This window comes from Thalassotalea sp. G20_0, from assembly GCF_017744175.1.
Taxonomy (GTDB): Bacteria; Pseudomonadota; Gammaproteobacteria; order Pseudomonadales; family Endozoicomonadaceae; genus Endozoicomonas.
On record NZ_JAGHQV010000018.1, the window covers coordinates 57,672 to 111,266 of the forward strand.

Genomic DNA, 53,595 nt, shown 5'->3' on the forward strand with positions numbered 1-53,595 from the left:
CCATATTCGCTGAACCGGAATGGTTTCTTCCAGTATTCTCAGCATGGCTTTAATCTGCGGTAACAGAGAGCCAGCGTCATCCAGCACGGCCCTGACTGCAGGGTGCGCGTCATCCACTCTGTAACGTACGCCGCCTGCCGTCTGATCAGCACGCCATGCCTGAACCACAGTCTGCCCGTTACCCGTTCTTGCAGGTCGGCCTCTTGATGCAAAAGTTTTCCTGGCTCTTGCCCTGGTATCTTCAGCCAGGCGCATCAACCACTTTCTCATATTGACCGGAGGACGTGCGGTTGCCTTGCGAATATCTATTTTCCAGTCTGAGTCCACAGTATTGGGAATATCCAGCCTGATGCGTGCAAGTCTGTGCGCTTCTTCTTTAGTCCACGAACGGCCTCTGCCCAATCCGAGCCAGCTGCCCGCCAATAACAGTCTCCGGTTTCTATAAACATAAAAACCCTGCTGAGCAGTCCAGCCATCAGGTCCACCTGCTGACTCAAACTCTTTATCCGTCAACCTGTCTTTATGAGGTAAAACATGACACTCAACGCCGACTGTGCCACCTTGAGTTGCCTGTGATGCCAGCGGTGAGTTCCAGGATTTAGCGGGGTGGCCAGTCATAAATGGATCCCAGGGTTTCACCCTGCAGCCATTTATATAAATTTCAAAACGCTGACTTTTATCTTCAAGATATCGATGAAAAACCATCGCCAGATGTCGTTCAACTTGATCCATCAGCTCCATAAAATTATCTTCGGTAAAACCATCTGTGAGAATACGATCCAGCTTTTCCCAGAGAACAAGTGTTCCGTGATCGATATTTTTGACGGGTTCTACCAGGGGCAGCCCTGTATCTGACGGCCCTTCCAGCATAAACCAGCCATCACCAGAGCTTTCAACCAGTACATCAAGATCCCAGCGAAGACAGTTAAACTGATTATTCTGCGTTGTGGCAACTGTCAGGCTTCTGCATTGAGAAAAGGATGCAGTCTTCAGCCCCATGCCAAAACGACCAAGATCTGACTCCTCACGATCATCAAGAGGGTTCAGCTCACCCAGCCTCATTGCCTTATCGAGACCAGTAGCATCCATTCCGATACCGTTATCCTGGATTTCTATGCGTCTCTCTTCTCCCTGCCAGACAAAATTGATATCAACCCGGCTGGCTCTGGCAGCAATACTGTTGTCAATAATGTCTGCAAGCGCAGATGCTGTCGTATAACCAAGGCCGCGCAGGGCCTCTATCATTGCACCTGCCTTTGGTGGTGCGTGCCTTCTATTACAATCAGTCATTAGCCATCCTTAGCAAGGGTGTTTCCACAGCATCATAGTCAACAAAGATTCTCAAATGACTTGTTATGGCTGGAACTCTCAATTTCCGAAGTGCTTTTGCTTCAATCTGCCTGATTCGTTCACGAGTCACGCCATACTCTTGGCCTACTTCTTCAAGGGTGTAGTCAGATTTTTCATCAATACCAAAACGAAGCTCAAGTACCCTTTTTTCTCGATCAGTCAGCGTTTTAAGAACAGCTTTGAGCTTGTGATCCCGGTCACTCTCTATTTTTAAATCTTCTGGTGTAACAGAAGCAGGATTGGGGTAATCATCGAATGCGATTCCATCAGCATTCTCAGCCTCAAGAGAAATACACTTTTGTATTCTGATAACTTTATATTCGGGAATATCCAAGACTGTTGCTAACTCAGATACTAATGGCTCTCTACCCAGTTTTTGCCTCAACTCCCTGCTGACACTCTGTAGTTTATTGACACTCTCTACCATGTGGACAGGCAGTCGAATATTTCTGGCCTGATCTGCAATAGCCCTTGTAATGGCCTGGCGTATCCACCAGGTGGCATAGGTTGAGAATTTGAACCCTCTCCTGTAGTCAAATTTCTCAACAGCTTTCATCAAACCAATGTTTCCTTCCTGAACCAGATCAGCATGATCAAGACCTCTGCCGTTGTATTTATTGGCAATCGAAAGCACCAGTCTGAGGTTGAAGGTAATCATTTCATCCCGTGCAGCAGTAATATCACACTGCAATTTTTTTACCCTGGAGCTGATACTCACTAGATTCTGGAAATCAATTCCTGTCTTTTGCCTTACGTTCTGTATCTGATCCTGCAACCGGTTGATTTCATCAGCATGCTGATCAAGTCTGCCTGCGCAAAGAGGATACTCTGCTTTAAGCTGATGATTCAGTTCGCTGCCCGGATTTTGACCTGCAGCACTCACCGCAGCCGTACGTGGAATCCTGATTTTCCGGGTATAAAGATTGATCAGAGATTTTTTGATCTCGCTGACCTTATCAATTGACTGGTACAGCGCTTTAACCAATATGTTCAGTGTATCCTCAGTGAGGACAAGACTCTTGAACGCATCCTGTACACCCGATTGATTTGATGAGCCTGGTGCATCGAGGAAAACTTCAAGAGCTTCAACAATTGCCTCAAAAGGGTATTCCTCACCAGGTTCCTCCAGCTCATCGTCATCATCTTCCTGTTCATCCGCGAACAGGGGGCCAGTAACTCTTTCCTCAGTGCTGTCCTCATCTGAGACGATGTGCAGCTCAGCAATCACTTTCTGAAGGGCCTGTTCAGGGTTATCCTCTCGAAGTGCTTCCAGGCAGAGATGAGCAAAAAGCTCACAGATAAACGGCACTTCAGACAATGTCTCCATGATGGCAACCCGGGCTGCTTCTCTACGCCTGCCATTCTCTACTTCCTGCCCCCGGGTAAGAAGCTCTTTACCGGGAAGGCTGGCGTAGTAGTAGCCCATGGGCTCATCCCTGGCATAAAGAATGTCATCAAGCAGGAGCATTGCCTCATCAATGGAAGCTGCATCATTATCTTCATAGCCATCAGAAACAGGCTCCCCCTCAAACATATGGCTGTCTATCAGGAAGCCATAACTTTCCAGCACTTGCCGGATATAGAAAACCTTTTCTTCCAGCCGGCTGTCAAGCTGCTCATATAAAGCATCATTCTGCAGGACTTTTGACAAATTACTTGGTTTGGACAATTGAGAAGCACGGGAACTTTTTAATATTGGATCTGCATACAGGTCAGTCACATAATCGGTAACAAAACTTTCCGACAAAGTACCCGTACGGGCACCCTCTTCAAAGAGCTTGCTGAACCCCTCAAAAACCCACTTTTTCCTGAAAAGTTCAAGATCAGGGTTATCCGAAAATTCTGGCAACTCAATAACAATGTCCGACCAGTCTTCTCCAGAATCAATCGGAATATGTTTTGTGATCCGTGACTGTATTTCACCGGCCTGATCTTTACTGTCGCTGTCTTCCTGTGGAGGAATATCTTCACTGGCTATCTCCCAGCCACCAAGATCTTCCTCTTCGCTGAATGAGGCTTCATTACCGGCAAAAATATGCGTTGAGCAAGAATCCTTATGGTCTGGCTGCGTTACATGATGAACATGGTCACACCCTTCTACAGAGACCATCCGTTTACCCTGTTCATGCTTTTCACAAACCGATACTGTTTCACATCCCTTCTCACTATTGGGAGAGATTTCTGGCTCAATATCTTCTATCTCCCAGATGTCAGCAACAAAATCATCACTGGATTCAAAGCCATTCCCGTTAACTTCACTGCTTTCGGTAATGCTATTGTCTGTCTCATTAATAGAACCAGCCACTTCAGCCAAAATGGCTGTATCTTCCACTGAACTCTCAGGAGGAGAGCTATTTCCCGGTGTATCATTCAGACTTTCTGAAAAACTTTCCAAGACAACTGTCTGCTTTCCGGAGCTCTCCTGACTGACAGCATTATCAATTCCTGCAATTGAATCATTATCGGATATGGCTGTTTCTGAGCTGGACGTATTCACACTGCTCCTGTCAGTCGCAAGGTGACCGTTAATGCCAGGCAGGTCTTTCAGGTTGCTGTCAGTTGAGGGCAGAAGTTCCACTTCCAAATGGGGCTTTATATACTCAGTAAGCAGATTCACAAGATGCTGATATTTTTTTTCTACTGCGTAATCCTGAGCCTTCTTACCACTGTAATCTGGCAGCTCAGGATCAGCACCATTCTCAAGCAGCAGCCTGCAGATCTTGAAATGCCCTTTTTGCACCGCAAGGATCAGAGGCGTGGTGCCATCACTGTCCTGTACGTTTACTGACGCTTTGGATTTAAGCTGAACCTGAACAGCCTTCTCAACACCAGTCAGTACCGCAAGTTTTAACAGACGACTGAAATTCCCCTTTGTACTTTTACTTATAGCTTTCATACCTGACTTCCCTGAACAACATACCCTGGCGCAATCAGCGCATTCTTTACGCCATAAAGCTCCAGTGGATTGCTAAGCCACAGATCATACTCTAACCCACTAAGGCTATAATCCATCGTACAGTCAACATTCCAGAACCGGAGGTAATAACCGGCAACTGCCGCACGAAGCTTAACCCTCAATGATTTACCTGTAATGCCATAATCCATCACTATGGCTTCTTTACACTTCTGCCCTGGATGCGGAACCAGGTGAAGTTCTACCCATCTATTCCACTGATCATCATTCTCAATAGTTTCATGTTGGGCAGAACAGTCTTCCAGCAGTCTGGATTCAGAGATACGCGAAAGAACAAAATCCCGGAACTCAGATCTTTTTCGATCATATGCTCTGACATGCCAGCGCTTGCCACTGTTAACCAGAGCCGAAGGTATTATTTCTCTTTCAGACCAGCCACTGTTCTTTGACAGGTATCTTATCTGAATGACCTTCCCGGTCTTGATCGCCTTCGTCACTGTAGACAGGTTATCTATATCAAAATCATTAAGGAACGCCGGAATAGTACAGTTTATTTGAGGAGGAAGGCTGCTGACGATATCCCCAAAACCTTCAGTAAGAGCACCCAGGGCTCTTTGCAGTGAGTGACTGAAGATAGGGCTGAAGACGATAGATGACCGATATATTTTTTTTGTCTGATCAAAAACAAGGTTGTCTGCTGCATACTTTCGATAAAGCGCTATATCCCTTGTAGCACCAGCAGGCCCCACACCAAATTTTTCAGATATGTCAGAGCGCCTGAGCTCACCAAGAAAATATAATCTGAAATCAATAAACGCTAACCGCTCACATTGACTGCGGCTAAGAGAGTCTATGGACAAATCGGACATAATGCTCTGACAAAAGTATATATTGTAGAGCATTATAACGAACACGAGTTATAATGAAATTGCGTATATCACCTGATCATAATGGTTATATGACGTATATCAAAAAACTGCCGAATCATCAGCCCGAAACAACCAGACGCTGCCACAATCCACATACGACTTTTGAAATATGATGCGCCAGCAATGGCGGCACTGCATTTCCTACCTGGGTTCTCTGCTGAGTAGCTCCCCCTTCAAAGAAATAATTATCAGGAAAAGTCTGAAGCCGAGCAGCCTCTCTGACAGTGAGACTTCGACACTGAACAGGATCGGGATGGATATAATAGTGACCATCCTTTGATAAATGGCAGGTCACAGTCGTTGAAGGGCTTTCAGCTCTCTGAACCTTAAACCTGTCAACAAAAGACTGAGTATTTTGATGATCCGGATCAAGCTCTACCTGCTTCAACTGTTTGATGGATATCCTGTCATAAATTCCAGCTTCTTTTTTCAGGAAGTCTTTCACATTATTTACACGGGCCTTTTCCAGAACCCAGCCCGGAATCCCTTTGCCAAACTCCTGCTCAAGCTCTTTATACACTTTTGCATAACAGGCTGCATAAACGTAACGAGCCAGGTCGGTATCCATATGACCGCGGGGAAAATGGTTCAGCTCAGGAAGGCCGTCCGACTTGTTTTTATACCAGGACTTGAGAGCCTTTGAATCTGGCTGATCATTCTCCCACCGGTAGTACTCACCCAACTCTTCAAGAGAGTCAACTTTAGCCAAGATGCTCCGAATGGTGTCATCAACATCCTTCAGTACTGTTCTGATCCTTGCGTTAAAAAGACCATCAATGAATGGCTCAGCCCCATCACTCTGCAGAAGATCCTCAGATTCAAATTTGCGTCTGATTGCAGTGAGGCACTGCTGCAATTGCTCATTCCATTCACCTTCAGGCAAATCCATGGTGGATAAATGCCTGTCCAAAGCGTGAACAACATCCCCAATCAGAAAATGAATGTTTTTTTTCCACTCCGACTCAGCTTTGGCTGACGGCACAATTATGCGACGACGCACGTCTGTATTGATAGAGCTCAATGTGCTGAACAGGGGCTGCAAATCACTTATTGCTGTTCCAACACTCACATTTTTCGGGACGTCAGTGGGTAGCTTTATACTCTGAAGCACAGCTTCCAAAGAAACATCTTTCAACAGATCAGATCTTATCCCAAGAAGAATCACCCTGTCCCTGTGTTGAGGAACACCATAATCGGATGCTCTCAGAATAAATCTTTTAGGGGCCAGCGTATCCAGCTGGCACTTATCGCCTGCGTAATAACATTCACTCCCGGCAGCCAGAGAGGCAATCACATACTTCTTTCCGGTATTGGTGTGCACACCCTTACCGAGCGCCAGTGCAGGGTCATGGAGTTCAGAAACCACTCGTTTCCATACAGGCTCTTTCGTTCCGTCTTCATTGGTAAACTGAGCAGACAGCATCCCCCGGACATTCTCCATAACAAAAAATGCCGGTTTATTTGCCTCCAGAACCCTCAGATATTCTTTATAAAGAGTTGCCCGGGGGTCTTTATCAAAAATGTATTGCCCCGTCTCATTACAGACGTACTGTTTCAGATCATTCCTGCTTCGCCTTGAACGACCTGCATTAGAATATGCCTGACATGGAGGACCACCGACCAGAATAAACTCACTTTCAGCGCCCGACTTACGGTTAAACCCTTCCATTGCATCACGAATAACAGGGCTGATGTTGCCTGATTTTTCTGGCACCTCATCTCCGCCCAGCTCAAACTGCAGGACATCATTTCTTGCGTAAAGGGCCGCAGCCAGAATATCGCTTAACTCATCAGAATATTCAGAGGCAAAAACTTGCCAGTCTCCATTTAGGCTGGATGCAATAACGTTCTCAAACATCTGAACACTGTCGGCTTTTGGAATATCAGCATGTAGAACATTATGAAGAATCAGTGAAGGTGACTGACGGACACCACTGGATCTGTCAGCCACATAATCAATATACACCCTGGGCGGAGCTGGTCGTTTCAATGTGTAAACAAACCAGCGCAGGAAGGCTCTCAACCTCAACGTGGTAAATGCTGACTTTTCTTTCTCAGCGGAGAGTATACTTTTGAAAGGATAAATATCACCGCAATCGCCTGATGAAAGAGTGTATGAAGAAAAACCTTCACTCAATCCGCCAGGCCCTGCAAAAATATCCACAAATGGTATTTTCTGATGCATGTCAGTCCATAACTCAAAAATCATAACCGCCAGGATACCAGGTTAGAGGTAACGTGGAAATGGTAGATATACTGGATAGCCTTTCCCGATCCCGAAATATGGCAAAAATCAAAAGCAAAGATACTAAGCCAGAGATGATTATCAGGAAGTATCTGCATGCAAAGGGCCTTCGATACAGACTTCATGATAAGCAGCTCCCAGGAAAACCCGACATTGTACTGCCAAGATTCAAAACAGTAATTTTCGTACATGGCTGCTTCTGGCACAGGCATGAAAATTGCCGTTTGGCTTACACCCCGAAAACCCGCTGTGATTTCTGGAACAAAAAATTTGAAGCCAATATAAAACGAGACCGGTTTGTTATCGCAACTCTGATAGAGAAAGGCTGGAGAATCATTATTGTCTGGGAGTGTGCTATACGCTCAAAGTCAAGGGATGAATACCTTATGCAAACTTATAATGAAATCTTCTCTGATCAACAAATAACGCACATACAGGATATGTGATGCGCATTCCGGAGCATTCGGCCACCCTCCATCGGAGCACAGCGATGCATCGGTTTGCAGCTTAGAACGTATGTTCGGACTTCGCCAGTTTTGCTTGTTTCGTTCGCGGTGACTCACCCTTCAGAGGAACGCGGTGAGCGTTATGAACCAGCTGGTCCAGATTCGCATCTGCCAGTGTCGAATCACCGTTCAGTTCATGCCAGTGATCAACCGGCATCTGGCTGGTAATCAGGGTGCTCTTCAGGTTATGCCGGTCTTCAACCAGCTCCAGCAAGTCACGCCTCTGATTCTTGTTTAAGGGGGCCACAGCCCCCAGTCATCCAGCTATCTCTTAGTCACAAATTCTATATTTGACTTACCTTTTCTGAGATAGGTCAAGACCATGCTTCCACCACTGCCTCCTCAGCAATGGGCTGAACATACTTTTAAGTACTCAGACTTAGATGATAAACGTCGTACAAAAAGATTGACTCTTGTAGCCGCTGAATTGGCTGCCCACACGGGTTCATCTTTAGCCTCCTCTTCTTTTTGAAGCTTTGGCTGAAGAGCCTGCCTTGGGAGCTTACACGATTAAGGTGCCTCAGCGTGGTGGGCGAAATGCCCGTAAAGCACGCAAAGTAACTCTGGAAGTGAACAAGAAAACCGCTACGATTCAATCACCCTTGTTGGCCATGGCCAGGAAAAGCCGCCGGTACGAATGGTTGAAAGATGCTGATTCCATTGCCTTGCAGCAGGCCATCATTAATCTGGATAGGGCATTTCAGAACTTCTTTAGCCCCAAACTTGAAGCCGGTAAGCCTCGCTTCAAATCCAAACATGGTCAAGAACAGACGACTGGCCTAAGCTATCTCTGATGCCGGATGGTCATCGCTGATCACCAAGCTGGAGTACAAGGCAAAGCAGACAGGAAAACACCAGGTCAAGATTGACCAGTGGTTTCCATCGTCAAAAACCTGTTCTTGCTGTGGCCAGAAACGAAATGAGATGCCATTGAAAGTCCGGTCATGGTTCTGTTCCTGTGGAGCAATCCACGACAGGGATATTAACGCTGCCGGAAACATTCGACAGCAAGGCATCCTGAAATTAAAGGCGGAAGGGCAGTCTATTCTCGGACAGCCTCCTGGCCCGCCAGGGCGGGTAGTGTCACCCTCAAGCCTGCCTCCATTCTTCAACATTTCTTTCTCTCGACCAGGTTGGTTCCATTATGTATAAATTCATACGTCACCTCGCCTGCCTTTTTCTCTCTCTCCTTATTCTTCAAGACAGTAGCGCCAACGTCATTCTTCATGCTTTCAACTGGAAGTACTCGGAAGTCAGCGAAAAAGCTGATGAGCTAAGTAAGCTGGGCTACCAGATGGTCCTGGTATCCCCGCCACTGAAAAGCACCGGTGAAGAATGGTGGGCTCGTTACCAGCCCCAGGACTATCGTGTGATAGAAAACCCTTTGGGGGACACCAATGACTTCAGGCAAATGCTTAATAACCTTAAACAGTATGGTGTGGTCGTATATGCCGACATCGTCCTGAATCACATGGCCAACGAAGCTTATGAACGAGATGATCTTAATTTTCCCGGGCAAAAAATCCTTGCACAATACGCAGCCAGCCCCACAAAGTACTCCTCCCTGCGGCTTTTTGGTGACCTGGGCAAGAACCTTTTCTCTGCCTCGGACTTTAATCCTGCAACCTGCATCAATAACTACAACTCGACTTATGAGGTTCAAAACTGGCGGCTTTGTGGTGCCCCCCCGGATACCGGTCTGCCGGACCTGGTTAACAATGACTGGGTTGTTGAACAGCAACAAAACTATCTTCGGAGTTTGCGTGACATGGGGGTCAAGGGCTTCAGGATTGACGCAGCAAAGCATATGCCCCTTGAACATGTAAACCAGGTCATCACAGCTGACATCAAGCATGATATGCACATTTTTGGAGAGATCATTACCAGTGGTGGGGTGGGAAACTCTGAATACGACAGGTTTCTGAAACCTTACCTGGATGGTACAGGCTTTGCCGCTTACGATTTCCCGCTATTCAGTAGCCTCTATAATGCTTTCAAAATCGGCGGAAGCCTGAACCTTCTTGTTGATCCCCTTGCCTATGGTCAGGCTCTTCAGCCAGGAAGAGCCATTACTTTTGTTACCACCCATGACATTCCCAATAACCAGGGCTTTCGTTACCTGATCATGGACGAGACTGATGAGCAGCTGGCCTATGCCTATATCATGGGACGTGACGGTGGCGTCCCCCTGGTGTTTTCCGATCATAACGAGAGCGGGGACAACCGCTGGGCAGATGCGTACAGGTCCGGCAGCTTAACAGCCATGCTTGAATTCCACAGGGCCAACCAGGGGCAACCCATGAAGATAATAGGGCATGGTGACTGTTTTCTGCTGTTTAGCCGGGGAGAGTCGGACGCTACCGGAGTGGTTGGTATCAACAAGTGTGAACATGGCCAGGAATACTGGGTAAACACACAGGAGCATAAATTCTTCTGGCACCAAACTTACTTTGATGTCCTGGATCCTGCTGACACATTCATAGTCAGCAGCCAATTTCACCGGTTCTACATACCAGGGCGCAAAGCTAAAATGTGGATGCGGCAGTGATGGTCTAACCTGGAAAATTTTCGCTTTATATGCTTTGCAGCAGAGTGAAAAAAGGCCTGCGGTTCAGGCCAGTGCAATGGGTTAAGGGAACGTCTGTGAGAACCTGCCATTAAAACGGTTGGTCTGGCAACGGTTAGACCGTCCTGTTACTGACGGCTGAGCTGTGTGGTCGTGTCTTCTACAGGAACCTGCATATTTTTGCCGGTGGCATGTCGGCAGCGGGGCCTGTTGTCTTATCATCATACTGTGGTGGCAGCAGCAAAGAGTCCCTTGCAAGCCCGGAATTGGGCACCATTTGGTAAAAAGTTCTCCCTTCATGTGCACGTGACTTCACGATATAACCGCGCTCATTGAGTAGACGGGCACCCGGCGATTCTGGCTGTAGGAGCATCTGCTCCAGTTCAGATTGTGCCGGGGTACCAACAGCGGGCAGGATAGCTTCCTGCTGGAGCCGCAACGCCTCAGCTTTCAGAGAATCAAGGATGCCAGCGGAAATCTGATTTTCCAGCCCGGGTTGATCAGCCGCCACGATGATCTTATCTGCCAGGGTCATGGCTTCTGGTAACTTGATTTGTCGAAGTTCCTCTTCATTGTGCAGACTTCGATAAGCGCCACCGGAGCCGATATCCGGATCCCAGCAGTCTGGCAGCCGGGAATCTTCGTGCTTGCGGTGTTCTGCGAAGCAGGCTGAGATACCGGCTTTCTCAGCGATAACGAACCGGACCAGATCGTCCAGACACTCACGCAAACACTGATAGGGGTCCGGTGCCTGTTCAATCAGTAATCGTCGTTTATGGTTATCAACCGGGAGATGGTATTTACTGGTGAACGGATTGGCTGTCCGGTGATGCCAGCCACCGGTAATGCTGGCCAGATCCCGAAAACTCAACAATGCTGACTGGATCAGCAGGGTGAATTGCGGGTTATTGACCACTGCCAACAGCTCGATCATTTCCGGATGAAAATGGCCATCATGGATCATTTCCAGGGTGTCCATTGCTGCTGAGTCAGTTGACAGTCTGATCGCCGGAAAGTCCTCCCGGGGCGGTTTGACCCGAAGGATATCCACTATATCCCCAAAGCGCAGCACCTGGCGCAGCAGTAACTCATCCTCCGGGCATCGGTGGTCAGGGATAAACGACGGGTTACCCTCATCCATCATTTTACAATTTTTGTTTCTCAGGGCGCTGGCCACCAGAGTAACCAGCTGCCCGGGGTACTGTTGCAGCCCGGTCATATCACGCTGGAACAGTTCCGCTGCCCGAAGCTCTTCAACCTCTTTATGCTCATCTTCAGCGACAGCATCGTGGTAGAGTTCGGCAATGGGCAGCAACTCCAGCAACTGGGGATGCTCAAGCAGTAACTCCCGGAATGGCTTATGAAAGTGCGGCAAAACCTTTTGATCCATAAGGAATTCGGTGGCCAGCTGGGTGCGCAGGGCGTGATCCAGTCCGTGCCATTTGCGGTAAAAGGGTTGAATGCCCTCCGCCAAGATGATTTGCGCCCTGTAGGGATGGGGAAACTGGTAATAATGCTGACCGACCACCTGGGTAATTGACCCATAGTGGCCACCAGGCAGGTTTTCCCTGCCCTCAAAGGTTGGCGGGGATGCCAGAAATGTCTCCAGCCAGGCAAGCTGGTTCGCACCGTGTTCTATTGACCGGACCACCACAGGATCAGGGAAGCAATAGGCCTTCCCCAAGAATATAATAATCTTATCGCTAACAGATGATTTGCGCGTCGCTATATTCTCTAAATGCTCACGTAACTTTTCATCACTGTAGCGCCGGGGTGATAATCGCTGTTCCAGAAATTCCCAGACTGCACCCCCGTTTTCAGACCGGTTCACAACAAAGCGATCATAAAACTCTATGCCAAACAGTTCAGCGACCATCTGATGAAGATGGATACTACCGAACTTCCTCCTGTAGATGTCATGATACCGGAGCAATATCTTCTTCAGGGTCGACAAGCGACTGATAATCTCGTCAGGATCAGTAACGGGGCCGTCGTCACTTTGACAAAGAAGTGACCACAGCATCTCGTGTCGTATGATATCGGCTTCATCTGCTGTCAGCAGATTCGCCCTGCGAAAATGTGTGGCAAATATTAACAAGGTACAGTCAGGCAAGTTCCAGGATGGAGTGAGATAGACTCTTGTACCGTGTGCGATCAGAAGACAACACACCAACGGATTATTGTGGGAGACTCCTGAACACTGTGGTGACCCTGATAATAATGGTACAAACAATTTGTGTTTTAATAGCTCCCGACAAATAACAGCTTGTGTCGCAAAGTCGGATTTGGTTTGCTGCAGGAGGTAATCCCAGCTGAGTTTGACGCGCTGTTGTTCGTAATTATTATCTGCCCCGTCGTACTTGATTCCGGGAAAATGTTCTTTTATCGGGCATTGCCTGATCAACGCCTCCATCAATAGATTTGGTAAACCGACCGGACTTTTAACCTTGTCGTCCAGGGCTGAAAGTGCGGTCATGAATTTTGCTGAATCGTAGTGCTCAATGGCTGTCAGGAGGGCGTTGATATCAATATTTTCTTCTCCAAACTCCACTGCTACCGTGCTGACCTGCGGTGGGATATTTTCCAACAGCTTCAGGAATCGCTCACAGCCGGACTGGCTCAATAACTGGTAAAGGTTATGCTCATAACCAATGACGCTCCCATATCGGGAAAAAGTATGGGTGTGGTATTGCAGCTGTTGCACTTGTGCACGGCTGAGTGTCACCGGGGAGTGAACCACGCCCTGAAAGCTGTTGAACAGGCACAGTTTAACCGGTTCACGGAACTCACCGCCGGACAGGTTACCTTTCTTTTGCTCAAGCGTCAGGATATTGCCCATAACTTCTTCAATACGACGAAAAGAGAGTTCCCTGCCAAAGTCAAGAAGATAGCCATAGTGCATGCGGTCAAAATTAATTTGACAGATAATCTCGGGATATTTGCCAATTTTCGTACTGAATGTGGGATGCGCTTTGTGGAGTAAATAGCCATTCTTGCCAATGTGACCTGAGGATAATCTAAAAGTTGATCCGTCAAATAACGAATGCCATCTGCGTTCCAACTCATCCATTTTCATTGTTAACACATCCCAACTGGTAATTTTCTTGATACGATTCGAGTGCAGATGTTGGGGTTCTCCATTAGCATCTGAAGCAACATCTTGTTTAAAAGCCCAGCGCATATCGCAGCCGCGTTCAGGTTTCAGAATAGTAAGGATCCGGTCTGATCCCAACAGAAACTCATTAAAGCGCTTATGGTGAGTGGTTAGGGCATATCGGGAACCCCGGCGCAATAAACTCACCGGTCTGTATTGATTTCCGGAACCCGCTTCGTTTGACGCATTGACAACACGGACCATCATTCCGGAAAACTGACCGTTTAATGCAGTAACAGGGTGATAATTGTCACCTGCAGATTGTGATTCATTAAATACCGGTGAACCAGCGCCTGCTCCCTGCTGAGGTATGGACATATCAATGATCTCCTTGAATTTAAAATCGTATACGACTTACATTTTATTGTTGTTTCAGAGTGTCTATTGATGTTTTAGCGTGGCGTGCTGATCAAAATTGAAGAACCCTTGCCCGGTTCAATGCACTGCCTTTTGCATACGGGCATCATTCGGTAAACGGGATGCCGCTCTCGTTGTGCACGTTTCACCCGAATCCCCCCGCCATTATCCCGGGACCATAACGTCATCTGAATTCAAGCGAACATAAGCGTCAGACAAAAAAAATACCGAAAGGTTCTTTAAAATCCGGAGCCAGACAGGTCAGGCAGACGAACCTGAATATCTAATGCCCTGATTTTTGCGACGCTGCATTCTTTGCTCCCTGGAACGCTTCTTTTCTCGCTCTGCGAAAGCGGGATCATTCTGGTAACGCTCCTTTTGGCGCTCTCTTCTGAGCTTGTTTTGGCGCTCGGCGTAAGCGGGATTTTTGCGCCGCTCCCTCAAGCGCTCCTGTTGGCGCATGAGATAACCAGGACTTTTGATACGCTCCCTCATGCGTTGTCGTTGGCGCTCGGCAAACTCTGGATCATTCTGGTAACGTTCCCTTTTTTGCTCCCTTTGGTGTCTCCTTTTTTTCTCCAGTGAAGTGGGATCGCTTTGGCGCTTCATTATTGAAGGGGGAGCATCAACAATTTTTTTTGCCTGGATCGTTTGGTTATCACTTGAAGTCTGGTTCAGGTTTAGTGGGGTTATTAAAGTAACTGGTGGTAAAATTTGTGGTTTAGAGACTATGTCAGGAGGGTTGGTTAAGGGATAAATCGGATTCAAATTGTACGATGGTACTGCCTCCCTGATCTCAGGCTGACTCCCAGGTAAGCATATCTGCTGATTAAAAGGAATGTCTGGTGTTGACGGTAGCGTATACTTAATGGACTTATTACTGGAATTCTCAAATGTATATTTATCAGAAACTGGTTTTGACCTATCAGGAGTATCTGTGCCGAAACTTTCTTCTGTATCGGAAGGTACCAGAGGTTTAATACCATATTCGTTCAATAAACTGAAAGGATTAGGGGAGAGGTTGGGTATATCTGATTGGTTATAGTGAGCAGGAAAAGGAGTGTCCAATATCTGAACAGACATGCAATGATACGTCAGTGGTTTTTCGCTGCCATCAGATATATACGTTTGTTCTAATATGTCTGATGCCCCTAAATAAGGATCAGAGAAAACGGGATCAAGTAACGGTGACTTATTTGAGCAATCCATGGAATTACTGAATTATTAAATTACAGCTTAAGACCTGTCTTTCTTATCAAAGTTCCTCCCCAACATAATCCATTCAATATTTAACTACAAAATAAATGCAGGTTAAGATGACGCCAACAACATCAGGATCATTGGGCTGTTTTGCCAGCCCGGCCCCTCCGGTTCTGCCGGAAATAAAGGTACAGGCTGTCACCGAAAAGCACTTGATCAGTGTTGATGATGAGAGATTCAGGCCTCTGAAAGCGGTCATGGACAGCAAAAATATAAAGTCTCTATTCATCCGCGAACTGAAACAATTATCAGACAGAGTGATCACGGTTTTTCCGCCAAAGGAATTTCTGTACATCGGGATAGGCCGAAGCCCGGCAACGGTCATTGCAGAGCTTCAGGGGCGGTTAGGAAAAGACGCGGCATGCAATATGCCGCTTTCCGATTTTCAGTTTCTGGAATCCCTTAAAAAGGGCAGGGTTCGATTTAAACAAAAGATGACTCCTGAACAACAGAAGGCTCTTTTCCATCATTTTGATAAGGTTCTTGGGTCGCTAGCCAGCAATCGAAAAGTGCTGATTATTGATTATGTCTGGTCAGGATGCACACTATTGTCAGCCACCTATTTTTTCCATCAGTATTTTCGAGAAAAAGACTCAGCCATGGTCGTGAGTCCGGCGACGGGCAACAGCGAGAGAAAGGTGCATGCCCTGGCACTGGGCGACTGTCTGATATTACCAAAAGATATTACTTCCTACGGTGCGAATCTGATGCAGGCAATCCAGCCGGTACTTCCTGCCGGGTGCTATGACCAGTGGGAATACGGCGATGGTTTTGAACACATCCTGCATTTTTCCCATGCCAAACCGCTTGCCGAGTACACCCAGCGGGTCACTGTAGCTGATCTGGCCAGGGGTAAGGCGGAAAATTTATGCCGCAATCCTCTCTACGATCTGCTGGTTGACTACTTGCGCGCAGAAGATCATGAGGCGGTACCAGCAGCACTGTTTACTGAGTGGGTTCTCTATCATGAATATGTACCTTGATGGGCTGGGAGCCTGTCCTCACGGCAACTGCTCCTGCGTTGCTCTAGCTCCTGCATCCATGCAGTCGTGCGGTTGCGATAAATTGGTCTAAAAATTCCTGCTTTTTCGTCAAATAGCCCCGCTATTCTCCTCAGAAGCAGAAATTTTTATCCTCAATTTTCTGCCATCCTCGCTACGGGCGCTATTCTCGGACAGCCTCCTGGAACTGAATGTTCATGCTGGTCAGATATCTTGATAGCATGGTCTGCCCGGGTAATCTGAGCCATCAGTTGTTCATGCACCCCGGCAGGACCGTGCACTCTGAATATGCGCATCAGTTTTCTCAGCATGGTTTCAGCGGCTTGTCGTTTTACCGGAGATAGTCCTTCGAGGTTATCAATACCTTTCATAAAACATTCAATGGATTTGCCGGACTGCTCAACACTGAGAGACTCCGACACGGTTATCCATAGGCTTTTGGCCTCATTGATCAGAAAATCATTGCTATAGCTGGCGAGTGCCTGAACATTATCTTCTGGCCATTCCCGGATTCTTTTAGCAACATTGAACAACAACAGGTCGGTGGGGTGGAGCCCTTCATAATCGGCCTTGGTCAAGAGTGTTTTTAACAAGTGTTCCCTATCCAGGGCGATCCGGTTTTGCAGGCAATCAGAAGGATAATCGGTATCGAGATCCTGTTTATTACTGACATTATTGAGCAGTTGCAACAGGGATTTAAGCAGGGCTGGCTTTGCCAGTTGCGCTATCAGGTGCAGAAGGTTTCTGTTATCACCGGAAGGGTTGGCTGTCAGCAACTGATTAAGGTAGTACAGGCGGAGGTACCGGGTTTCTTCAAGACATTTGATCAGTGTTTCGCAAGCCCTGTCGTGCCCTTTTGCTGCAGCGAAAATCAGCGCGCTGGATGGCTTACCCTCATCATCCTGCCCCAGCAATTCCGATGGAAAGATTCTGCCCTCTTTATGCAGTGACTCCAGTAAGGGGAATGCCCCCGAGACATTAATAATCTGGAAGGGCAGGTTGTCCGTTGACCGCCAATGGCAGCTGCGCTCATCGGTAGCTGGCCAGGGAGGCTCAATGATATCCGTGTATTCGCAGGGGACGTGCTTTTCCTGAGCTTTACAGTCCCCAACAATTTCTTCAATAACGCTTGCAGTATCTTTGTTTTCACGGAGATATTGACACAACACCCGCTGTATAGTGCGGTCTTCTGACAAGTGATGTCCATGCTCAAAGGCTTTGCTGAACAGTGCCAGCTCGGCGGCTCTTGTGTTTTTTTTCTGAGCCTCAAGCTCTGGCTTCAGGCTGGCTTCCAGTTGTGCAACCGCTGCCCTGACCCGCGCTGTATTTTCCGCAACGATGTTTTCTGTTGCCTGAATTTGTTGTTGTAAGTCCGCCATTTTGTTTTCTATATCATCAATGGGTACCAGACTTTCCAGCTTCATTAAACGGAGGATATCCGGAAGGATTTTCGGAAGAGTTTCCGGGTCGATATGGTGAGACTGACACTTCCTTGCAAGCTCCAGCCATTGCATATCTTCGTGATACATTGCACGGTTTCTGCTGTGTTGCAATCCCTTTGAATACAGCGTTGAAGTTGCCTGCCGCTGGGCACTGCTTGCATCGATCAAGCCGCCATAATCATTTCTCTTATCATAGGCAATAAGTGCATCAGCATAAGAATACGTTCGGTCTTCAATCATTATCTCGCAATGCATTCGGTTTTCTAACAGGTTAAACAGTGCTTCCTTACATTCTTGCAACTTCCCGGCAATTTTATTATGCGCCTTTTCCACCGCGACCAGGATTTTGTTTTCTCTCTCAATCTGTTGTCGTTGATTGTCAATCTTTTCGGTATTCTTTTCCCTGAGTAGATTTATAGTCTCAAACAGGTCATAGCCGAAGTTGCTGTGTCTGCTAATAAATTTGCGGGAGCGGTTGCTCGCAGTAGTTTTCAGCGGTTCGCTGTTTGCTCCCATACCGATCAAGTCGAACAGGCTTTTTCCGGCAGATAATGCAGGCTCCAAAGGAGCAGACTCAATGACTTCCTGTAATTGCTGTTGTTGTTGTTTGCTCAGCGGCTCCGTATCAATACCGGAAGGTTTTGCGGTATGTGCCTGTGCCATCGACTCCAATGTTGATAGCAGAGGTTGGTCATGCAGGTAATCAATCTCATGCAACGGGTGTAACTCACACTTTTCCTGCTCGCTCCGCAAGCGGAACATGCTGTGGTCATGCCTTTCACGGGTCCGATGCAGCGCTTTTTGTTGCTCAATATCAGGTGCGCTGTACATGGGGTCTTCGTGTTGCAGATAGTCCAGTGTGTACTGTAATGATCGATATCTATTATGTTGATCCAGGGCTCTGTAACTCCATCGCTGGCCCACCTCGGCAATACGTTGGGCCAGTTGCTCAGGCTGTTGATTGAACGCACGGATATCTGGATGAAACAGAGCCTTGCTGACTGGCCCTGTTTCGTAATAGGTTCTTAATGCAGAAACAGTGTTCAGCAGTTTCAGGTCCTCCGGGGAGATTTCAGGGTTTTCAGGCCCGGAAATGATTGCGTTTATCAGTTCCTGCAACTCTTGTGGGGGAGTGAGTCGGTGTATTTTTGAGAGTTTTTTCAGCGTATTTCTGGTTTCAACCCACTGGTTATGGATGGACGCTGTCTCATGGGTTGATTGCCACTGGCTGTGCTCCTGTTGTATACGGTGGAACTGATCAGACAACGCAATAATCTGTTTTAAGGTTTCGTCCTCATTTTGAATGGGGCGATTGGCACTGATCGTGCTGTTGGCAAACTGCTCCAGCCGATCTATTCCGGCTTTAGCAGCCTCTTTCTCGGTAATCAGACCATCGTCATTGATTTGATTGAGCCAGGTGCCAATCAGTGGGATAAGTGTCTTGAGTTGGTCATACAGGTAATGTCGGGATAGCTGGGCTCTATCCTCAGTGGGATTGATCTGGTCAGACATTGCCATGTCAGAGTCAATACGGGAAGCATCGCAGGCTATCGGTGTTGTTCTACTGACGTACTCTTCAGGAAGAAACTGCTGACAAAGTTCGGAAGCTATTTTAATCAGGTTTTTGATTTCACGGTTAAGGTTTTCCTGGTAGGCAGGCTGGTGATGAGCCGTTAATATCTGCTGCTGCTGCTTCAGACTGTTTAACTCCCACCGTTGGTCCATTCTGTTTTCTACTTTCCTGATCATCTGGTCGATTATGAATGGGTAGTCATCAGAGGGCTGCTTCGATGGGCGGATGGATTCCAGGATTGAATCCATTATTTGCTGATAGCTGCAACTGCGGTCACTTTGCCGGAAAGCGGCTTTCACAGACTGCCGGATCCTGTTCCCCAGTAAACCATCAGGTTGGCACCACTCGTTTCTGAAAAGCTCACCCATTTGCAGCTTTAGTTTATTGGATTCACTGTTAGCGTGGCGACCGTAATAGTCATTGGCAAACCGGAGAGAACGACTTCTGGATTGAATGATATACAGCGTTTTGATTAAACGCCTGAATAGGTTGTCTGTTGGGTGTAAATCAGCAAATAACTGAAAGGCCGTTAGCTCCAGCAGCTGTTTGCACATGTTAGTGTCAGGTAGCCCGGGGAGCAGGGCTTCTATTTGCTGTAACAGAGAGCATAATGTCTGGCTTGATGCCTGGCCCTGAAAACGGGTGATGATTCCCCTGAGGTTAAGGCCTGGCTCTCCGGTTGTCTCTGCCACTGCCAACAGTTCCCTGATAACGTCCATAGTCTCCCGCTCGGCAGGGGGGAGTTCGGTGATGCTTGCAGAAGAAGCTTCTGTTTTTCGCGCTTTTCGGGGGACAGACTCGGTGGCGGGGCTGATAGTGAGCTGCCTTTTCAGTGACGCTTGTACATTGCCACTGTTTGCCAAAACAGTGCTGTCGTTTTCTCTGGCCACCTGCTGAATAACTGGCAGAATTTCGGTGTTGAAAACCTGGTAGACATAGGTGATTTGACGTTTATCCTGAGCGCTCCCGGTAAACAGGAAGGTGATGGGTACCTCCATTTTTAGCCAGTCAACCGGTTTTGTCAGATCAGTTGATCGGGTCGATAGCAGAAAATCCTCCCGTAGTTTTTGTTCGTCGCGTCCCATTCGTTCAATCCTCCGGGTACGTGAATTGTCTTCAAGTTTTGCTGAAGGAATACGAAAGTGTTTGTCCCTGGGCAGAAGCAGATGTTGTGGATCAAGTGTGACAGCTCGGTGGCTGGTCAGCAGATAGTCGGGGACGCTAAGATAGTTCTCTGCTGAAATGGTGTTGTTGCCATAAGGTGCTATGTCGTAATAACGGTCCTCCCGGCACTCCATTTTGGAGAATCTTACCCAGCGTTCACCGTCGTCGCTGTGATATAAACTGCGCTGGTAACGTCCATGGGTGCGCTGCATGGCTTGAAACCCTTCCACGTCGCTATCATCGTCGTAGCTATCATCGTCGTAGCTGTCATCTGAATCTTGTCGGGCAGGTTTATGGGCGCGCAGTGCGGCTCGCAACTCTCCAAAGTCGCTATCGCCACCGTAGCTATCATCTGAATCTTGCTGGTAAGGATTATGACCGGCTATTTCGGCTTGCGACCTTTCCAGGTCGCTCACCTCTCCGTAGCTGTCATCTGAATCTTGCAGGTAAGGATTATGACCGGATATTACAGCTTGTGACCTTTCCGGGTCGCTATCCTCGCCGTAGCTGTCATCTGAATCTTGCTGGTAAGGATTATGACCGGGTATTACGGCTTGCGACCTTTTCTGGTCGCTATCGTCGTCGTATCTATCATCTGAATCTTGCCGGTAAGGATTATGGCTGGGTATTACGGCTTGCGACCTTTCCAGGTCGCTATCCTCGTCGTAGCTATCATCTGAATCATGCCGGGCAGGTTCATGGGGGCGCAATCCGGCATGCAGCTCTTCCGGGTCGATATCATCGTCGCAGCTGTTATCGTCGCAGCTGTTATCGTCGCAGCTGGCATCTGAATCAGAATTATGGGCGGGTACGCGGTGTGACCTTTTATAATCGCTATCGTAGTCGTAGTAATCATCTGAATCTTGCTGCTCAAGTTCATTGGCAGGCAGTACGGCCTGCAATCCCTCATTATGATGGTCAATAAGGGTTCGGGCCTTATTCACGGCCTCCAAGGGCACTGATAGCCCATCCGTTGACGCCATCATTATTATGCACTGCGCCATTCTCAGCTGGAGAGTTTTAATCAGGCAGTTAACCGATTGTTCTTTGGATTTCTTTATGGCTTCAGTAACATTTTCATTGATGGAGTAGGTCAGGATCAGTTGGGTTTTGTACATTTTCAAGAGAATATCCTTACCAATGCTCCCTGTTGCCAGTAGTTTTTTCAGCAGGGACTGGTCTCTGAATTTAAGCAATGTGTAGATAATGCCCAGGCGGTTTTCTGCACTGACTGACGGGGTGAGGTCACAGAGCAGTGTGTTAAAGAGCTCAACGACTTCAGACAGTTGTTGTGGGGTGGCATCATTAATGGCCTTATCCATTCCCTTTTTTAGCCACTGCATACCAGGGTTGTCCGTTTCATGGCCACTACTGAGCAGACGTTCTTTATAGATACAGAGTTTCTGCAGCCCGGTCCTTCTCAGGTCTGGTAATTTTGTGTAAAGCTTGTTGGTAACCATACTTTGCAGCCAGGTCAGCTGCTGACTGCTGAGTTTGCTGCCTTTCAGATGGTGTTGTGATAGCCAGAAAAAAAGCGGCTTCAGCAGGGTAAAGCCGGGATGGACGGTTAATTTCAACGTTGGAATCAGGGCGGCCAGTGCCGTGCACTCTGCCTCGGTGGCAGGTGACAAACCGGGCTCTGTGTTGAGAGCATGGGCAATGTGCTGCCTGATGGCTGAGTCCTGAATTTTCAGAACCATCAACAGTATCCTCTGCCAGTGAGCCATGGCTACTGCTTTTCTTTTTTGCACATGATCCAGAATAACACCCGGGTCTTTACCTGCCGTTTTTCCCGGAGGGGCTAGACGATCACGCAGCTCGCGGAATGTCTCATCACCGAGATCCTCCCGGGTAAAGTGATGCAGGCCAATACTTATGGTCTGCTGCCCATTGATTTTTATATGCGCTGAGGCGGGCTGCTCACCTGCCAGGTGATACAGCTCCTGTAGTTTATACCCCTGTTTTATCCGGGTTATCAGTTCCAGTAAGAATCCGGTCTGAAGATGTGATGGGTGATCTGAGACTTTGATCATCTCCTCCGGGTTCATTTTTCTTAAATAGGGGGTGAACTCAAGGGCTGGTAACAAATGCGTCAGGACAGACGTTTGCGACATCCCTGTTGTTGACATTAACGACGGAATGAGTTGTTCAAAAAGACGGTTTTTTTTAAATGTCTGTTTGTAATCAGTCTTGGTCAGTTGGTGAAGATGCACTCGGTCAGCAATGGTTTTTTCTGGAACCCTTCTTGTGACATAGCCTGATACATGGTCTGTGGAAATAACAGGAATCTGTTTTTTGGTTGTCTGAGTGCTGCAGTACGAGGTACCCGGGCTCAGCTTGTCTGATTGTGATGAAATCGTTAAATCAAGAAGCTGTGGACTTAATGCGGTGTTGAGTTTATCCATACTGCTGCTCTTAATGCTAATTGTCTGTTTTGATCACAAAGACCGGCGAAGTACCATGTGGTTGATCAGATGTATTAATAGCTTTCGTACAAACCCTGATAATCAGAAGCAGCCCCGGAGGACAGCTGTACGACAAATTACGGAAAACTGGCTCAGCAAGTATCCTGTTAGTTCATCCAGTTAAGTAAAAGTTCCCGCTTTATATTTTTTCCTGTAAAGGTTGGTCTAACGTGCTGATATTGACAATGGCGGGATGATGATGGAGTTCAACGGCCGGTAGATCAAATCAGGGTCATGTATGGTCCGCCCCGCTTTGCAAGGAAAAGTTTTCCATCGTGTATCAACAGGATTCGCAGGTAGGTATCGCCCCGTTTACTGATCCCCAGCAACGTGGGCACGCCACCGGTCGATTGCTGCTTTGGCACCAAGCCAGCCAGGCAGCCATTTCTCTGCCATTTTTAAATGCTGATATATCACCAATCGCAGCAAACAGTGCTGTAGCACTGAGTAACCCAATGCCGGGTATGGTTAGCAAAAGTTTGCAAGCTTCAATGCCGATAACGCATTGAGGCAGGTTAGCCATAAAGGGCAAGAGTTCCTTGCGGTTAAGTTTCTTTTTGAGAGCCACATGACCTTTGGCATTAACTCCATGTAACTGGAAACTCTTTTTGCTCAGATCGATTCCGAGAAAAACAACCGATCTTTCTGGTTTGCTCCTGATTTGTTAATCTTGCCCATGAATGGCTCGCTCCGTTTCTTATTCTGAATGATGTCCGAACAACTCATTCTATCTTGGCTCATTTGAAGCCGTTTTGGGAGCGGGGCGGATCATTCCATTAGGTCTTTCTTTTTGCACGTCACTGGTTATCTACCGTCTAAGGAATTGTCTTTTAATAAGTTCCCGATTTCCGTTCACCCTGAGTGCTGAGCTTGTCGAAGTATCGAAGGGTCGTGCCATCGAACTTCGATACTTCGACAAGCTCAGCACTCAGTCCGAACGGAGTCAGGCAATGAGAATAGGGAAGTTATTTCCAGACAACTCCTAAGATATGCAAGATGAAAGACCCCAAGTTTTGCTGGTTCAGGTGCATGGCGAGGTTGTGTTCCCCAATGCCATGGTATTCAGCGAAGGCAAAACCATAGCGGATTATGTCAACAGTGCCGACGGTTATTCCCAAAAGGCGGATCAGTCTCGAGTACTGGTATTGCATACCGGTGGCACCATTACCCGCATCGAATACAACGATGGCTGGCTCACCGGTGGCAAGCTGGCGAAGTACGATGTCAAGCCCGGCGATGAGATTCTGGTGATGCCAAAGGTAGACGACAAAACCATGCAGTACACCAGTGATATTACGGAAGTGGTTTACCAGGTGGCCATGAACGCGGCGGTGGTGTTGAAACTTTAATACAGGGTTGAAAGTGTCTCATCAATCAAAAGGGTTAGTCACAGAAAAACCAGGGATTTTCCTGAAATCGGTATCCCTGGTAAGAATCTCACTGACGCTGTGCTCTTTCATAACTGCTGCAATACGACAGTCGTGAACAAAGTTGCCTCTGACAGGTGCCACTTGTTGGATAATTTCTGCAAAATACAGCAGATGGTCAGAGCCGGGATCAATCCGGAATACCGCTGGTTGGTCGAGAAGGTTCCTTATATTGGCGAGTGCTTGCTCAATACCCAACGGTTTCGGCTTGATTAATTTTGGATGGGTGACCACCCTCAGATATTCAAATATATTGATCCAGGTAATGCAGTGGCGGGTTTTCTGTGAGGCAACCTGCTCCAGAAGTGCCCTGGCCAGCTCATGCTCATCAAAAAAGGGAATGCTGGCGTAGACAAGAATGTTGGTATCAATCAGCTTCATGGCTTATTCCGCTCAACTCATGGGGCATTAAGCCAGGTCATCAAGGTAGCTGCGATCCGATGGATCGAAACCATCGGCAGGTTTGCCATTTTTTGCCACATGCCATTGGAAAGGCACTTGGTCGGGTTCATTTTGCTGTGCGGAAATAGCCATGCGAATGAGCTGGTTTGCCAACTGGCTCACGGTTGTGCGTTCTCTGGCTGCTTGCTCCTTGAGCTGGGCAAGCAAGCCCGGTTCCAGGTCCAGTGTTGTTCGCATGGTTTAACCCCTTTTTCTTTTTTAGTTTGATACATCATGAATATGATAATAGTGCATCATGATGCATTGGCAAGGCATCATTGACGTCTCCGGTTTTGGATACTCACCTTCCCAGTGGTATCCAGTGAAGAAGGCAGCCCGACACTGAAAACCATTCTGGCAGATATTGATAACCCGGCGCTGGTTGAGCATATTCAGAGGGTGGGGCAGCTTTTTTATCAGAGGTAAAAAGGCAAAGTTTAGCTTCGAAATCGCTCTGGCCAGAAGCCGACATCCATAAACTGGTCAAAACTCTAGAGACAATCCGGGGGGAAATCCTCTTCAGGTAAACCTGTCTCAATGTGCGCATACCAGATTGCATCTTTATATGCCTTCGAGATGCACTCCACCAGCTTGCTTTGAAGGCTAGGGCTATCTGACAAAAGTGCGGTGATCTCTTTTCTCTGAACTTCCTCAAAATATTCACTGCTCACCTGGGGATTAAACAGGTGGATAACTCCACTATTGGATGACGCGGATATCTCGGGTTTGCTATGCGCTGTTTCGATAAATGCGTGGCTCGCTACCAAAAATAGGTAGAAGTGCTTGATTTGATTGGCGGTAGCGTGCTTTTTGGTTGGGTGTTCGGTTTTGCTGCTTGAGCTTTGCGAGCAGATCAAGAATCAAGACTTAATGGAATGGTCCGCCCCGCTCCCAAAACGGCTTCAAATGAGCCAAAATAGAGGTTCTGGAAGATGCTGAAAACGGTTTAACAGTGTTGTTCCGTGAACTGCTCAGTGAACTGTACGAAGAGATGAAACACCGGGACGAGCGAGTAGAAAAGCTTGAACAAAAGCTCGAAACCATTGCAGCCAATAATGAAGCTTGCAAACTATTGCTAACCATACCCGGTATTGGGTTGCTAAGTGCTACGGCACTGTTTGCTGCGATTGGTGATATATCAGCATTTAAAAATGGCAGGGAAATGGCTGCCTGGCTGGGCTTGGTGCCAAAGCAACAATCGACCGGTGGCGTGCCCACGTTGCTGGGGATCAGTAAACGGGGCGATACTTACCTGCGAACCCTGTTGATACACGGTGGCAGAAACATCGTCAGGGTAGCCGACAAACACGACGATCGACGTAATAATTGGATTAAAGAGCTTGATCAGCGCAGGGGCAAGAATATATCAGCAGTAGCTGTTGCCAATAAAAACGCTCGCATTGCCTGGGCTGTGTTAACCAAGAAAGAGCCGTACAAGGCAGCTGCATGAACATAGTCATTAAACTATTAAACATTTGTCGTTAGACAAGAAAAGCAAAAGCGTTTAATCAGTGTAAGAAGCCTGCAACGAGTTGCGCGGATAAAGTTCAAATGATGGCATAAAAGGTAAGACCTGCACTCCCTTGAACCTGACCGGGGTCAGGGCCTGTAGAGACCGAAGACTTGATGAGGTGGGAGTGAGCGGATTCCATCAGGGCCAGAGGCATTGAGACCTCACCCCAAAGGCCGGTCTCTTTATTAAGAGAATGGAAGCATTACTCTTTAGTCATGATGGAAAACTTATCCTTGCAAAGCGGGGCGGACCATATATGACCCCGGTTTCTTGATTGATGGGTATGAGTGGCGGGTGAATCGGTTCCGGATTTTTTGAACCGCAATGGGTGACGGCTCCCACAGATAAAATCCTGAAGCAAAATTCGGCAGGTAAACAAGACTCTCTTGATTAAAACCGCGGGTAGAGAGTCACAGCCTGGTTTCCTCAATGCCCGGCATTAAGGCGACAGTCTCATTCACCGCTATTGTTCTTGGCAGTTTGACGGCTCTCCTTTTTTCTTGAAGGAGGCATTCCAGGCGGCGTTCCGTCACTAGATGGCCGCTCTTGCCTGCAGCCTTCAAAGGCGACTTGGCGAAGCACCATTTAAATACCCGGTATTTCCCGAGAAAGCAAAGAGCCCATTTCTGTTCCGGGTCAGCGCCCTGTTCAAGCAAAAAATTCAGAACCGCGCCGTGCCCGTTCTGGGCAGCGACGAAGAGGGCGGTCGCTCCATCCTTGCAAGCGGCCGACAGGAACGCCCTGACCGCCGTGGACTTGTCCGCCTCCGGCAGGCTTTCCACGGCCTCGTTGAGCGCCCCGACCAGGTATTTCACGACGCCGAGATGCCCGTTCTGGGCTGCGATGTAGAGGGCAGTCGCTCCGTCCTGGCAAGCGGTCGACAGGAACGCCCTGACCGCCCTGGACTTGTCCGCCTCCGGCAGGGTTTTCACGGCCTCGTTGAGCGCTTCGACCAGGTATTTCACCACGCCGAGATGCCCGGTCTGGGCAGCGATGAAGAGGGCAGTCGTTCCGCCTTTGCAAGCGGCCGACAGGAACCTCCTGACGGCCGTGGACTTGTCCGCCTCCGGCAAGGTTTCCACGGCGTCGTTGAACGACTCGACCAGGCATTTAACGACGCCGAGATGCCCGCACTGGGCAGCGATGTAGAGGGCGGCCGTTCCGCCTTTGCAAGCGCTCGACAGGAACGCTCTGACGGCCGTGGATTTGTCCACCTCCGGCAGGGTTTTCAAGGCCTCGTTGAGCGCTTCGACCAGGTATTTCACCACGCCGAGATGCCCGTTCTGGGCAGCGATGTAGAGGGCAGTCGTTCCGCCTTTGCAAGCGGCCGACAGGAACCTCCTGACGGCCGTGGACTTGTCCGCCTCCGGCAGGGTTACCACGGCCTCGTTAAGCGCCTCGCTCAGGTATTTTACGACGTCAAGATACCCGTTCTGGGCAGCGATTAAGAAGGCGGTCGCTCCGTTTTCGCAAGCACTCGACAGGAACACCCTGACCGCCGTGGACTTGTCCGCCTCTGGCAGGTTTCCCACGGCCTCGTTGAGCGCCTTGATCAGGCATTTTGCGACGTCGAGATGCCCGTTCTGGGCAGCGATGTAGAGGGCGGTTGCTCCGTCCTGGCAAGCGGCCGACAGGAACCTCCTGGCGGCCATGGACTTGTCCGCCTCGGGCAGGGTTCCCACGGCCTCGCTGATAGCCTCGATCAGACATTTCGCGACGCCGAGATGCCCGTTCCGGGCAGCGATGAAGAGTGGATACACATGCCGGGTAGTATTAGCAACTTTCGACGGGAATGACCTGTTCACCAGAGCCGGATCGTTCGCCAGCAACTCTTGAACCCAGGGAAGATTATTGCCGCGACAGGCCGCCAGTATCGGGGCCTCACCGTTTGGATTTGATCTGTCGTCATCGACAGCACTGGCAAAGGAAGGCGCAGCACTCGGCCCCGATAAGGGGGCGTGTTGAGCGGTTAACCGGCAGGTAGAAAAACGACTCCGGATAGCATCCATCAATTGGCCACTCGATACGATACGGAAAGTGGAATTATAGGTGTTCAATCGTTTTTGTCTTTTTTTTCCTCGCGTTAAGAAAGGGTCAGAGACGCCAGGGTGGGTGGGCGCAGTTTGCAGTCTGCGGAGGCGCGGAGGCCCAAGGCAAAGAAGCGCTGCCCGGGAAGGCCGTCTGTCCGCCGGTACGATGGTAGGGATCGGGGAAAGACAAAAATCAGGGTCATCATTTTGCATAACACGTGTCGTTTATGGTGATAAACAAACAATATATTTGCACAATGAAAGACCTGCCCCCAGCTTTTCTGACCCCAGCTTTTCAGGAACGTATTGAGCTGCCCCCGGAAGAGAAGCAGGGTGCCATTGAGACCTTCTTCACCAAAGTCCGGGAGGAGCTGGATATCATTCCCAAATCCGCAGTGACCGTTAGCATGCTGGCCTGGATCATCATTGCCAAATATTGCGATGCCCTGCCATTGTTCCGGCAGGAAAAAATACTGGCACGCTATGGCGACTCCATTACCCGGACGACCATGGCCAACTGGCTGATCCGGTTGTCCCTGCAACTGCAGTCCCTGATCAACCTGATGGCAGACCATCAGCGAGCTGGGCACATCATAAATGCTGATGAAACCCGGATCCAGGTACTCAAGGAACTCAGCAGGGCCATCCACTCGGATAAGTACATGTGGGTGACCCTGGGTGGCCCACCAAGGCAACCGGCGGTGCTGTTCCATTACGATCCATCCCTGGGCAAGGAGGTTCCCCGGCACCTGTTCGAAGGGTTCAGCGGTTACCTGCAAACTGACGGCTATGCCAGTTACAGTGCCGAAACGGTTGAGAAACTGGAGCAGCTTCTACCCTGGGCAGTGAAGGCATCTCAAGAATAAGCCGATCCGGCGGGGTTGGCTATTACGCTGGTTAAATTAGCGTTTACGTTCTATTGTTGTCATCCCCAGCCGATTCTCCAACTGGAAACAGGTAATCCCCGAAGAAACCATGCAGTCACCTTCCTCCTCAGTAACCGCAGACACGGCATCCCCTTAACATTCACTGAAGCCGGAAGGCACCAGCCAGCAAACAGCCGAAAACAAGAAAGAAAGCGATCCATGTCAGGTTACCAGGTGGAACAGACAACAACGGTCACTGGAACATTTCCACCGCATCAACTGCAATCTGAATCCGGGCCCATCCCATCCATAAAGCGCAGGCGTGTTGCTGACAACAGCAGGAGTATTGTGTGTTCTGCAACTTCGCTACCTGCTAATCCGGAGCCAATGGAGACCGAACCGGCCATGCCTGCTGACGCAGCCTCCAGGCTTCCGGGAGTGATCAGTTCCATATCAAGAAATCTACCAACCCTCAGCGACAACAGTCTATTAACTGGCAATGAACATACCTCAGCGATGGTGCAGGTCATGCCTGACCCAATGGAGGATGTACCGCTCACTACAGAAATTAGTGAAACATCAATTTCAGAATTTTCTGTAAGCCAGCAAAATGAACTGCGAACACATTTAAAAAAGCAAGAAATTCAAGCAATATTAACGAATGCCGGGACTCTTCTGAAAAACCTCAAAGACAGGAAAATCCAGTTAGCGCGAGACAGGGGAAAGCCGCCCGTACATTCCCTCTTTTCCAAGTTAAAAAACTTCAGCATTGTTAAAGATTCAGCAACGCTTGCTGGAAGGAATGCTGCTCACAAACCACTCTCTACCTGAACTAGAGAAAATACCGGATCTCTGCTTTTCAAACCGAGTGTCAACAGATGATAAAAGAGGGGTGATAATCGGGAAATGCAGAATTTGAACTGTTGGAACCCCACCAAAGCCGAATGACTTATGTTGAATTAAGCACTGCTATCTGCAAAATGAGCTACGCAGTGGACTCAGAAACACGGAAAGAATGGAATGACGCCAGCGAGAAAAGGAGAAGAGACCCACTTGGGCTTGATGAAATAGTGGAATGGAATTTGGATTCATTGGCGACATTGGATTCATTGGCGACAGAGTCAGAACTGGTCAACAACGATGACTGGATGGAAGAGTTCCTACAAGGGCTATGTTGTGTTTAAGGGTTGAAAGTGAATAAATTCCAAAATCTTGTTGGTCAACCGATCAGTTGTTAAAGCATTAATGCCAGCTAGGAGGCTTGAAATAATTCCTCATTGAAATTTGGAAGCGATTAAAGGCAGTTCCTCAGCTTGCCGGTTTAGCCGTATCTTCGCTTTCCAGGAACTCCTCAGCATCAGAACGCGGGTCAATCTGCGCAACAATGGGTGTTGTGCGTGGTACTGGAATAAAGTGCTGCTCTTCGCTGGTGTAGATCGCAGGACGGTAAGCCATCCGAATCAGGAAGAAAAGACCGGTAGTGCCCATCACCGTGATGAAATACAGCATCAGGCCTTCAGGAATGTGGCTCATAAACAGTGAAGCGAAGATCGGGCCGATACACGCACCAAGGCTATAGGCCAGCAGAAGTCCCTGAGTGCCGGCAACAATATCATCCGGGTGCATATGATCACAGCCGTGGCTGATGGCCAGTGGATAGAGCGTGAAGGTAGCGCCGCCAAACAGAAACAGTGCCGGATAATACAGCCAGCTCTCGTGGGAACTGAGGATCAGGGCAAAGCAAATAGCACAGCCAGCCAGGGCAACCAGAATCAACATTTTACGTCGATCGATAATATCTGACAGGTAGCCCACCGGAAACTGCAGTGCCATTCCGCCAATCATGGTGATGGCCAGAAAGAGCGCGACGGTGTGATCATCACTGCCGCTGAGGTCGGCCAGGTAGATGGGCAACATTGAATACAAACCACCCAGTACCAGGCCACCGGCAAAACAGCCGAGTACTCCGGAGGGTGTCAGTTCAAACAGCTTTCTGAATCCCAGGGTAGAAGCCTCTTCAATTTCCGGTGTCGGGATTCGGGTCATGGCCGGTGGAAAGATCGATAATGACAGGAGAATACCGATCAGGATAAACGGCATCAGACTGCTGCTGTCAAGGAAGCCGACAAACAGCTGTCCGATAGCGTTGGCACCATAGAGTGACACCATGTAGAAAGACAGTACTCTGCCGCGGTTGGCGCTGTCACTTTCACAGAGCAGCCATGACTCAACTACAACAAATATACCCGCCACCGCCATGCCATTAAGGAAGCGCAGTATCAGCCAGCTGGTGGTATTCTCCGAGAGTGCCAGGCTCAGTACGGTGGCACAGAGCAACGCCATAAAGCAGGCAAACGAGCGAATATGGCCTACCCGGCAAACAATGCTTTCTGAGCGAAATGACCCGGCCAGTAATCCCAGGTAGTAGGCGGTACCCATAAGGCCGGCCAGAAAGTCATTGCCATCTGTCGCATTGATTCTCAGGGGAATCAGAGTCGTCAGGTATCCGCTGGCCAAAGCGAAAATAAACATGCCTGACAGTGGCGCAACAAAACGTATCATAGTTTGTAGCCCGATAACGGTGTTAATAAGTAGTTAACCAAATGAGCGATGTATTCCGGGTTTTATCGGCCTGACAGGAAAGCGGAATAGAGCAGCTCGACGGGATTGAAGATGTTCTCAGAAACGCTCTGGTTAAGATAATATTATGGTTCAGAATCCGTTATTTTGAGGAACTCTGCAACTGATCAAAGGGTTGTACATGCCCACCCCGCTGGTGCATTCTGCGGGGCACCAAGCTTTAATATCTTCTTTGGCACCAGCATTGGCCATTCTCTCGGGGAGCCATTGTCGGTGAAGTAGGGACGCTTCTCGCTGACCACGGCAATACCACGTTTCTTCAGTACTTTCCGGGCTTCCTCCGAAGCCAGCGTTTCCTGCGTCAAGGTGCCCGGATTCATCCGTATACCTTCGCTCTTCAGCCGCTGCACCTCTTGCGCCAGTGCCTGTTGCGTTGCCGGGCTCAGCAGTGATGGGTCATGTTCGTACTGCATCTTTTCCAGCAGCGTCATTCCCGCCGGAATCGCCACCTGCCGCAGATCATACCAGCTGTTATGAATACCATAAGTGACCCCTTTGTTCTGATCAGCCTTGCAGGCCCGGTGGCCAGGGTCTGAACAGACAATAATACCAGCCTCCCGGGCCATTTTGCGCCGGACATTGTCATCAATAAACTGCATCATTCTCTGCACTGGCTCAGTTGTCCATTCAAAATTTTCAGAGATCCCGGAGCCGCCATGCTCATTCAGACCATAGACTTCGGTGTAGTCTTTTTTGCGATGATCCTGAAGTCTCGTGGTTATTCGCGCCAGATCAGCCGCACCGTGCATGGCGGCTTCCAGGTGACGTTGGAATTCACCCTTGTTGCCAGGCCCGGGGGTAAACTTTCCAGTCAGCTTCGGTGGTAAATCAAGACGTGCAGCATCAAAACCCGGGGGCTCAGTCACCGTGAATCCGGGAAAATCAGCCCCGACCCCATAACAACGGATAATGTCCAGTCGATCCGCAAAGCGTAATATGCGCAGATACCAGCGCACAGGGTCAGGCAGGTTCTGCTCGTCTTTACCCCTGGTATCGTTTTCCTTGCTGACCATCGCCTGTGCGATATTACCCAGTAGCAGTTCAGGGTAGTGCCCGGTCAGGTCCCGTTTGAAATAGCCCGCAGACCTTGTTTCTTCCGCAGATTTGTCGACATCTTCGGCAGCGGCATCATGGTAGATAATCGCCAGTGCCAGAAGTTCTTTTTCTATTTTTTCCAGGCGACGCAGCTGAAATTTTTCCAGCAATTCCATATACCAGAGCCCATTATTCCTGGCCCGCAGAACATGACTGCAGCTGTGCAGCGGTTTCCACACGGTTGGCATGGTCTGTCTGCCAAGGCTCTTGATCACCCGTTCCGGTCCCGGGCGGCGGTAATAATGCTGCAACACCGTCAGGATGGTTTTTTCATTATCACCGACATGATCAGGCAGGACCGGCGGTTCGCTGAAGGCGTTCACCAAAAACTGTAACGCTGCGGGTGACTCAGCTGCCAATGGTGTTGCCGATGTGCCGGGATCGTCGTGATGGAGCGATTGTTTCAGGCGCGCATTTTCACGCCGAGCCCACTGTACATGCTCTGGCCAATGCTGGTAGAAAAGATAAGTTTCCCGTTGCTTCCATAGATTATCAAGCCAATTGATATAATCATTTGGAGAAAAATCATCAACAATCATCTTACCTTTAAGATCTCGCTTCTGCATATTGGATTTAAAAGATTTCATGAAGTTTTTGTTCAGGGAAGCTCCTGAGTAAAACAGGGCCAGTAAGTGAGACTTGATGGTGTCGAGAGTCGGGAATCTGCAATCTTTCACATATTGTTGCACTATCTCTTCCAGAGCGTCCTGCCGTTGCTGTTGACTAAGCCCCTGACAAATGCGGTCAAATTCAACAACGGCACCCGGACAGCAGGTCAAAGGTATCTGTCTGAGATGGAGCAGAGTCAGGAAGTCAAATGGACTAAAGGCAGCCAGCATGCAATTCATTATGCCCAGAGGCATTGTGTTACTGTCAAAACGGTCCATCCAGTAAATGAATGACACGCACCACTCTTTCGGCAGACTTGCCCCATTGTGCAAAAGCAGCTGAAACATCCGGTAAGCTTCTTCCTCCTGTTTCTTGATGTGCTTCTGCTTAGGATGTGAGTATCTGCACATTTCGGAATCCAGGAGCATTTCGAGCAAAGATTCAAAACTTCCTTTATGAAAAAAAGGCTGGTGGATTGGCAAACCACTCTGTTTTAATCCCAGAAGTTTCTCGGAACTGTAAAAACGGGGATCACTCACCAGCTGGATAGCCTGTTGCAATTTGTGCTCAACATCTGGTGAGACGGTTAATTCTGAGCCCAGTGCCTGTGTCCGCAAAGACATTGGCAGCAGATTTAACATGGCTCTGAAATTTTCTGGGGGTATGCCCTGTGAAATCGCAAAATAATCCAGAGAATCCTCATTCTTGGCCAGGTGTTTACTGTCCAGCTCACCATCAAAATTGACCTGAACAGAACCTGTTCGGTGGCAATAAACAACCAGAGGCAATGATTCAAGACCCAATACCTTTTCACACTGGCGCTTGTGCCACAGGGTATCGGCAATATTTATCTGTGCATCGAGGTATACAACGAAGCATTTGATGTCTTCTTTGCCATATTTGGTGAGCACCAGTTCCGGGTAATCGAGTACAGGGGTGTCATTGCCGGGTTTCAATTTTGGTAAACTGAACGTTCCATCCTTTCGCAGATGTCCCGAGGTGAATCGATGAGGATAAGCTCTCCAGATGACTTGTTCGCCATGCTCACGACGTCTATAGAACATTGATGGCAGATCTGGCAGCAGTTTTGCTCGCAGTTGTTCCGGAGTCAAGCCAGGCTCCAGCAGCAGACGTTGAGTAAAAGCATCACATTTATAGACATACAGGCATTGTGGATCAACAATGCCTACCATCCATTGGCAATACCTCTTTGGTATGGGCTTGGTGGGCATCATTCCCCCCGGCAGGACGAGGGAGAAGGGTCTTGGTGACCCCTTACCTGAAAAGTACTGTTTTTCTGTATTTAAATAAATTCGCCGAAACGCCAGACGCCCACTCCTGGCGGCCCACAGTAGCGCTTGTCGCTCAGGCTCCCTCGGATGAGGGGTTCGCCAGTTCGATTTGCTGGCACTCCATTGGCCAGAGGCTGTTACGGACTGGGTGTCAGACTTTGGTTGAGGGTACAGGCTTGCGTAATTCCCTGTTCCGTAGGCAACATCCATGGCAATACTCCATTAAAACTTGTCCTCCATGAGAGTAATTGGCTGGTGAAAAGTTCCATCACGGCCCTAAGGATCAGGCTTCTCTATCTTTCCAACGGTGTCATAACCGATTTAATTGGCTGAACAGGCCAACGAGTTAATGAATGGGGCGAGTGGTAAATATGCGACAACTTCTAACCACAGAATTGACAGCAAACAATCAGTCAGACATCCGTAGTTCAGTGATCTTCGCTGTGTTACCGCCATGGAGGGTCAACACATGGCCATTGATGCTAAAGATGGCTGATATGATTGCACTACGATGGGAAGTGGTGGCTTTTTCTTCCCATGATCCATCGCTGTTCTGACCATAAATTTTCACTGTACCATCGAAACTGGCAGTGACCACATGGCGGCCATCGACACTAAAGGTTGCTAATCTAATATCCTTACCATTGGAAATAACGGCTTTTTCTCTCCATGATCCATTGATCGTCAGGCCATAGATTTTCACCGTGTGATCTATGCTGCATGTGATGACATGACGGCTATCGGGGCTGAATTTGGCATAGTAGACACTTTTGTTATGGGTAATGATGTTTTTTTCTTCCCATGATCCATCGTCGTTCTTGCCATAGATTTTCGCTTTGCCATCCGCACTGGCGGTCACCACATGGCGGCTATCGGCGCTGAATTTGGCTGAGCAGACTGTATTGTCATGGGAAATGATGGCTTTTGCTTTCCATGATCCGTCTTTATCCTGGCCAGAGATTATCACCTTGCCATCGTCACTGAAGGTCATTAAAAAACAGCGACTATCGGGGCTGAATTTGACTGAGTTAACCTCTCCAGAGTTAACCTCTCCATTGTGGGAAATGATGGCTTTTTCTCCCCATGATCCATCGGCATCCAGTCTATGGATGGTTGCACTGCCATTTTTTCTGGTGATCACCACATGGCGACTATCAGAGCTGAAGGTGACCGAGGCAAAATGGGAAATAATGGCTTTTTTCAGCCATGACCCATCGTCCTTCCTGGCATGGATTTTCGTTTTTCCATCCAGGCTGGCGGTCACCACATAGCGGCTATCGGGGCTGAAGCTGGCTGTGTAGAGAATGTAATCATGTGGAATGATGGCTTCTTCTGCCCATGACCCATCGTCTGTCAGGCCATAGATTTTTGCCCTCTTATCCCAACTGATGCTTACTACATAGCGACCATCTTTGCTGAAGGTGGCAAAATCGACCCAACCATCATGGGAAATAGTGGCTTTTTCTTCCCATGATCGTTCGTCCTTCTTGCCATAGATTTTCGCTGTGCCGTCGTTACTGTAGGTCAACACATGGCGGCTATCGGGGCTGAAGGTGGCTGAGCGGACCCAGAACCTGTGGGAAATAGTGGCTTTTTCTTCCCATGTTTGTTCGTCCTTCTTGCCATAAATTTTCGCCTTGCCATCCATACCTGCGGTCACTACATAGCGGCTATTGGCACTGAAGGTGACTGATCTGACTTGCTTATCATGGGAGATAGTGCTTTTTGCTACCCATGATTCATCGCTCTCCTGGCCGTAGATTTTACAGGTTCCAGAGTCACAGGCGATCACCAGGTGGCGTCCATCGGCGCTGAAGGCAGCTAAGTCCTCTAAACTATTACAGGGGATGCTGGCTAAAGTCTCTAATGTAAATGCTTTACATTGACACATCAGTTTAGTGAGAGTGGCAAAGAACAGAGCAGGAAAATAAAAACACGCCTGGCGATCCATAATTGACTTGACTAATGCCTTATCCTTTGTAAAACGGCTCAACCAATTCTCGAGTTGACCTTTATTTTTTGCAGTGAGGATTGTTTGCGTAATGGCCTGGTGTGATGAAGCAATCTGGCGATACCACGCCCTTATCATTGATGCATCTTTTTTGAGCGTTTTGTAAATGCATGAATTCGCCTGTGTTAAACGGGCAATATCACGAGTCTGCAAATAGGTATAAATTTTGGATTGTATTTCAAAGGGTAAATCGAGCAATAATGAAAGCTCATTCTTGTCACGAACAATGACGTCCCTACGCGTGCTGATACCACTTCGTGTCTCTGATTGAGATTGAACTGGTGTTGATGAAAGTGCATCACCAATACCGGAACTACTCTTTATGTAATCCATAAATAGTCGACATTATTTGGCGGATGGTTTTCACGAAGATTTAGCGATAATGGCACAGTCCTCTTTTCCGTCCTGTGCATTGGTACTCTGGCCGTAAAAATTCACCAGTCTTTTTATCCGGCTGCGTCCCTGGGCCATTCGGTAGCGGTTGGTGTCCCTCAGGCTGTATACGCAACCGCAGTATTCCTGTTGATAGAACGCTTCCCGTTTGGACAGCTCAATCATTCTCTGGCTGCCCCCTTGTTTACGCCAGTTGTGAGTCCAGTAGGAAACACCGGGGTAGTGCCCTGCAGAGCGGATGCCACAGTCATTGATCTGTTCCATGTTCTTCCAGCGTGAAATACCCAGTGTGCTGGAGATTACCGAAAAGTGGTGTTCATAAGCATAAAGGGCGGTTCGTTCAAAGCGCATATCAAAACAGACGGTGCAGCGTTTGCCCCGTTCCGGCTCATTTTCCAGGCCCCGGGTGCGGGCAAACCAGTTGTCGGTATCATAATCAGCATCAATAAACGGAATATTGAGTTTGTCACAGAACCGTTTGTTTTCATCCTTGCGAAGCCGGTACTCCTCAGCCGGGTGGATGTTCGGGTTGTAAAAGAATACGGTCTGCTCAATACCCGATGCCTGAATCGCTTCCATCACTTCACCGGCGCAGGGGGCGCAGCAGGAATGCAGCAGGATTTTTTCAGCACCATCAGGAATATTCAGAACAGGGCGTTGATAATTTTCCAGGGAGAGAGGGGTGTTTTTCATGGCAGCTATACCGGTCTGACAGGTAGAGTGTTTACACAACCGGTAAGCATAGCAAAATATTGTCGTAAACCTGCTATCCAGCAGAAGAACCGATGGTTTAATCGCTCCTATTGGTAAACAGTATTTGTAATGCCTCCTGATGAGCCTCAAATAATTGATGGTAGTTTTGACAAAAGGCGTCTTCATTCGGTTCCACCAGTACCTCAAAGGAAGGCGCTATACCTTTTGCCCAACCGGGTAGGTAGTACCCTTTGGCAGCACACAGTGCATGAATGATCATTTCTACAGTACCACCGGGTCCTCTGACCGTTGGTGCCAAGTGCACATACCACCAGTGAATGCGAGGGATTACCGAAAGGTCGCCAGCCATCGCCTGATCAATTAAACCCTGAACATGCTGTAACCCCGGATTCAGTTGATCAGGATCCGTATGGATAATTAAAGCAGAGTGCTTATGCTTGCCAACATAATGCAAATAATATGCACCAAAAAAATATTCAATTCCATAATTCTTGATTCTGAGTTAAAAACATCTGGATCACCATATGGTAGCCAATTATCTCTTTTAACCAGATGATTGGGATTTTCTGGCCGAATCATCAAAGGTGACAGCAACTGTTCATTTTTTACTGGCAAAATCTCAGTTTCTGGTGTTTTTTCAGGGATCTGGCTGGACAGCTGAGGATGGTCCAGGGAATTTTCCGGCCTTTTATCAGCAGTTACTGTTACTTTTCTAAGTGTGCCATCATCGGCTTGGGTGCACTGTTCAGGGGGATTACCGGTGGCATGCTGGATATTGACCATTAAATTTCGATTCGATAACTGTTTTACCGGTATTTTCTGATGTTCAACTGATGATGGCTGAGGAGGCAATGAAGATGACTTTGTCTGACCGGCAATAGGGGGGGGATGATTAATTGTGTTCACAACTTTGAATCCTTTGTTTTACTGGTTGTAATGATTTTCCTGGATTTCAAGTCATCTTCAGCTTAAAAAATCCTTTTAATGTAAGCTGTCAATCAATCAGTTTTACATCACACGTATCCTCTGAAGACATTCAAACATTTTCTCTTTGTTGTCTTCGGACAGGTGCGTTGCATTTACTAACCTGACAAATTCTTTCTGCATGTTATTATCAAACTTTCCTTCATTTTTAAGATATGCGCTGATTTGTCTCACGATCTGATCACCAAGCTCTATCAGCCTGGGCCTGACCTCAGAATTCAGGTCACGGTGTTTTTTATTTGCTGGTCTGGCAGAGGACCATTGATCAAAATATCCATATTGAATAGCCTTGGCCGCATTCATCTGTGCCTGAAAAAAATGTTTGATGGAATCCGGGTCTAAACCAGCCTTCTCAGCATCACACTTTGCCTTCTCAAGCACCTTTTTTTCTCTGGTCAAATCTTCAACATCCCGACCTTTCGTGTGCTTGAATAAGGCTACATCTTCCATATAAGTCAGCCGCTGGTTGATTAACTCAAAGATTTCATATAGCTGCTGATTTTTGATTGGCAAAGCCTCAGTTACTGGTGTTGTTTCAGGGGGGAGACCGGGCTGTAAAGTAACGCTTGTAGAATTTACCAGCCTGGTTTGCGCAGTTGCAGTTATTGTAACTTGTTGAAACGTGCAATCACTGGCTTGGGCACATTGTTCCGGGGGATGTTTGATATTTACCTTTAAATTTGTATTCGATAGTTGTTTTACCGGTGTTTCTTTATCTTCAACCGATGATTTATCATCAACCGATGATGGCTGAGGATATTTGGAAGATGAACTTGTCTGACGTATCGTAGTGGATGCTTGATTAACCGGGTTCACTGATTCGAATCCTTTGTTAAAGAGGGGTAATATTTTCCTCGATGTCAAACCATTTTCAGGGTAATAAAATCACCTTAACATGGGCTATCAATCAACAAACTAACTATGTTGTCAGTAATTCTAACGGACAGTCATTTATGAGGCAGGTTTCGGCGCACATTCAGAGTGAGATAAGAAGAATGAGCAGGCAGCAGCAGTGCTGAAGGCAGGAAATGGCTGGATTTTCATCGGTGGAGCAGGAATATGGTATTCGAATCTATTGAGCTATTGGCCAGGCGGGTTCCTGTTCAGCCAGTAACAACCCGGTGGCTCGATGAAACCGGTGTATCCCTGGATATTTTGCGCCTGGATCAACTTGACCCCGAGATCAGCGGTAACAAGTGGTACAAGCTGAAACATAATCTTATTGCCGCGCAGCAGGAGGGCAAATCGGCCATTCTCAGCTTTGGTGGTGCCTGGTCCAACCATATTCATGCACTGGCTGCGGCGGGGCACCGGTTTGGCATGCCAACCATTGGCGTTATCAGGGGAGAGCCGGGGGAATCTCTGTCAGCAACCTTGACCGATGCGGTTAACTGGGGAATGCAATTACACTACCTGTCCAGAAGTGATTATCGTCGAAAGAATGAAGCCGTCTTTGTTAACCATCTTTTGCATCAATCAGGTTTGTCAGCCCGGGATGTGCATGTTGTACCGGAAGGCGGGAGTAATTTGTCCGGTGTGCAGGGTTGCCGAGAAATTCTGGCCGCAGGGGGCATCACTGCGGGGAGCTATGATGAGATCTGGCTGGCGTGCGGCACGGGGGCCACGCTGTCAGGGGTGGCGCTGGCTGCGGCAAAAGAGATGCCACAGACGCAGGTGACCGGTGTCGCCGTCCTTAAAGGAGGCGATTTTCTGCGGGGTGATATTCATCACTACACCAGACAGGCATTGGCTAACTGGACACTGTTGACGGACTATCATCATGGCGGTTACGCTCGCACTACCGAGGTGTTGCTGTCGTTTATAAAATCCTTTGAGCAGGAGACGGCAATCCCCTTGGACCCGGTATACACCGGCAAAGTCATGTTTGCCATCCGGCATTCACTGGCGGAAAACCTGAAGCAAGGCCTTCCCTGCCGGGGCAGACGGCTGTTAATGGTTCATACCGGAGGGCTTCAGGGGCGGCGCGGAATTGGTTTAAAAATATAAGAGCAATGGTGCAGTAATGAATACTTCAATAGCCCGACAGATTGCCAGAATTGTTCTTGAAGGGTTCAGTGACTATCGAACACGCTTTACTGACATCACCCTGGGTGCCCGGGACCATTTTCTGAAGGCAGACTGGAGTGCTGCACAAAATGCCGCTTCTGACCGGATTAACCTTTACCATGTTGCCGTCACCGATGTGATGACAACCCTGGCATCCCGGATTGAAGCGTCCTATCTCAGCGATAGTAGCTGCTGGCAGGATGTGCATGATGCTTACCTGGATTTGATCTCTTACCGGACCGACCCGGAACTGGCGGAAACCTTTTATAACTCCATCTACCGCAAGTTGTTCAGGGGCGAAGCGGTGAACCCCCGTCACTGTTTTATTCAGTCTGAATTTGATGGTTTCAAGGTTCACAGCGCCAGGGGCATTTACCGATCCTACTCGTTTAATGACCAAAGCCGGCAGCAGGGGCTGGTCAGTCAGGTTGGCCAGATACTGGATGATTTTCAGTTTGAACTGCCCTGGGAGTACCGGCGCAGGGATATTCGCAATATTATCCATGCGTTGCAGAAAACGCAGCCATCATGGGTCCGGCGCAGTAATGTTCGGGTGGATGTGCTGAAGTGGGTCTTTTATCGGAATAAAGCTGCTTATCTGGTGGGAAGGCTGGTGGCCGGTGACGACCTGCAACCGTTTGTTCTGGCGGTTCTGAATAATGAACAGGGCGCGCTCTACGTTGATGCACTGCTCTGTGAAAACGACAGTGTTAGTGTGCTGTTCAGTTTTACCCGCTCTTATTTTCTGGTTGATGCCCGGATTCCCTCCGAGTGTATTGAGTTTTTGCACACGCTGGTACCTGAAAAAAAACGCGCCGAGCTTTATAACTCCATCGGTTTCTTCAAGCATGGTAAAAGTGTCTTCTATCGGGATTTTCTCCAGCATTTGCACCACTCTGCTGATCAGTTTGTCATCGCACCGGGTGTAAAGGGTATGGTGATGTCGGTGTTTATGCTGCCTTCCCTGGATATGGTGTTTAAAGTCATCAAAGATCAGTTCGCCCCGCCCAAAGATATCAGCAAGGCCATGGTTAAAGACCGGTACTATCTGGTGAAAACCCATGACCGGGTAGGGCGGATGGCAGATACTCAGGAGTACTCCAACCTGATATTGCCCCGTTCCCGGTTCAGTGATGAGTTGTTGCAGGAGTTGCGGCAGGTAGCTCCCTCTACCGTTATTGTCTACGACGATAAGGTGCTGATTCGCCATCTATATACTGAGCGGCGAATGATGCCCATGAATATCTATGTTGAACAGCTGGTTGACCATGGCAACGAGCAGGCACTGGAAGCGGTGCTTGATGAGTATGGCCGGGCGATCAAGCAATTGGCCGCCGCCAATATCTTCCCGGGCGATATGCTGCTGAAAAATTTCGGGGTCACTCGCCATGGTCGTGTGGTTTTCTACGATTACGATGAAATTATCTATCTGACCGAGTGCAACTTTCGCGAGATACCGGAGGCACTCTACCCAGAGCAGGAAATGTCCGCTGAGCCCTGGTATTCCGTTTCACCAGGGGATATTTTTCCGGAAGAGTTCCCGGTGTTTCTGTTTCCTGATCTGGCCATCCGCAAACGTTTTACCCGTCTTCATGGTGATCTTTTTACCGCCAGTTACTGGCGCAGTGTTCAGCAGCAGATTACCCAGGGGCAGGTGATGGATGTATTGCCATATACGCCATCACTGCAACTGAAAAAACACCATGTTGACCGGGCGGCGTCCCGGCAAAAAACAGTGGCTGTGGTTTAACAGGCGCTACTTATGGTGTTCACGCTTTTTTCAGGTACTTGGTCAACAGAACAATCCGGACGCCATTGACACGGCCTTCGATCTGTTCAGGATTACCGGTCAAAGAGATATTGCGCACGGCAGTACCGCGCTTGGCAGTAAAGCCAGCACCTTTGACCGGCAGATCCTTGATCAGCGTAACTGTATCGCCCGCATTCAATACACTGCCGTTGCTGTCCAGTGTGGGGGCTGTTGATTCTTCACTGCTTAATTCGGACTCTGCCCACTCACGGGTCTCATCATCCAGATACATCATATCTACCAGGTCCCGGGCCCAGCCTTCCGATGACAGACGGTTGAGCAGACGAAATGCCATGACCTGAACAGCGGGCACCTGACTCCACATACTGTCATTCAGACAGCGCCAGTGATGAGTATCCATGGTATTTGACTGGTTGATCTGCCCAAGGCAGTTATCACAAACCAGAAGGCAGTGGTCCGGATGGGATGCATCGCTCTTTGGCGGCACAGGATAAACGCTCAGATCATTTTTTGAACTGCACAGTTCACATTGAGCGCCGCTGCGCTCCATCAGAGTTTGTTCGGTAGTCATAGAAGGGAATATTTGACCAAATGGAGGGGGGGGATAGTATGCCGGTAATTTCAGAAATCTCCAATCAAAGACTTATCAAGCACTACTTTAGCAATTTGCAGTTTTCCTTTGAGGTATGAGTAATAAATTGGGTCAGTTCGCCATTGATTGTCATTAGGGCCTGTTGAGGTTTTTTTGGGAGGCTTGAAAAAGGCCAACAGATTCGTATTAGTGGTGCAGCCACAGCAGACTCCGAAGGTATTGGTAAAAGTAGGGGGGGGTTGACCAGTAAAATTCATATGGCTGTTGATGCCATGGGTTTACCCATAGGGTTTGAAATTTCGGGAGGAGCGGTGAACGATTGCACCGCAGCCCCCGAGCTGCTTGAACAACTACCGACAGCTGAGAATGTCATAGCGGATAAGGGCTACGACAGTCAGAAGGTCAGGGATAAAATCACAGAAAAAGGATCCAATCCGGTTATTCCCAGAAGGAAGGGTTCCAAGGTGGGGAATACGGGTATGGATTGGGGATTATACAAATACCGACATCTGGTCGAGAATATATTTGCCAGGTTGAAGCACTTCCGAGGTGTTGCGACAAGATATGACAAGTTAAAGCGCAACTATGTCAGCGTCAGCGTCGTCGCTATGGCCTGCTGTATCGTCTGGTTACCGGTGTAAAACCTCAACAGGCCCTGGCGAGGGGTCATTGGCCAGCAATGCATTGCAGGTCTTTGTATCGCCTTTGCTGGCAGCTAAGTGGAGAGCCATCAAGTCATTGCCAGTCAACATCTCATTGAACTGGATAGCCTGAGCAGGCAGTGATGCCTTGACGGATTCTACACCGCGGTGTCTGGTAGTCGAATAAGGAGCCGCCCTGCTGCTATTAGTTGCATTGACATCCACTCCCTTCGTTACAGGCAAGTTTTTCAGGCATTTGGCATGGCCCATAGCAGCGGCGATTGGCAGTGGTGGGTCGTTGGCTCCCATTTTGATTAGGAGATTAAGGCACGGCGTTTGTCCCTGCCTGGCGGCTTCTTGCAGGGCATTATTAAGGCCAGTCTGGCTGGTGATGGTACTTGTTATTCAAGAAGCACAGATTTGTTCTCCCGGGTTGTTCTCCTTTATAGCGGTATGTAGTACCAAATTGATATTCGTCCCAGCCCTGATCAGCATTTCGAAGTCATCGGTACGGTGCTGCCGGGCAACAATGTGCAGGGACGTCTCACCATCATGATCGGCAGCATTGACATCGGCACCGCAGCCGATCAAAGCCCGGACGCAACCATAACGGCCGTATTTTATGGCAACAGTTAACGGGTATTCAGGATGACCGGTGAGCACCGAATGGTAAGCCCTATTTGCTAAAGTCTTATCTTGGGCCAGCAACATGTTCAGCGTTTGCAGATCCCCGGTACGGCAGGCATTAATCATCATGGATTCACAATAAGGTGAGTCGTCGTCGAGGACGTTGCCCCCGTCCAGACGAATCAATGGCAGTACCGGTTGCATGCATAGACTGCATTGTCGTTGATCAAGCCTTCTTAACTTTTGTTGTTTACTGTCAAGCCATTCGGTGATGCATTCCAGGTGAAAAATATGGGGTGACGGGTTGCAAGAGGTTCTCTTAGGGTCGACATTAAGCTCAGAACTCCGTTCGTCCTGAGCCTGTCGAAGGGCGTGAACTCCGGCCTCATGTATTGTGCCTATCACCCTTCGACAAGCTTGTATGTTTAACCTGTCTCTGATTACTTGTATAAGTGCAGAGACGGGGTGAGGGGCATCGACTGCTTACTGCCTTCAGGACAGACTGACTGAGAATTTCCCACCCACAAGCATGAGCGACGATTAGGAGCGTTACTGCCCTGCAACAGACAATTTTCGCAAGCTAACGCCAGCCTGTGGTCACCCCATCCGACATAAAGATTACATCAGGGACTGGGCTATGGAAATGGTATCTAACTTCGCTGGTATTGATGTAGCTTCTCGATGGCTAGACATTTGCCTGAACGATGGTTCTGTTGAGCGTATTGATAACTCATTCACCGCAATTACAGAGTGGGTCGCATCTTTGCCCCAGGTAACAGCTATTGCTATGGAAGCAACGGGTCGCTACCACTCATTACTGGCCTCTATTGCATTCCAGCATGGCCATACCGTTTATGTACTTAATCCAAGGGCTGTGTATTATTACGCAGTTGGAATAGGTCGTCGACAAAAGAGCGATAAGGCTGATGCCGCAGTTATTCGACGCTATCTGTGCAATGAACATGACAATCTGAAGCCCTGGAAGCCTGCCACAGCCAACCAGGAACTGATTAAAATGCTGACAAACCATCGTGCGTCAGTAGTCAACGTGAATTCGACGTAAAAAAGACAAGGAGCCTACGGACTACTTAGCTATCTTTCAGATACCAAACCATAGACAGCTAACCGGAGGGTAATTTCTCAAAAAGTGCTGGAAGCAGGATAATTTCGATCAGTCGTCTATCCTCTCACCATGGTTTTTCCAGAACACCAGCAGTTACAACCTGAAGATCTGCTGAGATTCATCGCTCAGCAGCAAGAACAGATCATTCAGCTCAAAGAGCAGATAGAATTGCTTGAAGCAGAGATTCGTCGTCTAAAAAAACTGCCCGCAAAGCCTGACATTAAACCGAACACCAAACCTCCTGATGATGACAGCGGCAGCTCCGATGGAGCCCCATCCGCTCCTGATGGCGACGATGGAGCCAGCCCAGAAACCTCGTCAAAGCAGAAGGTTAAAAAGCCCAACGAGAAAACCAGAAAGCAGCGTAAACAGGCTCGAAAGCCATTGGTGGAAAAATCCATACCCATTGCTGCCACTGATGTTCCGCAGGGATCAATCAGGAATGGAACCACCCCTTTTTACGTTCAGGAACTGACGATACAAACATTCAGTATTGAATATCTTTTAGAGCAATGGGTGACACCCGATGGACAAACCATTACAGCCAAACCGCCAGCCAGCCTTCATGGGCATCATTACGGGCCAATGCTACAGGCCTACGTTCTGCAACAATATCACGGTTGCTCCGTTACCCAGCCAGAACTGCTGGACTGGCTATGGGACATTGGAATCTCCATTTCCAGTGGGGAACTCAGCCAGCTCCTTACGAAAGGACACGAGCAGTTTCACGCTGAGAAAGATGAGCTGTTGACTACAGGCATTCGCTGTTCAAGTTATATCCAGACAGACGACACGGGAACAAGGCATAAGGGAAAGAATGGTTACTGCACCATCATCAATAACGGTCCTTTGTCTGGTTCGAGAGCACAGTCAGCAAAAGCCGGGAAAATTTCGTAAGCCTACTGCACCGGCCATGGTCAACTTACTCGTTCACCGACGATGCCTTGATCTATCTGGAAAAACTGAATTACCCCAAAAATTGGCTCCGCATTCTTAATCCATACAGAGGAGTCACCTTCCTGAGTCATAAAGCTTGGGAAGAGTGTATGAAAGACCTGGGTCTAACTGGTAGGCGACGCCAGCAGGCCAGTGAAGCCATGATTTATGGGAGCCTGATACGGCATGGAGCCGGTCATCTAACCACCTTCAGTGATGGGGCAGTTCGACGTTTTCAAACACAGCCAGTGCTGGATACATGCAGAGCGAGGGCTGGCAAAAGTTCATCCGGTCAATGATCAGCAGGCCATGGCCCAGAAATGGCTCCGGACATGGTTTTGGGCCATTTACGATGACCTTAAAGACTTCAAGGCAGAGCCAACTGAAAGAAAGGCAATAAGAGTACGACAGGGGTTCCAGGCGCTGATCCAAACCCAAACGAGCAGTGGGCTTCTTCAGGATGCTCTGTCAGGGTTGGCTGTAATCAAGGAAGAGCTATTACTGGTTCTGGAATACCCGAGCTTACCGCTGCACAACAACCTGAGCGAGAGTCAGATACGAGAATATGTTAAACGACGAAAGATCAGTAGCGGGACGCGAAGCGATTTGGGGCGGCAATGTCGCGACACCTATGCCAGCCTGAAAAAAACGAGCCGCCTGTATGGTCTCTCTTTTTGGGATTATCTGAAAAGCCGACTAATGGTCGATGGATTATTTCCGAGATTGAGTAACCTGATTGAGGAGGCTTCACGTCATCTTCCGTGTGGTGCTGCCAGCAGTTTTTGAGAAATTACTAAAAAAGTTTGAGAGAATCTTCTTTTAATAAAACTGACGAATATAAGAGTATTTTTTTTAACCAGACTAACAGCCCTGACTATATTAATCTTCCAACGTTTAATAGACATTTACCATTCACTATTTAGAGCTGTTCAAAATCACAACAATATGACTTTACTGGAAGCTGAATTATTACAAAAAATAATAGCGTCTGATTTACCCGTTAGTCTGCCTATAAAAATCATAAGACACTGACCAATACATTGTTCAACATCAACTGACTAATACAAAGGTAACAGGTAATGAATAACCAGATAGCACCAACGTCAGCTGCTTATCCGAATGCCTACACTGCTGATGCCACTCAAAAAGATTTATCCGAACAATCAATCAAAAGTAAATTTCTGTCTTATCGAACCAATGTCGAGTCAGATGTCCAGAAACTGATTAATAAAAACCAGGCAGAAACCAAGGTTCTGGAAGGCAAGACAGAAAATATGCAAAAGAAATTAACTGAATACCTGCAGTACCGTGCTCATGATAAACTTTTCATTAAGCCTGCACCTGAAAAGAACCATAGCAATAGCACTGAGACAAATTCCCTTGCTAACAAACCGTTAATCCCATTATCCGAAGATTCCACTACCACTGTCGTCAATACGGAAACCACAGGACTACCGTCTGGCTCAACCACTGACAGCACGGTCTCATCACCCATCTTATCAACTGCTGACCATACCAGTACTTTCACCCCCTCAATACCAACACATACAACGGTTAACGACAGTTCAGCAACGGCTACAGCCCAGTCGGTAAACACAACTCAGGCGACCAACACAACAAGTCCACTTACACCGACGACTGCCCTGCCGCCACTGGGGGAGTTGCTTTCCAACAGTGTGAAAATCACGTTAATGGCGTCGCTGAGAGACGAGCTGGTGTACTACCAACAACAGCAACAAAAAATGCCCATGGCAACCGCCGAAAATTCCTTGGGGAATATCACCGGGATAGCTCAGCAGCCCGAAACAATCATCGGTAAACGCCCGGATGATCCATTGCCGCACATCCGTTACAGTCAGCGGCCACACCCAATGATTGATTTGTCCGAGTTAATATCAGGTATTGAAGCAAGGGTGAAAATGTATGAATTATTCAATGTGGTACTAATTGTTTCTTCCTTCACCAGGGCTATTAAAAAATCCTTTCCCGCCGTCGCCAGGGTTTATGACAATAAACTGAAACAGCTCGCTGACCAAATAAAGAGTTTTCTCCCGAGCCATGACCAGGATGACACGAAAAGAAAAAGAACCAGAAGAGAACTTACAGAAGAGGAAATTAAGGGCATTAAATTTAAGTTCGAAAGACTGCTTGATGAATTTGAGAAAGAACCAATGCAGAAAGAGATGAAAAAATTCTTCGAAGGCTTCTGGAAAATGCGTGATACCTTCACCAAAGCTCGGTATAAAGCTCGGCATAAAGCTCTGCATGAAGTTGATAACTTCACTAATTATCCTGAATTCAAAGACATGTTCGGATGGATGAAAAATAAAGAAACGATTAAGTCAGGGCTGGAAAAGTACAGCCAAGACATTGAAAAGGCTATCAAAGACAAAGGTTTCTACCAAGCTGGCCAAATTACCTTCAAGGTTAATATACTGTACAACAAAATACGGAATATCCTGGAAGGCTACGAATCAGAAAACCCTTATCAGGAATTTTTAGAAGAAATCAGCGCGTTTACAAAAAAACTGGATACGGTAAAATCACTGGCCAATAAGGTAGCTGGCTCGGTCGATTTGAAGAAGCTCTTTTATCAAGCGATTGCTCATGATGCCATAGCCCTGGCTTACGATAATGAACTGGGATATTGTTTCGCGGATGTACTGTCCACAGCCATAGCAGGCCAAAATGGGAAGTTCTCAACTTCATTGACTAGTCTGGCAGAGTCAATATTGTTTGGTACCGGTTATACTCGGCTCCCAATCCAGATCAGAATGACCTTGCAGGATGTATTATATCCAGATTTACTAAAGAATCGTCCAGCTTCATTGGGGCTGAATGCTGACAGCTTATATATTGCCCAAGCCTACAAAAAAGCACAAATAGTGAGGGATGCAGTAAATAACGAGCTTAAAATCACATCGCGCAGATTCAATTCAATAAGTGATCTGATCAAGAAACTGCTTCACCAGGTTGATGTTAACAGCCTTGGTACTGAATTGGTCCAGTTTGGGGTTGCACCTGATTCTAATCATATCTTTTACTGCGCTTTTAGCAAAAGCGACAATGTCTTCAGGCTCACAGTTCAGGATACTAAAGTCGGTGTGATAACGGCTACTGGTAATGATCTGAATCAGCTACAAAATAACATACTAATGGTACTAGAGCATTATTCGAGTTTTTCTGAACATTATACGATACCACTGACCCCCCCCAAGGCAGATGCTGTCCCCATTCCAGACACTGTCCCCATTCCAGACACAGGTTTCTGTCCTCTTACCAAGGATATCCTGGGCCAGTTTGAAAACATTGAGTTTGAAAACCTTGAACTGATCCAGGATTCAGCACTAACTCTTAAAGATATCATGACCCACCTCCCCGACGAACTCGAAGCACTTGACAAGGATAAAATCAACGACCTGACGAAAAAATACTATGAAACCGTCAAAAATGCTGCCACCGGGAAACGTCTGCACATCAACCTGAAATCCCTGTCACCATCAGAGTCAGAAACACTGGCAGAAATTAAGCAAATGCCCATGGTTTATCTGATGCGGGAAGTCCTTACCGCCCTGGAAATGTATAAGAATCCAGCTAAATACTCAACCAACATCAGGCTGATGAATGCCCACGTTGTCACCACACTGAATGACATCGCCAAACACTTGCCCTCCGCCCCGGAAAAAACCGCTGATGCCGATGCTCAATCAGTACCACAAGTTGCGGTACAGGCAACCACTAACTTGGACACCATCACTGACGGAGAGCGGTTCAAGCTGGCTGGTGAAAGAGACTTCCGCATGCTTGACCCAGAGCCGGGCGCTAGTGCCGTTGGAGCGCAGGCCGGTGCAGCCCAACCCGGCGGTGCCCATGGAGCATCCGAAAGCCAGGACAGCAGCGGTGTAACCGGTAGTACTATTGGTGGGATAATCGGTGGCGGGATCGGCGGCTCTGCCGCAGTATTTGTCGCGGCAGTGTCATCATTCATAGCCCGCTGCCCCGAATGCCTGACACAACTGTCAGAAATGGCAAGGGCCACTGAGGTCGGCGAGGATGCTGCAGAAAGAATCTTTAACCGGCTATCTCAAAACGCAGGTGAGGAATTCGAGGAGGAATTTGGAGAGAAAGTTGGAGAAAAAGGCGGAGAAAAAACTGGAGAAGAAGTCGGGGAAAAAACCCTTAAAGAGGTTGGAAAGAAAGCTGTCAAAGGAAAGCAGGCCGCCAGATGCACACGCTCGGTTGGCAGCTGTAAACTGGAAGACGGCGAAAATGATCCTGTTGAAACTGATGGTGAAACTGGTGGCGGTGGAGCCGGTGGTGCAGCTGGAGCAGGCGCTGCAGCTGGAAGTGAAGTAGGTGAAACCGGTGGTGAAGTTGGAGGAAGCATTGGAGCAGGTGGTGTCGCGGCACATAAAGCAGGCAAAACACTTAAAAAGTTGTACGAGGCCATAAAAAAAGCGATCGAAAAAAATCATAAAAAACACTCTGAAAAGCAAACCTCCCATGGCTCAGCAGCAAAACCAAACCAACCACCAATAAAAAAGGCAATCGATGCAGAGCACACCACGATACAGCCAACAACCAAACCAGCGACGTCATCAAGCACCGCAAACAGCGACAATATAAATGCAGGTATTGCCACTGTTCCAGACGATGCAACCAGTGTTGACCAACCAACAGAGACATTAACAACTGTAATAACCAGAGAGTCATCAACCAGCAGAGAGTCATCAACCAGCAGAGAGCCATCAACCAGTAAGACTGAAACTGCTGGCACTATCCCAAAGACAGGAGATGATGACAGTTCCCAAAGTGCCGCCGATTTTACAAGTTCTGCACCAGCGACAACACAGGCTGCTGAATCAACAACTCAATCAATATCCACATCAACGCCTGAGGCTATCGCGCAGGAAACGAAGAAAAGCACCTCTGATATTTCAAATGGTGCAATTGCTGCGTCACCACCTTCAGAAACTTCAACGGCCACAGAAACAACTCCATTAACAAAACCACCAACAGCTGTTACAACTCAGGCGGCAATTGATAAAACAGCAATACTTCAATCGACAACCGGGCAACCGGCATTATCATCTGCAACCACCGTAACAGGAGGTGACCCTCGCATCTCTGACAGCACAACGGCGTCTCCAACCTCAACAACAACCATCTCAACCGCTGCACAGGCCAGGCAATCAAGTCAGGCAGCAACAACAATCCACGACACCACCGCTCAGACAGTCACTTCTGGTTCCACGGATAGCTCAGCTGCTTCTTCATCAATGACGTCTGCATCAACAGGCACGACAGCCGAACAGACAACAACGCGACAATCAATTACTCAGGCAACTACTCAGGAAAAAGCACGACCAACATCTGATACCACCAGTCAAAAAATGACTTCTGCCATTTCGGGCAGCACAACTACAGCTTCACCGCTGACAGAAACTTCCACGGCCACAGAAACAACTCAATCAACAAAATTGCCAGCAACCGCTACAACTCAGGCGACAATTGATAAAGCAGCAATACTTCAATCGACAACCGGGCAAGCAGCATTATCAACTGCAACCACCGCAACAGAAGGTGACCCTGGCATCTCTGACAGCACAACGGCGTCTCCAACCTCAACAACCATCTCAACCGCTGCACAGGCCAGGCAATCAAGTCAGGCAGCAACAACAATCCACGACACCACCGCTCAGACAGTCACTTCTGGTTCCACGGATAGCTCAGCTGCTTCTTCATCAATGACGCCTGCATCAACAGGCTCGGCTACCGAACAAACAACAGCGCAACAATCAATAACTCAAGCAGTAACTCAAGAAAAAACACAATCAAAGTCTAATAGCTCAGGACTACAGGGAACTTCCGGTATTCCAGGCAGCACGACGGTTGCCTCAACGCTGTCAGAAACCTCAACGGCCACAGAAACAGGTTCATCAGTAACGTCACCGGCTTCGGCCACAACAACTCAGACGATGATTAATGAAAAATTAATACATCCATCGACAGCCCGACAAATAGCATCATCAACATCCAAAACCATCACAGCAGAAGGCAACTCTTATATATCTGACAGCACAACGGCCTCTCCAGCCTCAACAGCAAGCTCAACCGCTGCAACAACCAGACAATTAAGCCAGACTGCGACACCGACCTTCGGCACCAACACACAGACAACTACCTCTGGTTTCAGAGATAGCTCAGCTGCTTCATTGACGCCTGCATCAACAGGCTCGGCTACCAAACAAACAACAGCGCAACAATCAATAACTCAAGAAAAAACACAATCAAAGTCTAATAGCTCAGGACTACAGGGAACTTCCGATTTTACGGATAGCACAACGGCTGCTCCAACCTCAACAACAATGTCAGCCGCTGCTCAAACCAGGCAATCAAGCCAGGCGGCAACACCAACCCTTGAGACCACCACGCAGACAGCTACTTCCAGCTTCGGAAAAAGCTCAGCAGCTTCTCCATCATTGACGCCTGCATCAACAGGCTCAGCTACTGAACAAACAACAGCGAAACAATCATTAACTCAGGAAAAAGCACAATCAACGTCTTATAGTTCAGTACTTCAGGGAACTTCCGGTATTCCAGGCAGCACGACGGTTGCCTCAACGCTGTCAGAAACCTCAACGGCCACAGAAACAGGTTCATCAGTAACGTCACCGGCTTCGGCCACAACAACTCAGACGATGATTAATGAAAAATCAATACATCCATCGACAGCCCGACAAATAGCATCAGCAACATCCGAAACCATCACGGCAGAAGGCAACTCCGGTATATCTGACAGCACAACGGCCTCACCAACCTCAACAGACGGATCAACCGCTGCACAGGCCAGACAATCAAAACAATCAGCACCCCCCGGCACGGCCAAGCAGACAG

General features: G+C 48.2%; 39 protein-coding genes and 3 pseudogenes (1 of these 42 cut by a window edge). 18 read left to right on the plus strand and 24 right to left on the minus strand.

The genetic code is table 11. From position 1 onward, the window contains the following. The 4 genes from J7438_RS12530 to J7438_RS12545 all read right to left on the minus strand — a co-directional run. Positions 1-1,290, minus strand: partial view of an ATP-binding protein gene (locus tag J7438_RS12530; RefSeq protein WP_286196557.1) — the 5' portion only. 198 nt of this gene lie to the left of the window's left edge; 1,290 of the gene's 1,488 nt are visible here — the first part of the coding sequence; it begins with the start codon at positions 1,288-1,290; its stop codon lies beyond the left edge, outside the window. After that, the gene (locus tag J7438_RS12535) at positions 1,283-4,246 is read right to left on the minus strand and encodes a sigma-70 family RNA polymerase sigma factor (RefSeq protein WP_209276800.1); all 2,964 of its coding nucleotides are present in this window, start codon (positions 4,244-4,246) and stop codon (positions 1,283-1,285) included. The genes J7438_RS12530 and J7438_RS12535 overlap by 8 nt, the downstream gene beginning before the upstream one ends. Then, positions 4,243-5,166: a WYL domain-containing protein gene (locus J7438_RS12540; protein WP_503003904.1), complete on the minus strand. Its 924-nt coding sequence runs from the start codon at positions 5,164-5,166 to the stop codon at positions 4,243-4,245. Before J7438_RS12540 ends, J7438_RS12535 begins: the two co-directional genes overlap by 4 nt. Before the next feature lie 85 nt (positions 5,167-5,251). Then, positions 5,252-7,144 (minus strand): DNA cytosine methyltransferase, encoded by a 1,893-nt coding sequence (locus J7438_RS12545; protein WP_209276802.1) that lies wholly within the window; start codon positions 7,142-7,144, stop codon positions 5,252-5,254. A 293-nt stretch (positions 7,145-7,437) separates the two neighbouring features. Between J7438_RS12545 and J7438_RS12550 the strand changes: the two genes are divergently transcribed. Continuing rightward, positions 7,438-7,884, plus strand: a complete 447-nt coding sequence (locus J7438_RS12550; protein ID WP_209200977.1) for a very short patch repair endonuclease — start codon at positions 7,438-7,440, stop codon at positions 7,882-7,884. A 61-nt stretch (positions 7,885-7,945) separates the two neighbouring features. Here the strand turns inward: J7438_RS12550 and J7438_RS12555 are convergent. Next, positions 7,946-8,208: pseudogene (locus J7438_RS12555) on the minus strand (ATP-binding protein); the annotation flags it as partial. 58 nt (positions 8,209-8,266) lie between these two features. Between J7438_RS12555 and J7438_RS12560 the strand changes: the two are divergent. From J7438_RS12560 to J7438_RS12575, 4 genes are read left to right on the plus strand one after another with little or no spacing between them, the layout of a single operon-like run. Beyond that, on the plus strand, positions 8,267-8,416 hold the full coding sequence (locus J7438_RS12560) for an IS4/Tn5 family transposase DNA-binding protein (RefSeq protein ID WP_209200979.1): 150 nt from the start codon (positions 8,267-8,269) through the stop codon (positions 8,414-8,416). A 4-nt stretch (positions 8,417-8,420) separates the two neighbouring features. Continuing rightward, positions 8,421-8,738 carry a hypothetical protein gene (locus J7438_RS12565; protein WP_209276804.1) on the plus strand — a complete coding sequence of 106 codons (318 nt, stop codon included), beginning with the start codon at positions 8,421-8,423 and terminating at the stop codon, positions 8,736-8,738. A 19-nt stretch (positions 8,739-8,757) separates the two neighbouring features. Further along, a complete protein-coding gene (locus J7438_RS28280; RefSeq protein WP_353620133.1) occupies positions 8,758-9,096 on the plus strand; it encodes a zinc ribbon domain-containing protein in 339 nt (112 codons plus the stop codon). Then, positions 9,089-10,492, plus strand: coding sequence for an alpha-amylase family protein (locus tag J7438_RS12575; protein ID WP_209276805.1), 1,404 nt, complete (start codon positions 9,089-9,091; stop codon positions 10,490-10,492). The genes J7438_RS28280 and J7438_RS12575 overlap by 8 nt, the downstream gene beginning before the upstream one ends. A 178-nt stretch (positions 10,493-10,670) precedes the next feature. On the opposite strand, the gene J7438_RS12580 is transcribed toward J7438_RS12575, so the two are convergent. Beyond that, positions 10,671-13,982: a hypothetical protein gene (locus J7438_RS12580; RefSeq protein ID WP_209276806.1), complete on the minus strand. Its 3,312-nt coding sequence runs from the start codon at positions 13,980-13,982 to the stop codon at positions 10,671-10,673. A 300-nt stretch (positions 13,983-14,282) separates the two neighbouring features. Then, the gene (locus J7438_RS12585; protein WP_209276807.1) at positions 14,283-14,630 is read right to left on the minus strand and encodes a hypothetical protein; all 348 of its coding nucleotides are present in this window, start codon (positions 14,628-14,630) and stop codon (positions 14,283-14,285) included. 707 nt (positions 14,631-15,337) lie between these two features. On the opposite strand from J7438_RS12585, the gene J7438_RS12590 reads away from it, so the two are divergent. Next, the gene (locus tag J7438_RS12590) at positions 15,338-16,264 is read left to right on the plus strand and encodes a hypothetical protein (RefSeq protein WP_209276808.1); all 927 of its coding nucleotides are present in this window, start codon (positions 15,338-15,340) and stop codon (positions 16,262-16,264) included. 152 nt (positions 16,265-16,416) lie between these two features. On the opposite strand, the gene J7438_RS12595 is transcribed toward J7438_RS12590, so the two are convergent. Together J7438_RS12595 and J7438_RS12600 are read right to left on the minus strand one after the other, a co-directional pair. Then, positions 16,417-22,866 carry a hypothetical protein gene (locus tag J7438_RS12595; RefSeq protein ID WP_209276809.1) on the minus strand — a complete coding sequence of 2,150 codons (6,450 nt, stop codon included), beginning with the start codon at positions 22,864-22,866 and terminating at the stop codon, positions 16,417-16,419. Between the two features lie 314 nt (positions 22,867-23,180). Next, positions 23,181-23,401 (minus strand): annotated as a pseudogene (locus J7438_RS12600) (transposase); the annotation flags it as partial. A gap of 514 nt (positions 23,402-23,915) precedes the next feature. Between J7438_RS12600 and J7438_RS12605 the strand changes: the two are divergent. After that, positions 23,916-24,275 (plus strand): hypothetical protein, encoded by a 360-nt coding sequence (locus J7438_RS12605; RefSeq protein WP_209276810.1) that lies wholly within the window; start codon positions 23,916-23,918, stop codon positions 24,273-24,275. Between the two features lie 21 nt (positions 24,276-24,296). Here J7438_RS12605 and J7438_RS12610 read toward each other — a convergent pair whose 3' ends face one another. The 3 genes from J7438_RS12610 to J7438_RS28285 all read right to left on the minus strand — a co-directional run bounded on the left by J7438_RS12610 (position 24,297) and on the right by J7438_RS28285 (position 25,465). Beyond that, positions 24,297-24,734 (minus strand): type II toxin-antitoxin system VapC family toxin, encoded by a 438-nt coding sequence (locus J7438_RS12610; protein ID WP_209200989.1) that lies wholly within the window; start codon positions 24,732-24,734, stop codon positions 24,297-24,299. A gap of 27 nt (positions 24,735-24,761) precedes the next feature. Further along, complete coding sequence (locus J7438_RS12615) at positions 24,762-24,992, minus strand: hypothetical protein (RefSeq protein WP_101749147.1); 231 nt, start codon at positions 24,990-24,992, stop codon at positions 24,762-24,764. Between the two features lie 293 nt (positions 24,993-25,285). After that, positions 25,286-25,465, minus strand: coding sequence for a DUF29 family protein (locus J7438_RS28285; protein ID WP_353620134.1), 180 nt, complete (start codon positions 25,463-25,465; stop codon positions 25,286-25,288). Positions 25,466-25,719: 254 nt separating this feature from the next. Between J7438_RS28285 and J7438_RS12625 the strand changes: the two genes are divergently transcribed. Then, a complete protein-coding gene (locus tag J7438_RS12625) occupies positions 25,720-26,244 on the plus strand; it encodes an IS110 family RNA-guided transposase (RefSeq protein WP_286196560.1) in 525 nt (174 codons plus the stop codon). Positions 26,245-26,717: 473 nt separating this feature from the next. On the opposite strand, the gene J7438_RS12630 is transcribed toward J7438_RS12625, so the two are convergent. Next, entirely contained in the window at positions 26,718-28,136 is a 1,419-nt protein-coding gene (locus J7438_RS12630) for an ankyrin repeat domain-containing protein (RefSeq protein ID WP_209276813.1), read from the minus strand. A 458-nt stretch (positions 28,137-28,594) separates the two neighbouring features. Between J7438_RS12630 and J7438_RS12635 the strand changes: the two genes are divergently transcribed. After that, positions 28,595-29,203, plus strand: coding sequence for an IS66 family transposase (locus J7438_RS12635; protein WP_209200993.1), 609 nt, complete (start codon positions 28,595-28,597; stop codon positions 29,201-29,203). Positions 29,204-29,478: 275 nt separating this feature from the next. Here J7438_RS12635 and J7438_RS12640 read toward each other — a convergent pair whose 3' ends face one another. Continuing rightward, positions 29,479-29,703: a hypothetical protein gene (locus J7438_RS12640; protein ID WP_209276814.1), complete on the minus strand. Its 225-nt coding sequence runs from the start codon at positions 29,701-29,703 to the stop codon at positions 29,479-29,481. Positions 29,704-29,731: 28 nt separating this feature from the next. On the opposite strand from J7438_RS12640, the gene J7438_RS12645 reads away from it, so the two are divergent. Together J7438_RS12645 and J7438_RS12650 are read left to right on the plus strand one after the other, a co-directional pair. Continuing rightward, positions 29,732-30,034 (plus strand): hypothetical protein, encoded by a 303-nt coding sequence (locus J7438_RS12645; protein ID WP_209276815.1) that lies wholly within the window; start codon positions 29,732-29,734, stop codon positions 30,032-30,034. Positions 30,035-30,183: 149 nt separating this feature from the next. Further along, positions 30,184-30,387: a hypothetical protein gene (locus J7438_RS12650; RefSeq protein ID WP_209276816.1), complete on the plus strand. Its 204-nt coding sequence runs from the start codon at positions 30,184-30,186 to the stop codon at positions 30,385-30,387. A gap of 124 nt (positions 30,388-30,511) precedes the next feature. Here the strand turns inward: J7438_RS12650 and J7438_RS12655 are convergent, their stop codons facing one another. From J7438_RS12655 to aroQ, 7 genes are all read right to left on the minus strand, one after another. Then, the gene (locus J7438_RS12655; RefSeq protein ID WP_209200997.1) at positions 30,512-31,765 is read right to left on the minus strand and encodes an MFS transporter; all 1,254 of its coding nucleotides are present in this window, start codon (positions 31,763-31,765) and stop codon (positions 30,512-30,514) included. A gap of 185 nt (positions 31,766-31,950) precedes the next feature. Further along, positions 31,951-35,049 carry a hypothetical protein gene (locus J7438_RS12660; RefSeq protein WP_209276817.1) on the minus strand — a complete coding sequence of 1,033 codons (3,099 nt, stop codon included), beginning with the start codon at positions 35,047-35,049 and terminating at the stop codon, positions 31,951-31,953. 199 nt (positions 35,050-35,248) lie between these two features. Continuing rightward, on the minus strand, positions 35,249-37,183 hold the full coding sequence (locus J7438_RS12665; RefSeq protein WP_209276818.1) for a WD40 repeat domain-containing protein: 1,935 nt from the start codon (positions 37,181-37,183) through the stop codon (positions 35,249-35,251). Positions 37,184-37,213: 30 nt separating this feature from the next. Beyond that, positions 37,214-37,936, minus strand: coding sequence for an epoxyqueuosine reductase QueH (locus J7438_RS12670; protein WP_209201000.1), 723 nt, complete (start codon positions 37,934-37,936; stop codon positions 37,214-37,216). 97 nt (positions 37,937-38,033) lie between these two features. After that, on the minus strand, positions 38,034-38,411 hold the full coding sequence (locus J7438_RS12675; RefSeq protein ID WP_209276819.1) for a hypothetical protein: 378 nt from the start codon (positions 38,409-38,411) through the stop codon (positions 38,034-38,036). After that, complete coding sequence (locus tag J7438_RS12680) at positions 38,375-38,740, minus strand: hypothetical protein (protein WP_209276820.1); 366 nt, start codon at positions 38,738-38,740, stop codon at positions 38,375-38,377. Before J7438_RS12680 ends, J7438_RS12675 begins: the two co-directional genes overlap by 37 nt. Before the next feature lie 225 nt (positions 38,741-38,965). Beyond that, positions 38,966-39,757: a gamma subclass chorismate mutase AroQ gene (aroQ, locus tag J7438_RS28290; RefSeq protein WP_209276821.1), complete on the minus strand. Its 792-nt coding sequence runs from the start codon at positions 39,755-39,757 to the stop codon at positions 38,966-38,968. 243 nt (positions 39,758-40,000) lie between these two features. On the opposite strand from aroQ, the gene J7438_RS12690 reads away from it, so the two are divergent. Further along, positions 40,001-40,948, plus strand: coding sequence for a 1-aminocyclopropane-1-carboxylate deaminase/D-cysteine desulfhydrase (locus tag J7438_RS12690; RefSeq protein WP_209276822.1), 948 nt, complete (start codon positions 40,001-40,003; stop codon positions 40,946-40,948). Between the two features lie 16 nt (positions 40,949-40,964). Continuing rightward, positions 40,965-42,758, plus strand: a complete 1,794-nt coding sequence (aceK, locus tag J7438_RS12695) for a bifunctional isocitrate dehydrogenase kinase/phosphatase (protein WP_209276823.1) — start codon at positions 40,965-40,967, stop codon at positions 42,756-42,758. Positions 42,759-42,777: 19 nt separating this feature from the next. Here the strand turns inward: aceK and J7438_RS12700 are convergent, their stop codons facing one another. After that, the gene (locus tag J7438_RS12700) at positions 42,778-43,350 is read right to left on the minus strand and encodes a PhnA domain-containing protein (RefSeq protein WP_209276824.1); all 573 of its coding nucleotides are present in this window, start codon (positions 43,348-43,350) and stop codon (positions 42,778-42,780) included. Between the two features lie 209 nt (positions 43,351-43,559). Between J7438_RS12700 and J7438_RS12705 the strand changes: the two are divergent. Beyond that, positions 43,560-44,012, plus strand: a pseudogene (locus J7438_RS12705) (IS5 family transposase); the annotation flags it as partial. Here J7438_RS12705 and J7438_RS12710 read toward each other — a convergent pair. Then, positions 44,001-44,321 carry a hypothetical protein gene (locus tag J7438_RS12710; RefSeq protein WP_209276826.1) on the minus strand — a complete coding sequence of 107 codons (321 nt, stop codon included), beginning with the start codon at positions 44,319-44,321 and terminating at the stop codon, positions 44,001-44,003. The pseudogene J7438_RS12705 and the gene J7438_RS12710 overlap by 12 nt on opposite strands. Before the next feature lie 96 nt (positions 44,322-44,417). Next, positions 44,418-44,843: an ankyrin repeat domain-containing protein gene (locus tag J7438_RS12715; RefSeq protein WP_209276827.1), complete on the minus strand. Its 426-nt coding sequence runs from the start codon at positions 44,841-44,843 to the stop codon at positions 44,418-44,420. 433 nt (positions 44,844-45,276) lie between these two features. On the opposite strand from J7438_RS12715, the gene J7438_RS12720 reads away from it, so the two are divergent. From J7438_RS12720 to J7438_RS12735, 4 genes are all read left to right on the plus strand, one after another. After that, positions 45,277-45,702: an IS110 family transposase gene (locus J7438_RS12720; protein ID WP_209276828.1), complete on the plus strand. Its 426-nt coding sequence runs from the start codon at positions 45,277-45,279 to the stop codon at positions 45,700-45,702. 129 nt (positions 45,703-45,831) lie between these two features. Next, positions 45,832-46,659, plus strand: a complete 828-nt coding sequence (locus J7438_RS12725) for a hypothetical protein (protein WP_209276829.1) — start codon at positions 45,832-45,834, stop codon at positions 46,657-46,659. Positions 46,660-46,914: 255 nt separating this feature from the next. Then, positions 46,915-47,484, plus strand: a complete 570-nt coding sequence (locus J7438_RS12730) for an IS66 family transposase (RefSeq protein WP_209276830.1) — start codon at positions 46,915-46,917, stop codon at positions 47,482-47,484. 293 nt (positions 47,485-47,777) lie between these two features. Further along, positions 47,778-53,595, plus strand: a 5,818-nt coding sequence (locus J7438_RS12735; RefSeq protein WP_209276831.1) for a hypothetical protein, incomplete at its 3' end; no start/stop codon positions are given.

Coding starts and splice junctions, on each gene's coding strand:
- J7438_RS12535 (WP_209276800.1), bottom strand. CDS start 4,246: ATGAAAGCTATAAGTAAAAGTACAAAGGGGAATTTCAGTCGTCTGTTA.
- J7438_RS12540 (WP_503003904.1), bottom strand. CDS start 5,166: ATGCTCTACAATATATACTTTTGTCAGAGCATTATGTCCGATTTGTCC.
- J7438_RS12550 (WP_209200977.1), top strand. CDS start 7,438: ATGGTAGATATACTGGATAGCCTTTCCCGATCCCGAAATATGGCAAAA.
- J7438_RS12560 (WP_209200979.1), top strand. CDS start 8,267: ATGCTTCCACCACTGCCTCCTCAGCAATGGGCTGAACATACTTTTAAG.
- J7438_RS12575 (WP_209276805.1), top strand. CDS start 9,089: ATGTATAAATTCATACGTCACCTCGCCTGCCTTTTTCTCTCTCTCCTT.
- J7438_RS12580 (WP_209276806.1), bottom strand. CDS start 13,982: ATGTCCATACCTCAGCAGGGAGCAGGCGCTGGTTCACCGGTATTTAAT.
- J7438_RS12585 (WP_209276807.1), bottom strand. CDS start 14,630: ATGAAGCGCCAAAGCGATCCCACTTCACTGGAGAAAAAAAGGAGACAC.
- J7438_RS12590 (WP_209276808.1), top strand. CDS start 15,338: ATGACGCCAACAACATCAGGATCATTGGGCTGTTTTGCCAGCCCGGCC.
- J7438_RS12595 (WP_209276809.1), bottom strand. CDS start 22,866: ATGGATAAACTCAACACCGCATTAAGTCCACAGCTTCTTGATTTAACG.
- J7438_RS12605 (WP_209276810.1), top strand. CDS start 23,916: ATGCAAGATGAAAGACCCCAAGTTTTGCTGGTTCAGGTGCATGGCGAG.
- J7438_RS12610 (WP_209200989.1), bottom strand. CDS start 24,734: ATGAAGCTGATTGATACCAACATTCTTGTCTACGCCAGCATTCCCTTT.
- J7438_RS12615 (WP_101749147.1), bottom strand. CDS start 24,992: ATGCGAACAACACTGGACCTGGAACCGGGCTTGCTTGCCCAGCTCAAG.
- J7438_RS12635 (WP_209200993.1), top strand. CDS start 28,595: ATGAAAGACCTGCCCCCAGCTTTTCTGACCCCAGCTTTTCAGGAACGT.
- J7438_RS12645 (WP_209276815.1), top strand. CDS start 29,732: ATGCCTGACCCAATGGAGGATGTACCGCTCACTACAGAAATTAGTGAA.
- J7438_RS12650 (WP_209276816.1), top strand. CDS start 30,184: ATGAGCTACGCAGTGGACTCAGAAACACGGAAAGAATGGAATGACGCC.
- J7438_RS12655 (WP_209200997.1), bottom strand. CDS start 31,765: ATGATACGTTTTGTTGCGCCACTGTCAGGCATGTTTATTTTCGCTTTG.
- J7438_RS12660 (WP_209276817.1), bottom strand. CDS start 35,049: ATGGATGTTGCCTACGGAACAGGGAATTACGCAAGCCTGTACCCTCAA.
- J7438_RS12665 (WP_209276818.1), bottom strand. CDS start 37,183: ATGGATTACATAAAGAGTAGTTCCGGTATTGGTGATGCACTTTCATCA.
- J7438_RS12670 (WP_209201000.1), bottom strand. CDS start 37,936: ATGAAAAACACCCCTCTCTCCCTGGAAAATTATCAACGCCCTGTTCTG.
- J7438_RS12680 (WP_209276820.1), bottom strand. CDS start 38,740: ATGGTCAATATCCAGCATGCCACCGGTAATCCCCCTGAACAGTGCACC.
- J7438_RS12690 (WP_209276822.1), top strand. CDS start 40,001: ATGGTATTCGAATCTATTGAGCTATTGGCCAGGCGGGTTCCTGTTCAG.
- aceK (WP_209276823.1), top strand. CDS start 40,965: ATGAATACTTCAATAGCCCGACAGATTGCCAGAATTGTTCTTGAAGGG.
- J7438_RS12700 (WP_209276824.1), bottom strand. CDS start 43,350: ATGACTACCGAACAAACTCTGATGGAGCGCAGCGGCGCTCAATGTGAA.
- J7438_RS12710 (WP_209276826.1), bottom strand. CDS start 44,321: ATGGGAGCCAACGACCCACCACTGCCAATCGCCGCTGCTATGGGCCAT.
- J7438_RS12715 (WP_209276827.1), bottom strand. CDS start 44,843: ATGCAACCGGTACTGCCATTGATTCGTCTGGACGGGGGCAACGTCCTC.
- J7438_RS12720 (WP_209276828.1), top strand. CDS start 45,277: ATGGAAATGGTATCTAACTTCGCTGGTATTGATGTAGCTTCTCGATGG.
- J7438_RS12725 (WP_209276829.1), top strand. CDS start 45,832: ATGGTTTTTCCAGAACACCAGCAGTTACAACCTGAAGATCTGCTGAGA.
- J7438_RS12730 (WP_209276830.1), top strand. CDS start 46,915: ATGGGGCAGTTCGACGTTTTCAAACACAGCCAGTGCTGGATACATGCA.